Source organism: Glutamicibacter nicotianae, assembly GCF_002797775.1.
Classification (GTDB): Bacteria; Actinomycetota; Actinomycetes; order Actinomycetales; family Micrococcaceae; genus Glutamicibacter; species Glutamicibacter nicotianae.
In genome coordinates this window covers 3324405-3378002 of record NZ_PGEY01000001.1, presented here as the reverse complement: position 1 = coordinate 3378002, position 53598 = coordinate 3324405, and the positions used below count along the sequence as shown (strand labels likewise).

60 protein-coding genes and 2 pseudogenes (2 of these 62 running past the window's edge) are annotated in these 53598 nt (G+C 62.8%); 33 read left to right on the top strand and 29 right to left on the bottom strand.

The genetic code is table 11. The annotated features are described in order from the left end of the window. The 5 genes in view from ATK23_RS15760 to modA are tightly spaced (each overlapping or abutting the next) and all read right to left on the bottom strand, a layout consistent with a single transcriptional unit that may run on beyond the window. On the bottom strand, positions 1-753 hold the 5' portion of the coding sequence (locus tag ATK23_RS15760) for an NTP transferase domain-containing protein (protein WP_066143997.1). 126 nt of this gene lie to the left of the window's left edge; only the first 753 of its 879 coding nucleotides appear in the window; it begins with the start codon at positions 751-753; its stop codon lies beyond the left edge, outside the window. Then, complete coding sequence (locus ATK23_RS15755; RefSeq protein WP_066143994.1) at positions 750-1997, bottom strand: molybdopterin molybdotransferase MoeA; 1248 nt, start codon at positions 1995-1997, stop codon at positions 750-752. The genes ATK23_RS15760 and ATK23_RS15755 overlap by 4 nt, the downstream gene beginning before the upstream one ends. Then, positions 1994-2746 carry an ATP-binding cassette domain-containing protein gene (locus tag ATK23_RS15750; RefSeq protein ID WP_083515700.1) on the bottom strand — a complete coding sequence of 251 codons (753 nt, stop codon included), beginning with the start codon at positions 2744-2746 and terminating at the stop codon, positions 1994-1996. The genes ATK23_RS15755 and ATK23_RS15750 overlap by 4 nt, the downstream gene beginning before the upstream one ends. Continuing rightward, entirely contained in the window at positions 2743-3549 is an 807-nt protein-coding gene (locus ATK23_RS15745; RefSeq protein WP_066143989.1) for an ABC transporter permease, read from the bottom strand. The genes ATK23_RS15750 and ATK23_RS15745 overlap by 4 nt, the downstream gene beginning before the upstream one ends. Further along, complete coding sequence (modA, locus tag ATK23_RS15740; RefSeq protein ID WP_066143986.1) at positions 3542-4321, bottom strand: molybdate ABC transporter substrate-binding protein; 780 nt, start codon at positions 4319-4321, stop codon at positions 3542-3544. The genes ATK23_RS15745 and modA overlap by 8 nt, the downstream gene beginning before the upstream one ends. Positions 4322-4455: 134 nt before the next feature. Between modA and moaA the strand changes: the two genes are divergently transcribed. Beyond that, positions 4456-5496 carry a GTP 3',8-cyclase MoaA gene (moaA, locus tag ATK23_RS15735; RefSeq protein ID WP_066143984.1) on the top strand — a complete coding sequence of 347 codons (1041 nt, stop codon included), beginning with the start codon at positions 4456-4458 and terminating at the stop codon, positions 5494-5496. Here the strand turns inward: moaA and ATK23_RS15730 are convergent. Next, entirely contained in the window at positions 5493-6038 is a 546-nt protein-coding gene (locus ATK23_RS15730; protein WP_211286074.1) for a DinB family protein, read from the bottom strand. The genes moaA and ATK23_RS15730 overlap by 4 nt on opposite strands. 104 nt (positions 6039-6142) lie before the next feature. On the opposite strand from ATK23_RS15730, the gene ATK23_RS15725 reads away from it, so the two are divergent. Beyond that, on the top strand, positions 6143-7099 hold the full coding sequence (locus ATK23_RS15725) for a helix-turn-helix transcriptional regulator (protein ID WP_066143979.1): 957 nt from the start codon (positions 6143-6145) through the stop codon (positions 7097-7099). A 263-nt stretch (positions 7100-7362) separates the two neighbouring features. Here ATK23_RS15725 and ATK23_RS15720 read toward each other — a convergent pair whose 3' ends face one another. Together ATK23_RS15720 and ATK23_RS15715 are read right to left on the bottom strand one after the other, a co-directional pair. Then, entirely contained in the window at positions 7363-7770 is a 408-nt protein-coding gene (locus ATK23_RS15720) for a molybdenum cofactor biosynthesis protein MoaE (RefSeq protein ID WP_211286073.1), read from the bottom strand. Between the two features lie 2 nt (positions 7771-7772). Beyond that, on the bottom strand, positions 7773-8945 hold the full coding sequence (locus tag ATK23_RS15715; protein ID WP_245858465.1) for a ThiF family adenylyltransferase: 1173 nt from the start codon (positions 8943-8945) through the stop codon (positions 7773-7775). A 39-nt stretch (positions 8946-8984) separates the two neighbouring features. Between ATK23_RS15715 and ATK23_RS15710 the strand changes: the two genes are divergently transcribed. Genes ATK23_RS15710 through ATK23_RS15690 form a run of 5 tightly spaced genes read left to right on the top strand, consistent with a single transcriptional unit; the run spans position 8985 to position 11674 of the window. Beyond that, the gene (locus ATK23_RS15710) at positions 8985-9236 is read left to right on the top strand and encodes a MoaD/ThiS family protein (protein ID WP_066143967.1); all 252 of its coding nucleotides are present in this window, start codon (positions 8985-8987) and stop codon (positions 9234-9236) included. A gap of 3 nt (positions 9237-9239) precedes the next feature. Further along, the gene (locus ATK23_RS15705) at positions 9240-10472 is read left to right on the top strand and encodes a molybdopterin molybdotransferase MoeA (RefSeq protein ID WP_066143963.1); all 1233 of its coding nucleotides are present in this window, start codon (positions 9240-9242) and stop codon (positions 10470-10472) included. Then, the gene (moaC, locus tag ATK23_RS15700; RefSeq protein ID WP_066143958.1) at positions 10465-10941 is read left to right on the top strand and encodes a cyclic pyranopterin monophosphate synthase MoaC; all 477 of its coding nucleotides are present in this window, start codon (positions 10465-10467) and stop codon (positions 10939-10941) included. The genes ATK23_RS15705 and moaC overlap by 8 nt, the downstream gene beginning before the upstream one ends. Beyond that, positions 10931-11425, top strand: coding sequence for a MogA/MoaB family molybdenum cofactor biosynthesis protein (locus ATK23_RS15695; protein WP_066143955.1), 495 nt, complete (start codon positions 10931-10933; stop codon positions 11423-11425). Before moaC ends, ATK23_RS15695 begins: the two co-directional genes overlap by 11 nt. Positions 11426-11464: 39 nt before the next feature. Next, positions 11465-11674, top strand: coding sequence for a DUF1653 domain-containing protein (locus ATK23_RS15690; RefSeq protein ID WP_038992430.1), 210 nt, complete (start codon positions 11465-11467; stop codon positions 11672-11674). A gap of 24 nt (positions 11675-11698) precedes the next feature. Here ATK23_RS15690 and ATK23_RS15685 read toward each other — a convergent pair whose 3' ends face one another. Continuing rightward, positions 11699-12130, bottom strand: a complete 432-nt coding sequence (locus ATK23_RS15685) for a MarR family winged helix-turn-helix transcriptional regulator (protein ID WP_038992432.1) — start codon at positions 12128-12130, stop codon at positions 11699-11701. A gap of 78 nt (positions 12131-12208) precedes the next feature. On the opposite strand from ATK23_RS15685, the gene ATK23_RS15680 reads away from it, so the two are divergent. Next, complete coding sequence (locus ATK23_RS15680) at positions 12209-13309, top strand: hypothetical protein (protein WP_157066426.1); 1101 nt, start codon at positions 12209-12211, stop codon at positions 13307-13309. On the opposite strand, the gene ATK23_RS15675 is transcribed toward ATK23_RS15680, so the two are convergent. The 3 genes from ATK23_RS15675 to ATK23_RS15665 are packed head-to-tail and all read right to left on the bottom strand — an operon-like array spanning position 13306 to position 15314. After that, the gene (locus ATK23_RS15675) at positions 13306-13599 is read right to left on the bottom strand and encodes a hypothetical protein (RefSeq protein WP_066143952.1); all 294 of its coding nucleotides are present in this window, start codon (positions 13597-13599) and stop codon (positions 13306-13308) included. The genes ATK23_RS15680 and ATK23_RS15675 overlap by 4 nt on opposite strands. A gap of 33 nt (positions 13600-13632) precedes the next feature. Next, positions 13633-14667, bottom strand: a complete 1035-nt coding sequence (locus tag ATK23_RS15670; protein WP_066143949.1) for an LLM class flavin-dependent oxidoreductase — start codon at positions 14665-14667, stop codon at positions 13633-13635. Continuing rightward, positions 14664-15314 carry an alpha/beta hydrolase gene (locus ATK23_RS15665; RefSeq protein WP_066143947.1) on the bottom strand — a complete coding sequence of 217 codons (651 nt, stop codon included), beginning with the start codon at positions 15312-15314 and terminating at the stop codon, positions 14664-14666. The genes ATK23_RS15670 and ATK23_RS15665 overlap by 4 nt, the downstream gene beginning before the upstream one ends. A gap of 464 nt (positions 15315-15778) precedes the next feature. Between ATK23_RS15665 and ATK23_RS15660 the strand changes: the two genes are divergently transcribed. The 3 genes from ATK23_RS15660 (at position 15779) to ATK23_RS15650 (ending at position 17838) form a co-directional block, all read left to right on the top strand. Next, positions 15779-16660, top strand: a complete 882-nt coding sequence (locus ATK23_RS15660) for a lipase family alpha/beta hydrolase (protein WP_066143944.1) — start codon at positions 15779-15781, stop codon at positions 16658-16660. Between the two features lie 95 nt (positions 16661-16755). Then, the gene (locus ATK23_RS15655) at positions 16756-17154 is read left to right on the top strand and encodes a VOC family protein (protein WP_066143942.1); all 399 of its coding nucleotides are present in this window, start codon (positions 16756-16758) and stop codon (positions 17152-17154) included. 84 nt (positions 17155-17238) lie between these two features. After that, complete coding sequence (locus ATK23_RS15650) at positions 17239-17838, top strand: cysteine hydrolase family protein (RefSeq protein WP_066143939.1); 600 nt, start codon at positions 17239-17241, stop codon at positions 17836-17838. A 13-nt stretch (positions 17839-17851) separates the two neighbouring features. Here the strand turns inward: ATK23_RS15650 and ATK23_RS15645 are convergent, their stop codons facing one another. The 4 genes from ATK23_RS15645 to ATK23_RS15630 form a co-directional block, all read right to left on the bottom strand. After that, positions 17852-18634, bottom strand: a complete 783-nt coding sequence (locus tag ATK23_RS15645; protein ID WP_066143936.1) for an IclR family transcriptional regulator domain-containing protein — start codon at positions 18632-18634, stop codon at positions 17852-17854. A gap of 82 nt (positions 18635-18716) precedes the next feature. After that, a complete protein-coding gene (locus ATK23_RS15640; RefSeq protein ID WP_038992440.1) occupies positions 18717-19373 on the bottom strand; it encodes a 3-oxoacid CoA-transferase subunit B in 657 nt (218 codons plus the stop codon). Then, positions 19373-20044 (bottom strand): 3-oxoacid CoA-transferase subunit A, encoded by a 672-nt coding sequence (locus tag ATK23_RS15635; protein WP_066143934.1) that lies wholly within the window; start codon positions 20042-20044, stop codon positions 19373-19375. The genes ATK23_RS15640 and ATK23_RS15635 overlap by 1 nt, the downstream gene beginning before the upstream one ends. Before the next feature lie 19 nt (positions 20045-20063). After that, positions 20064-21275, bottom strand: a complete 1212-nt coding sequence (locus ATK23_RS15630; RefSeq protein ID WP_066143931.1) for a thiolase family protein — start codon at positions 21273-21275, stop codon at positions 20064-20066. A 212-nt stretch (positions 21276-21487) separates the two neighbouring features. Between ATK23_RS15630 and ATK23_RS15625 the strand changes: the two genes are divergently transcribed. Beyond that, positions 21488-22681: an MFS transporter gene (locus ATK23_RS15625; RefSeq protein WP_038992446.1), complete on the top strand. Its 1194-nt coding sequence runs from the start codon at positions 21488-21490 to the stop codon at positions 22679-22681. Positions 22682-22781: 100 nt separating this feature from the next. Here the strand turns inward: ATK23_RS15625 and ATK23_RS16820 are convergent, their stop codons facing one another. Together ATK23_RS16820 and betT are read right to left on the bottom strand one after the other, a co-directional pair. Next, on the bottom strand, positions 22782-23450 hold the full coding sequence (locus ATK23_RS16820) for a DUF6318 family protein (RefSeq protein ID WP_407645326.1): 669 nt from the start codon (positions 23448-23450) through the stop codon (positions 22782-22784). 171 nt (positions 23451-23621) lie between these two features. Beyond that, positions 23622-25859: pseudogene (betT, locus tag ATK23_RS15620) on the bottom strand (choline BCCT transporter BetT); the annotation flags it as partial. 227 nt (positions 25860-26086) lie between these two features. Between betT and ATK23_RS15615 the strand changes: the two are divergent. The 7 genes from ATK23_RS15615 (at position 26087) to pcaC (ending at position 32474) form a co-directional block, all read left to right on the top strand. Next, a complete protein-coding gene (locus tag ATK23_RS15615) occupies positions 26087-26833 on the top strand; it encodes an IclR family transcriptional regulator (RefSeq protein WP_066143929.1) in 747 nt (248 codons plus the stop codon). Positions 26834-27051: 218 nt separating this feature from the next. Continuing rightward, complete coding sequence (locus ATK23_RS15610) at positions 27052-28248, top strand: 4-hydroxybenzoate 3-monooxygenase (RefSeq protein ID WP_066143927.1); 1197 nt, start codon at positions 27052-27054, stop codon at positions 28246-28248. Positions 28249-28288: 40 nt separating this feature from the next. After that, positions 28289-29137 (top strand): protocatechuate 3,4-dioxygenase subunit beta, encoded by an 849-nt coding sequence (gene pcaH / locus ATK23_RS15605; protein WP_038992451.1) that lies wholly within the window; start codon positions 28289-28291, stop codon positions 29135-29137. Beyond that, a complete protein-coding gene (pcaG, locus tag ATK23_RS15600) occupies positions 29138-29716 on the top strand; it encodes a protocatechuate 3,4-dioxygenase subunit alpha (RefSeq protein ID WP_066143924.1) in 579 nt (192 codons plus the stop codon). A 145-nt stretch (positions 29717-29861) separates the two neighbouring features. Further along, entirely contained in the window at positions 29862-31268 is a 1407-nt protein-coding gene (locus ATK23_RS15595) for a lyase family protein (protein ID WP_066143923.1), read from the top strand. After that, positions 31250-32047 carry an alpha/beta fold hydrolase gene (locus ATK23_RS15590; RefSeq protein ID WP_066143920.1) on the top strand — a complete coding sequence of 266 codons (798 nt, stop codon included), beginning with the start codon at positions 31250-31252 and terminating at the stop codon, positions 32045-32047. Before ATK23_RS15595 ends, ATK23_RS15590 begins: the two co-directional genes overlap by 19 nt. Before the next feature lie 19 nt (positions 32048-32066). Then, positions 32067-32474, top strand: coding sequence for a 4-carboxymuconolactone decarboxylase (gene pcaC / locus ATK23_RS15585; protein ID WP_038992456.1), 408 nt, complete (start codon positions 32067-32069; stop codon positions 32472-32474). 3 nt (positions 32475-32477) lie between these two features. Here the strand turns inward: pcaC and ATK23_RS15580 are convergent, their stop codons facing one another. Further along, complete coding sequence (locus tag ATK23_RS15580; protein WP_066143919.1) at positions 32478-33269, bottom strand: aspartate dehydrogenase domain-containing protein; 792 nt, start codon at positions 33267-33269, stop codon at positions 32478-32480. Positions 33270-33370: 101 nt separating this feature from the next. Continuing rightward, positions 33371-34695: pseudogene (locus ATK23_RS15575) on the bottom strand (benzoate/H(+) symporter BenE family transporter). Positions 34696-34855: 160 nt separating this feature from the next. Here ATK23_RS15575 and ATK23_RS15570 point away from each other — a divergent pair. Continuing rightward, complete coding sequence (locus ATK23_RS15570; RefSeq protein ID WP_066143918.1) at positions 34856-35707, top strand: helix-turn-helix transcriptional regulator; 852 nt, start codon at positions 34856-34858, stop codon at positions 35705-35707. Here the strand turns inward: ATK23_RS15570 and ATK23_RS15565 are convergent. After that, on the bottom strand, positions 35704-36135 hold the full coding sequence (locus tag ATK23_RS15565; protein ID WP_066143915.1) for an acyl-CoA thioesterase: 432 nt from the start codon (positions 36133-36135) through the stop codon (positions 35704-35706). The two genes, ATK23_RS15570 and ATK23_RS15565, sit on opposite strands and share 4 nt — an antisense overlap. Positions 36136-36184: 49 nt before the next feature. Further along, on the bottom strand, positions 36185-37318 hold the full coding sequence (locus ATK23_RS15560) for a hypothetical protein (protein WP_157066425.1): 1134 nt from the start codon (positions 37316-37318) through the stop codon (positions 36185-36187). Positions 37319-37491: 173 nt separating this feature from the next. Between ATK23_RS15560 and ATK23_RS15555 the strand changes: the two genes are divergently transcribed. Together ATK23_RS15555 and ATK23_RS15550 are read left to right on the top strand one after the other, a co-directional pair. After that, on the top strand, positions 37492-39339 hold the full coding sequence (locus tag ATK23_RS15555) for a calcineurin-like phosphoesterase C-terminal domain-containing protein (RefSeq protein WP_066143909.1): 1848 nt from the start codon (positions 37492-37494) through the stop codon (positions 39337-39339). A 98-nt stretch (positions 39340-39437) separates the two neighbouring features. Continuing rightward, complete coding sequence (locus tag ATK23_RS15550; protein WP_066143906.1) at positions 39438-40409, top strand: D-2-hydroxyacid dehydrogenase family protein; 972 nt, start codon at positions 39438-39440, stop codon at positions 40407-40409. On the opposite strand, the gene ATK23_RS15545 is transcribed toward ATK23_RS15550, so the two are convergent. Beyond that, the gene (locus tag ATK23_RS15545) at positions 40378-41091 is read right to left on the bottom strand and encodes a phosphatase PAP2 family protein (RefSeq protein WP_066143903.1); all 714 of its coding nucleotides are present in this window, start codon (positions 41089-41091) and stop codon (positions 40378-40380) included. The two genes, ATK23_RS15550 and ATK23_RS15545, sit on opposite strands and share 32 nt — an antisense overlap. A 63-nt stretch (positions 41092-41154) precedes the next feature. Here ATK23_RS15545 and ATK23_RS15540 point away from each other — a divergent pair, with 63 nt between their 5' ends. The 8 genes from ATK23_RS15540 (at position 41155) to ATK23_RS15505 (ending at position 44224) form a co-directional block, all read left to right on the top strand. Continuing rightward, entirely contained in the window at positions 41155-41613 is a 459-nt protein-coding gene (locus ATK23_RS15540) for a 23S rRNA (pseudouridine(1915)-N(3))-methyltransferase RlmH (protein ID WP_174520623.1), read from the top strand. 84 nt (positions 41614-41697) lie between these two features. After that, the gene (locus ATK23_RS15535) at positions 41698-42150 is read left to right on the top strand and encodes a hypothetical protein (RefSeq protein WP_066143901.1); all 453 of its coding nucleotides are present in this window, start codon (positions 41698-41700) and stop codon (positions 42148-42150) included. Then, positions 42134-42433 (top strand): transcriptional regulator, encoded by a 300-nt coding sequence (locus ATK23_RS15530; RefSeq protein WP_066143899.1) that lies wholly within the window; start codon positions 42134-42136, stop codon positions 42431-42433. Before ATK23_RS15535 ends, ATK23_RS15530 begins: the two co-directional genes overlap by 17 nt. 101 nt (positions 42434-42534) lie before the next feature. Next, entirely contained in the window at positions 42535-42675 is a 141-nt protein-coding gene (locus ATK23_RS16425) for a hypothetical protein (protein WP_157066424.1), read from the top strand. Positions 42676-42714: 39 nt separating this feature from the next. Beyond that, complete coding sequence (locus ATK23_RS15520) at positions 42715-42891, top strand: transglycosylase SLT domain-containing protein (protein WP_083515695.1); 177 nt, start codon at positions 42715-42717, stop codon at positions 42889-42891. 57 nt (positions 42892-42948) lie between these two features. Continuing rightward, positions 42949-43215, top strand: coding sequence for a lytic transglycosylase domain-containing protein (locus ATK23_RS15515; protein ID WP_066143894.1), 267 nt, complete (start codon positions 42949-42951; stop codon positions 43213-43215). Further along, the gene (locus ATK23_RS15510; RefSeq protein ID WP_066143893.1) at positions 43212-43664 is read left to right on the top strand and encodes a M23 family metallopeptidase; all 453 of its coding nucleotides are present in this window, start codon (positions 43212-43214) and stop codon (positions 43662-43664) included. The genes ATK23_RS15515 and ATK23_RS15510 overlap by 4 nt, the downstream gene beginning before the upstream one ends. Continuing rightward, on the top strand, positions 43661-44224 hold the full coding sequence (locus tag ATK23_RS15505) for a hypothetical protein (protein WP_100339301.1): 564 nt from the start codon (positions 43661-43663) through the stop codon (positions 44222-44224). Before ATK23_RS15510 ends, ATK23_RS15505 begins: the two co-directional genes overlap by 4 nt. A 483-nt stretch (positions 44225-44707) precedes the next feature. On the opposite strand, the gene ATK23_RS15500 is transcribed toward ATK23_RS15505, so the two are convergent. The 4 genes from ATK23_RS15500 to ATK23_RS15485 are packed head-to-tail and all read right to left on the bottom strand — an operon-like array spanning position 44708 to position 49857. Then, complete coding sequence (locus ATK23_RS15500; protein WP_083515693.1) at positions 44708-45958, bottom strand: phospholipase D-like domain-containing protein; 1251 nt, start codon at positions 45956-45958, stop codon at positions 44708-44710. A gap of 28 nt (positions 45959-45986) precedes the next feature. Continuing rightward, the gene (locus tag ATK23_RS15495; protein WP_066143885.1) at positions 45987-47483 is read right to left on the bottom strand and encodes an FGGY-family carbohydrate kinase; all 1497 of its coding nucleotides are present in this window, start codon (positions 47481-47483) and stop codon (positions 45987-45989) included. Between the two features lies 1 nt (position 47484). Beyond that, positions 47485-48498, bottom strand: coding sequence for an NAD(P)-dependent alcohol dehydrogenase (locus ATK23_RS15490; RefSeq protein WP_083515692.1), 1014 nt, complete (start codon positions 48496-48498; stop codon positions 47485-47487). A gap of 45 nt (positions 48499-48543) precedes the next feature. Next, on the bottom strand, positions 48544-49857 hold the full coding sequence (locus ATK23_RS15485) for an MFS transporter (protein ID WP_066143881.1): 1314 nt from the start codon (positions 49855-49857) through the stop codon (positions 48544-48546). A 108-nt stretch (positions 49858-49965) separates the two neighbouring features. Between ATK23_RS15485 and ATK23_RS15480 the strand changes: the two genes are divergently transcribed. From ATK23_RS15480 to ATK23_RS15470, 3 genes are read left to right on the top strand one after another with little or no spacing between them, the layout of a single operon-like run. After that, entirely contained in the window at positions 49966-50928 is a 963-nt protein-coding gene (locus ATK23_RS15480) for a DUF6772 family protein (protein WP_066143879.1), read from the top strand. A 4-nt stretch (positions 50929-50932) separates the two neighbouring features. After that, positions 50933-51262: a hypothetical protein gene (locus ATK23_RS15475; RefSeq protein WP_053799185.1), complete on the top strand. Its 330-nt coding sequence runs from the start codon at positions 50933-50935 to the stop codon at positions 51260-51262. A gap of 38 nt (positions 51263-51300) precedes the next feature. After that, positions 51301-52341, top strand: a complete 1041-nt coding sequence (locus tag ATK23_RS15470; RefSeq protein ID WP_083515691.1) for a LacI family DNA-binding transcriptional regulator — start codon at positions 51301-51303, stop codon at positions 52339-52341. Between the two features lie 217 nt (positions 52342-52558). Here the strand turns inward: ATK23_RS15470 and ATK23_RS15465 are convergent, their stop codons facing one another. Both ATK23_RS15465 and ATK23_RS15460 read right to left on the bottom strand, forming a co-directional pair. Continuing rightward, positions 52559-53185, bottom strand: coding sequence for a helicase associated domain-containing protein (locus ATK23_RS15465; RefSeq protein ID WP_100339300.1), 627 nt, complete (start codon positions 53183-53185; stop codon positions 52559-52561). Between the two features lie 121 nt (positions 53186-53306). Continuing rightward, positions 53307-53598, bottom strand: the final stretch of a protein-coding gene (locus ATK23_RS15460) for a type II toxin-antitoxin system RelE family toxin (RefSeq protein WP_066143873.1). The gene runs 296 nt beyond the window's last position; 292 of the gene's 588 nt are visible here — the last part of the coding sequence; its start codon lies beyond the right edge, outside the window; the stop codon is at positions 53307-53309.

The window sequence follows — 53598 nt, the reverse complement described above, 5'->3', positions numbered from 1 at the left end:
GGCTGCCGGCCGGGCGACCTCGTGGGCCACATGCTTGGCAACATCAAGCACGGTGGCGATATCCACTTCGCCGGAGTCCAACCCCAACTCCTTGGCGGCTGCTTCCAGCCAATCGTTCAATGCTTCTGGCGGCAGATGCTGTGCCATGGCGTCCTTTCCATTCTTGCGGGCACTTTCCAGCGCCTGCGGCGTATCTATGTCACTGCTGATTTCATCATCCACCGGCACCCGTGCCAACTGCAGCTGGTTCAAGGCCCGGCGCACCGGGGCATTGACCAGGTCCGCACCCAGCTGGGCACAGACCGCGGCCAATGCCGAGGTGCGATAGATTCCGGCCAGCCACTGGGTGTGGCCTTCAGCGTCTACCAGCAGCAGGCCGTCGGCTGCGCGTTGCCCGAAGCCACCGATTAATGCGCTGGCCACAGCGACCGGACGTTGCAGATCGCAGGCCAGAACCATGGTCCATTCTTCGTAGCCGCTGCCGGCAAGCTCGGCAAGCCCGGCGGCGATTCCCGCTAACGGACCGGCAAATGGCGGGTCTTCCCGGATGACAGCGTCAGCCTTGGTACCAGTGGATTCCGGGCCGACCACCACTACCCTTCGTGCGCCGGTTTTACGGGCTGCAGTAACCACGCGGTCAACCAGGCGCTGACCGTGCAGCTCAATTTCGGCTTTGCCTTCGCCACCGAGTCGGGTTCCCCTGCCGCCGGCCAGCACCAGGGCATTGAAGCCGGGAAGCTGTGCGGTGTTCATGGAATCAACCTCAGCACTTCGACCGCATCGCCAAGGTTGACCCGCTCGATGCCAGCCGGGACCAGCGCGTAGCCTTCGGCGGCGCCGAAGCCGCCCACCGAGTGGGAGATGCTGCTTGCCTGGACCGCCGGGGCGCACCGCAGTTGTTCCCCGTGCTCGAAGACTACCGGGATGACCTGCAGGCGTCCGACTGCGGCTTTCCATCCCACCGCGGCGATGGCGCGCAAGGTTGTGCGGAGCACCTCGCGGTGCCCTTGCATGGCCCGCAGGCACGGGCGTACGAACAGCTCGAAGCTTACGGCTGCGCTGACCGGGTTGCCCGGCAGGGCGAATACCATCGCGCCGGATTGCAAGCGTCCAGCGCATTGCGGCTGGCCGGGGCGGATCTTCACCCGGGCCGCCTGCACCCCAGGTTCGTCATCCAGCACCTGGCGCATCACGTCATAGGCGCCCGGGCCGACTCCCCCGGTGCTCAGGACGACATCATGGGTTGCTCCAAGCAAGTCCAGCTGTTCGCGGACTGCCGCGGTGTCATCCACGCAGTGCACCACCGTTGCCGCCTGGATCCCCGATTCGGCCAGCAGCCCTGCCATGAGCAGCGAGTTGGTTTCCGGGATCTGGCCGCGCGACAGCGCTGTCCCGGACTCAAGCAATTCCGCTCCGGTGATCAGCACCGCCACCTTGGGAGCGGTACGCACCGGCAAGGTGCTGGCACCGGCGGCCGCCAAGGCCGAAAGCCGGGCGGCGGTGAGCTGCTCACCGGCATAGGCCACCAAGTCTCCGGCGGCCTTGTCCTCGCCGCGGCGGCGCAAGTCCTTGCCCGGCTGCACCGGCACCTGGATCTGCACGGTAGAGACATCCCAGCCCTCTGATGCGGCTGACGTATCCTCGATGCGCACCACGGCGTCAGCATCCGTCGGGATCGGGGCACCGGTCATGATCTTCACGCACTGGCCCGGTTCCAGCTTCGGGTCCCAGCTGCTGCCGGCCGGCACTTCGCCAACGACGTCCAGGGAAACCGGCGCAACCGCGGTATCAGTCGAGCGCACCGCATAGCCGTCCATCGCCGAGTTGTCCCACAACGGCAACGGGTGCGTGGAGTGCACATCCTCGGCCAGCACCGCTCCGTGCAGTGCTGCGACCCCCCCAGCCACCTCGATCCGTTGCGCGGCCAACGGCACGACCTGCGACAGCAGGCGCGCACGGTGCACTTCAAGTTCCACTGGTTGGATGCCGGTACTCATGCTTGCTCTTCCTGGATGCTTCTCGGGTGCTGGGCCGGCAAGGTGGCCGCCACCGCGCGTACAAAGCGGTTGGCAGGTTCAGCGAAGACCTGCTGGACTGTTCCCTGCGCAATGATTCGTCCCCGTTCCAGCACCAGCAGGTCATCGGCGAGCGCCAGGGCATCGGCAGCCGAATGCGAGACAACAATGGCGCTGGTTCCGGTGCGTTCCAGCTCTTCGCGCACCAGCGCTCGCATGTCCATGGCGGCCTCGACATCCAGCGAAGCGAAGGGCTCGTCGATCAGCAGGATCTTGGGCTGGGCAGCCAAGGCCCTAGCCAGCGCGATGCGCTGGCGCTGGCCTCCGGAGAGGGCCTCGGGCCGGTGCGTGGCGATTTCCTCCAGACCCAGCCGGGCAATCCATTCGGCGGCCGCGGCCTTCGTTGCGGCCTTGTCCAGTCCCCCGGCCCGGGCGCCGAAGGCGATGTTCTTCAGCGCATCCAGGTGCGGGAACAGGTGCGGGTCCTGGCCCAGCAGGCCGACCTCGCGCAGGTGCGGCGGACGGTGCTGCTTCGCATCGGCCAGCACGGTGCCGGAGAGCTCGATGCGCCCGGAGGCAATCTTCTGGATCCCGGCGATGGCATGCACGATAGTGGACTTGCCCGATCCGCTGGGGCCCATCATCGCCAGTGTGCTGCCGGCGGGTACCTGGAACTCAACATCCACGTCGAATCCGGTGCGCGGCACGCGCAGCTCAACCTTCAAAGTCATTTCAACGCCCCCGGACGCCAAGCGCGCACCAGCAGCAGCACCACCACGGCGGTAGCCAGCAGCAAAAGCGAAAGCGCAACGGCAGAGTCGCGTCCGGTTCCGGCCCCGTTGAACGCGGTGTAGATGGCCAGCGGCATGGTCTGTGTGATGCCCGGCGCGTTGCCGGCGAACAGCGCGGTGGCCCCGAATTCGCCGATGGCCCGCGCGAAGCACAGGATCACCCCGGCCACCAGCCCCGGGGCGGCCAACGGCAAGGTGATACGGGAGAGCACCATCCAGCGTCCGGCGCCCAGGGTGGCGGCGGCTTGCTCGTAGCCGGCCCCGGCGGCACGCAGCGAGCCCTCCACGGAGAGCACCAGGAAAGGCAGTGCCACGAAACTCTGGGCGATGACCACCGCCGCGGTGGAGAAGGGCAGGGTGATCCCCCACAGGGAATCGATGAATTCGCCGATGGGGCTGGTGCGTCCGAAGAGGAAGAGCAAGGCGACGCCGCCAACCATCGGCGGCAGCACCAGCGGTACGGCGATCAGCGCGCGCAGCAGCTGAGCTATCCGGGCTGGGCTGCGGGCCATCAGCACCGCCAGCGGCACGCCAAGCAGCACGCACAGCACGGTGGCCGCCACCCCGGTGCGCAGGCTCAGCCACAGCGCCGAAAGGGCCTGGGGGCTGGTTGCATCGGCTACCAGCGTGGACCAGCTGGCCCGGGTGATCAGCGCCAGCAGCGGGAGCACCAGCAGCCCGACTCCCAGCAGGGCCGGCGCGATGGCGAAGCCGGGAACGCGTACCCCGGTATCGCTAGCCATTGGCCTGCTCGGCGCCGGTGCCGAAGCCGTGCTCGGCGAGGATCTGCTGGCCGCGCTCGCTGATCACGAAATCCATGAAGGCCTGCGCTCCGGGGTTCTCGCCGAGCGTGGCGATCGGATAGGTGTTCACGACGTCCTCGGCTCCTTCCGGGACAATCGATGCGACGTTCTCTTCGCTGAGCACATCGGTGGCGTAGACCAGTCCCGCATCCGCTTCGCCAGCGGCCACCTTCTGCAGCACTGCGGTGACGTTCTGTTCCTCGCTGGCCGGGGTCACCTGAACCCCTTGGTCCTGGAGCAGCTGGCGGGAGGCCGAGCCGCATGGCACCTGCTGCGCACACAGCACCGTGGTTGCCTGTGCCAGGTCATCGAGCGAATCTATATCCGCCGGATTGTCCTGCGGCACCGCGATCACCAGGGTGTTGCTGGCGAAGATCACCGGCTCGTGGCCGAACCCGGCCTCGGTCACCTCGGACATGTTGCGTTCATCGGCCGAGGCGAAGACGTCCACGTCGGCGCCTTCGAGGATCTGCGTGGCCAGGGTCGAGGAGCCGTCGTAGGAGATGCTGGAAATCTGCACTTCGGGGTGTTCTACGCTGAATTCTTCGGAGATCTGCTCGAAGGCGCTTTGCAGGGAGGCCGCCGCGGAGATGGTGATGGGTTCGGCTGCTGCATCCTCGCTTGGCGTGCTGTCCGAACAGCCTGCCAAAGCCAGCAGGGCCACCGCCAGTCCTGCAAGGGCTCGGAACCGTGGGGACGGGCGGTGCTGCATGGGTTCTCCTTGAAATCGGGGCTGGTGCCAATGCTACCGTCGTGCCTGCCGTGCCGATCCATTTGCGTGGCTGATTTGTTACTTTCAGGTTAACCGTCTTCCACGCGAGGATGCCGGAAGCTACTGTGGAGAGTATGAAAGCACAAGCGGCCGGCTCCCTGGGCGATGCCCGAGGACGGCCCCTGCACGACCTGCGGATCTCGGTGACTGACCGCTGCAATTTCCGCTGCGTGTATTGCATGCCCAAAGAGATCTTCGGGCGCGACTTCGTGTTCCGCGAGCGCTCCGAGCTGCTCAGCTTCGAGGAGATCGAGCGGCTGGCCCGGATCAGCGTTTCGCTGGGGGTCACCAAGCTGCGCCTGACCGGAGGCGAGCCGCTGCTGCGCCGCGGAATCGTGGACCTGGTTAGCATGCTTTCGAAGCTGAAGACCCCCGAGGGACAGCCGGTGGATTTGGCGATGACCACCAACGGCTCGGCGTTGCCGGTCATGGCCCAGAAGCTCAAGGACGCGGGGCTGCGCCGTGTCACCATCTCGCTGGATTCTCTGGATGACGAGAAGTTCAAGGCGATCAATGACGTGGATTTCCCTGTGTCCCGGGTGCTGCACGCCATCGATGTGGCTCAAGAGGTGGGCCTGGGCCCGGTGAAGATCAATACGGTGGTCAAGCGCGGGGTCAACGATTCGGAGATCCTGTCGCTGGCCGAGCATTTCCGCGGCACCGGTGCGATCCTGCGCTTCATTGAATACATGGATGTGGGCACCACCAACGGCTGGAAGCTGGACGAGGTGCTGCCCTCTTCCGAGGTTGTGGCCATGGTCAATAAGCGCTGGGCGCTGGAACCGGTCAGCAAGACCGAGCCGGGTGAAACCGCCAACCGCTGGCGCTACACCGACGGCGCCGGGGAAATCGGCGTGATCTCCAGTGTCACCAATGCCTTCTGCGGCAATTGCTCGCGCGCCCGGGTCTCGGCCGAAGGCCAGCTGTACACCTGCCTGTTCGCCGGCTCCGGTTATGACCTGCGCGCCCTGATGCGCGACGGCATCAGCGATGAGGAGTTGGCCAACGCACTGGCCGGACACTGGCGCAAGCGCAACGACAATTACTCCGAGCTGAGGGCCGCGCTGACCCCGGGGAACCGCAAGCGCATCGAAATGTCCTACATCGGGGGCTAGCCCATCGATTTCTGCCCGTCCAGGGATTCGCGGATGATGTCCGCATGCCCGGCGTGCTGGGTTGTTTCCGCAATGATGTGCAGCAAAGTGCGGCGCACCGACCAGTGCGTGTCGGTGAACCACGGGGCAGAGGGCAATTCGTAAACCGTGTCCAGATCGATTTCTGCCAGCAGGGCATCGGTGCGCTCGGCTATCAGGGCGTAGTTTTCCAGGAGCTCGTCCAACGTCTCGTGTGGCTGCATGTTGAATTCGTTCTGGAAGGCTTCGATCATCTCCGAGGTCGGTTCGGAGAAGTCAATGCCGTCCCAGGCCATTGCGGCCCGCCCTTTGACCATGAATTCCTGCCATTGCTGCTCGACTCCGGTCACATGCTTGATCAGCCCGCCGAGGGTCAGCTCGCTGACGGTGGTTCGAGTGGCTGCCTGCTCATCGGTGAGGTTCTGGGTGGTGAACCGCAGGAAATGCCGGGCATTGGCAAGGGCCTGGAACAGGTCGGCGCGTTCCCCGGTGAGGGTGGTGTTGGTGTTGGCCATGGTGCTCATGGTTTCCTCCTGGCATAAGCTGCAGCGGGTATTTCCAGCTGGTAGTAACCAGAGTAGAAGCCAAAAGTGCCAGTTTTTGTCCTAAATCAAGGCAGACTTGTTGCATGAGTACCAGCACCAGATTCCTGCGTTTGCTGTCCCTGCTGCAGACCCACCGCTACTGGTCCGGGGACGAGCTGGCTGAACGCTTGGACGTCAGCCTGCGCACCGTTCGCCGCGACATCGACCGGTTGCGCGACTTGGGCTACCCGGTGCAGGCGGATCGCGGTGTGGGCGGCGGCTATCAGCTGTCTTCTGGCACCGCACTGCCTCCGTTGGTGCTTGACGACGAGGAAGCGGTCGCGCTGGTTGTCGGACTGCAGTCGACGGTCCACGGCGGCGAGGATGCGCTTGCGGAGGCGGGGCTGCGTGCCCTGTCCAAGGTGGTCCCGGTGCTGCCGTCCAAGCTCCGGCAGCGGGTGCAAGCGCTGGCTTCCAGCACCGTCCCGCTGAACTCCCCGACTTCCTCACCTGATTCCGTGGACCCGGCAGTTCTGGTGGCTTTTGCCCAGGCATGCCGCGACCATGAACGAATCGCCTTCGACTACCAGGATGCCAAGGGAGTTGCGAGCTCGCGCAGGGTCGAGCCGGCCCAGTTGGTGAATGTCGGCAACCGCTACTACCTGGTGGCCTTTGATCTGGATCGCGATGATTGGCGCAGCTTCCGCGTGGACCGCGCCGAGAACGCAGATCCGCGGGCGTTGCGCTTTGCGCCGCGGCAGATCCCCGGCGGCGATGCAGCCCAGTTTGTTCGCAATGGGCTGCGCGGCTCCGGAGTGCAACCAGTCAGCGCACGGGTGCACTCCAGCGCGAAAGCGCTGGCACCCCTCATTGGCCGGTGGTTCGAGATCGATCCGATCGATGACCGCAGTTGCATGGTGCGCACGGAGAATGCCGACTTGCGGTGGGCGGCTTTCGGGCTGGCGCTGAGCGAAGCACCGGTCAGCGAGGTGCAGCCAAGGGAATTGCGGGAGTTGCTGTCGGAATGGTCGGCCAGACTTGCACAAGAGCCTGGCACGTAGACTTCCAGCTGTCGAAACCAGCTAGCTGCTGTGCTCGCCGAAAAATGCCGTACGATTGCTCGCTGGCCTGGAAGCCGCGCGCAATGAACAGACCACGAAACGTGGGCTTGTTGAACCGTGAAGCGTCAACCTGGTGACTTGGCTCGGCTGCTGGTCGATTCAATTGCGCCGTTGCCAAGATTAATTGCTTTCGAAGCTGGCCATGGCCACGCCCCCGCGAAGTCCGGATCTCCACGTGCTAGCGCACGGAACCAACCGAATTGCTAAAGCCCCACCCATTCGGAGCTGCCGGAAGTGAAGTGCTGCTTTTTCCAGATCGGCACCTCGGCCTTGATGCGTTCCACCAGGTTCTCGATGGCATCGAAGGCTTCCTTGCGGTGCGCTGCAGCCGAGGCCGCCACCAGCGCCGCATCTCCGATGGCCAAAGGTCCTACGCGGTGCACTGCTGAGAGCTTCAGGCCAGTGCGTTCTTCTTCCTCGGCGATGATCTTTTCCAGGAACTCTTGTGCCTGCGGGTGGTGGGAGTAAACCAAGGAATTCACCGACTGGCCGCCATCATGGTTGCGGATGATGCCATGGAACATCACCAAGGCTCCCGAAGTATCGGATTCCACGGCAGCCTTCACCGCAGCTTCATCGATCGGTTCTTCGGTAATCAGTGCGTAGCTCATGCTCAAGCTCCTTCAATGTCTGCTGGTTCTGCTAGCAAGTTCGGGGCAACTTCGGCCAGGGCCGGCAACCCGCCGTCAAGATAATTTGCCTTGATGCCTCGTGTGGCGAGCAAGGATGCCGCGCGCTGCGAACGCGGTCCGCGTGCGCAGTACACGGTGACGTTTTCAGGGATCTGTTCCAGCTCGGCACCGGATTCGATCGCCGCTTCCAGCTGGGGCAACGGCAGGTGCAGGGATCCTGCAATATGCTGCTGTGCGCGTTCGTCCTCGTTGCGCACATCCAGCAGCACCGGCGCATCCGCACCGGCCAGTGCGTCGGCGAGCGCTTCGGCGCCGACGGATTCGGCCTCCGGCAGCGATCCGGCGCAGAAGTGCACGTAGTCGATCAGCCCGGAGATTTCGGGGGCTTGCGGGTCGCGGGAGTATTCCAGGGTGCGGGTGCTTGCAGCCAGCGCATCATAGATCAGCACCTTGCCCACCAGCGGCTGGCCCAGTCCCGCGATGAGCTTCAGTGCTTCGGTGGCGAGCAGCGAACCGATAGTTCCGCATAATCCGGGCAGCACTCCCCCGGCCGCGCAGTCCGGGATGGTGCCCGGGGCTGGAGGAACCGGGAAGAGATCGCGGTAGCCCGGACCTTGCTCATGCCAGGCCACGGAGACCTGGCCGTGGTGCTGCAGGATGGATCCCCAGATCAGCGGGATGCCGGTGAGCTGCGCAGCATCATTGGACAGGTAACGGGTCGGGAAGTTGTCGCTGCCGTCGATCACGAGGTCATAATTCGCAAAGATCTCCAGCGCATTGGAGGAATCCAGGCGCAGGTTGTGCTCGATGATCTTTACGTTCGGATCCAGCGCGGTGGCCGCCTGGGCCAGCGACGCGGTCTTGGATTTGCCGATATTCGCGGTGGTATGGGTGACCTGGCGATGCAGGTTGGACAGTTCCACCACGTCGTCATCCACGATGCCAATGGTGCCTACCCCTGCCCCGACCAGATACGGGATGCAGGCGCTGCCCAGGCCTCCGGCGCCGATCACCAGCACGCGGGCGGCGGCCAAGCGGCGCTGGGATACCTCATCGAATCCGGGCAACGAGAGCTGGCGTGCGGCCCGCTTAGCCTGTTCGCCGCTGAGTTCCGCACCGGGTGCGACTAGGGCTGGGAAGTAGCCTTCGCTCATCATCGTGTCCTGTTCGCTCTAGCGCGATAGCATGAAGTCATGTCGAAGATCACGATACGCTACTTCGCTGCCGCCGCGGCGGCGGCGGGCACCGAGCAGGAAACCTGGGAGCGGCCAGAAACCCTGGCTCAGCTGCGCACGCAGCTCATCGACACCCACGGGAACGAGATGGCCCAGGTGCTGCGTGCCGGAAGCTTCCTGGTCAACGGTGTGGTGCGCCGCGATGCCGGCGAGCTGGGACCCACCGGCGAGCTCACCGTGGACGTGCTGCCGCCTTTTGCAGGCGGATAGCCCATGACCTGCACCCTTGAAAACCATCGCGCAGAGCTGGCTAGCCTGCTCAAACCGGTCTTCGATTCGCTTGGCACGCAATGGCTGCCCGTAACCAGCGAGCAGCTGTGCGACCGGATCACCAGCGAGGACACCTTCGCTGTGCTGCCCATCCCCGCGTTCACGAATTCGCAGATGGACGGCTACGCCGTACGCAGCGCAGATCTGTTGTCCGCGGCACCCGATGCCCCGGTCTCCCTGCCCTTGGGCTTCACCGCCGCCGCCGGGGACCCGCAGCTGGAGCTGCAGCCGGGCACCGCCAGCCCGGTGATGACCGGCGCAATGATCCCGGCCGGAGCCGACACCGTCATTCCCGTGGAGGAAAGCGCCACCGGAACCTTTCCCGAACTCGTGCGTTGCGGCCACGGCACTCCCAGCGGCCAGGCAGCATTCACCGCGCCGAGTCCCGAAGGGCGCTTCATCCGCCCGGCCGGCGTGGATCTGGCAGCAGGCGCCCTCGTGGCACCGGCCGGCACCCGCTTGGCCCCTGCAATGATCGCGGCCCTGGCTTCCAGCGGGCTGACCGAAATCCCGGTGCGCCGCGCCCTGAAGGTGGCGCTGTGCACCACCGGCGATGAGCTGAGCAATGGCCAGCTGGCCGAAGGGCAGATCCCGGATGCCAATTCGCCGATGCTCGCGGCCCTGCTGCGCCGGCACCAGGTCGAGGTCCGCACCATCCAGCTGCCCGATGATCCGCAAGGCTTCGTCGCGGCCATCGACGAGCTGCAGGCAGAAGTGGACCTGATCGTGACCGTCGGAGGCATCAGCGCCGGCGCCTACGAGGTGGTCCGCCAAGCCCTGTCGCCGCTAGGCGGCAACTTCCACCACGTGGCCATCCAGCCCGGCGGACCGCAGGGCTATGCGCAACTGGGAGACGCAACGGTGCTGTGCTTTCCGGGCAACCCGGTCAGCGCGCTGCTCTCTGCCGAGCTGTTCCTGGTCCCGCTGCTGCGGGAATTCAATGGCCTGCCGGAACCCCGGCCCGGGCACTATCCGCTGGCAGCCGAAGCCAGTTCCCCAGAGCACAAGCACCAAGTTCGCCGGGCGCTGATCCGCGATGGCCAGGTCACCATCCTGGATCCGGGTTCCCATCTGGTCCACGACCTGGCCCGCGCCGACGCGCTGGTGCACATCCCGGTAGGCGTCACCCAGCTGGTTGCCGGCCAAAGCATTGAAACTTGGAGCATGAATGTCTGAAAAACTCACCCACCTGCGCGAAGATGGCAGCGCCCATATGGTCGACGTCAGCGACAAAGCGGTCACCAAGCGCGTGGCTACCGCCGAGGCCATCTTTGCCACCCGCCCGGATGTCGTCCCGATGCTGATGACCGGCGACCTGCCCAAGGGCGAGGCGCTGGGCACTGCGCGGGTCGCTGGCATCATGGCGGCCAAACGCACCTGGGAACTGGTCCCGTTGTGCCACCCGCTGCCGATTTCCAAGGTGTCCATTGATTTTACCGCCGAGGAATCTGCCGTGCGGGTCACCGCCCAGGTGACCACCGAGGGGGTCACCGGAGTGGAGATGGAAGCATTGACCGCCGCCAGCGTCGCCGCGCTGACCCTCTACGACATGGTCAAGGCCGTGGACAAGCACGCAGAGGTCCGGTCAGTGAAGGTTTTGGCGAAGTCCGGAGGCAAAAGCGGTGACTGGGTCCGTGGAGAGTAGCCGCACGGCGGCCATTGTGGTCGCCTCGACCAGCGCCGCAGCAGGCAAAGCAGAAGACAAGACCGGCCCGCTGATCACCCGGTGGCTGTCCGAGCGCGGTTTCGACACCGGGAAACCGACGGTGGTAGCCGACGGGCAGCCGGTGCGTTTCGCCGTGGATGAGCTGCTGGCCAATGGCAGCCAGGTAGTGATGGTCACCGGCGGGACCGGGGTCTCGCCCGATGACCAATCCCCCGAAATGGTTGCCCCGCTGCTCGATGTCCAGCTGCCCGGTATCATCGAGGCCATCCGCCGGCGCGGAGAGGCCTCAACCCCGATGTCCATCATTACCCGCGGGGTGGCAGGATTCGCTGGCAGCAGCTTCGTGATCACGCTGCCCGGATCCACCGGCGGAGTGAAGGACGGGCTGGCGGTCCTGGAACCGATCCTAGAGCACCTGCTGGCCCAGCGCAGCGGCGGCGGTGCCGGGCACGGCTCGCGCTAAAGTTTTCCTGCATCCCAATTGACCAGAAAGGCCGCCACGGTGAGCATCGAACCCGGCATCTACCAGCATTTCAAGGGACAGCGCTATGAGGTGCTGGCCGTGGGAAAGCACAGCGAGACCGAAGAGCCGCTGGTCTTCTACCGCAAGCTCTACGATGACTACAGCTTCTGGGCCCGGCCGCTTCAAATGTTCGCGGAACACGTTGAACGCGACGGCTACAGCGGACCGCGGTTCGCCAGGATCGCATAGGACCGGTCGCGGAATTCCCTGGCTCTACTGCGAGTCGGCCTCGTTATAGCGTGCCAAGGCTTCGGCAAAGGTGGAGATCTGCTCTTCGCTCCAGCCATCCAGGCGGTCGGCTACCGCGGCGCGGTGCACTGCGGCGGATGCCTGAAGCCGATCGCTTCCCAGCTCAGTCAGTTCCAGTACGCGCCCGCGCCCTGATTCGGCAGCGTCATAGGCGATGTATCCCAACTCCAGCAGCGTGCCCACTTGCCGGGAAACTGTCGACCGGTTCAGCGAGAATGCCTCGGCAATGTCGGTAGCCCGGGTTCCGGGAGTATCGGCAATGAAGCGCAGCAGGGAATGCTCCACGAGCGTCAACGGCTCGGCCAGCTGGCGGGAGCGCGAATTTGCCCGCCGGGTAATCAGTTGCATGTGGTGGAAAATCGATTGGATGTCGGCTTCGCGCTGTTCCTTGCCCATGTCCCGAGTCTAGTACCCCGGGCTTCATCGGAATCTTAAAGTTGCATCATGCAACATTAAGAGTATTCTTGGGTGCTGATGACTCTCACCGACACCGCCCCGCGCCCATCCTCCGACTCCACGCAGACCGTCTGCATGGACGCAAAGCCGTCCCCTGCGCCCAAGCGGGCACCGCTGGGCTGGGGAAAGCTGGCCTTGACCATGCTGATCCCGTTCTTCCTGTGCGCAATCATGGGCTTGTTCTATCTGGGCGCGTTCCATGCGCCCAGTCCGCACAACGTGCAGGTAGCAGTCGTCGGCGGTTCCGCGCAGTCCAAGGTCTTCGCCCAAACCTTGCAGGATGAATCCGACGGCGCCTTGGGAGTGCGCACGGTCGCTGATGCCGCGCAGGCTCGGAAACTGGTCGGACAGCGCGAGCTCGCGGCCGCGTACGAAACAGGCAACGGCACCGCAACGCTGTACATTTCCAGCGCAGCATCGGAAACGTCGGCGAATATCGCCCAGAAGATCTTCATGGACGTGGCCTATGAGCAGGACCTGCCCTTGCGCATCGAGGATGTCGTGCCCACGGGAGCGCAGGACACCACCGGGCAGGGCCTGTTCTTCCTGCTGGTTGCATTGAGCATTGGCGGCTATGCCAGCGCCGTTCCGCTGGCCGGGTTCATGGGCAAGGTCAAGCTGCCGGTGCGCCTGGTCCTGGCGGCGGTCGCCGCCGCAGTGGTTGCCACGATCGCAGTGATCATCGCAGGCCCGGTCTACGGGATCATCGAGCCCCGGTTCACGGGCATCTGGATGATTTCCTGGGTTTACGCCGCCGGCATCACCTTGCTGGGCCTGGGCCTGCATCCGCTGCTGCGCCACTGGACCACCCCAATGCTGACGCTATGCTTCGTCGCGTTGAACTTCACGAGCTCCGGCGGCATCTTCCAGCCTCAGATGCAGCCCGGCTTCTATGGTGCACTGAACTCGTTCTGGAACGGCGCAGGGTGGCTGCATGCTGTGCAGACCCTGGTCTACTTTCCCGAGCATTCCATAAGCATGGATATCCTGCGGCTGCTGTTGTGGCTCATTCCCGGGATCCTGCTGGTGATCCTGACCCACGCCTGGAGCGTGCGCAGAACCCGCATCGCGAACGAGCATGCCGCGATCCAGGACGTCGAAGAGGCTGTCGCGGCCTAGCCGGCAGGCAGTCTTGATCGTGCTTTGGCCAGCGCGCGCCGCAGTCCGTCGACCGCATCACCCATCGCCGGGGTGCCGGCATCCTGGAATGATCCCATGCCGCCTTGGTAGTCCCGCATCGCCTGCGCGGCGGCCTCACGCAATTCCTCACGGGTCGAGACCTGCCCGAACAGCTCGCCGAGCAACTGTGCCACGCCCGCCCGCTGCGCATCGCCGTCCATTGCCGCCGCCTCGCGCAGATTCGAGATGGCTTGCCGGATCTCGCGCAGGCGCTTCTCTACTGCGTGCATGGTTCTAGTCTAGCCGCCGCCTTGCTGCCGGCGCTATTGGCCCAACGCGGCGCGCACTTGTGGCAGGACTTCTGTAGCCAGCAGCTCGACGGAACGCAAGGTCTGCGCCTGCGACAGGCCGCCCAGACCCACCTGCGCCAGGAAACGGGTGTGGCCCAAGATCTCGTGCTCCCACAGGATCTTGTCCACGATTTCTGCCGGGCTGCCGGCAAGGAGCGCCCCGCGCGGGGAGGCCCATGCCTCGAAGGATTCGCGATCCAGAAATCCTACACGCGGCATGTTCTGCCCGATGTAGGAGCTGTAGTGCGGGTAGAAGCTGTTCCGGGCGCCCTGCGAGGTTTCCTCGGCATAGAAGTGCGAAGTTACCCCGATGCGTCCTGGCTCGCGCCCGGCTTCGTGCGTGGCACGGCGATAGAGCTGGGCCAGCGGCCCGAAGCGTTCAGGTGCGCCGAGGATCGCCAGGTACAGCGGCAACCCTAGCCGACCGGCACGCACCGCCGAGGCCGGCGTGCCGCCTACGGCTGCCCAGATGGGCAGTTGCTCCTGAACCGGACGAGGCCAGACCCCCGCCTCATCCAGCGGCGCGCGGGTGTTGCCGCTCCAGGTCACGGGGTTTTCGTCGCGGATCTTCAGCAGCAGATCCAGCTTTTCCTCGAAGTACTCGTCGTAGCGTTCCAGCGACTGGCCGAAGAGCGGGAAGGATTCCAGGTACGCCCCGCGGCCGGCGGTGATTTCGGCGCGGCCGCCGCTGATCAGGTCCACTGTGGAGAAGTCCTCGAAGACGCGTACCGGGTCGGCTGAGGAAAGCACCGTGACGGTGCTGGTCAACTTGATGTTCCTGGTTTGCGCTGCGGCGGCCGCGAGCACTACCGGAGGGACGGACACCGCGAAGTCCTCGCGGTGATGCTCGCCCACGCCAAAGACGTCCAGTCCGGCCTGGTCTGCGACCCGCGCCCATTCAAGGATGTCGCGCATCCTGGTGGCCGCATCGATGGGCTTACCGTCGGCATCCCTGGTCAATTCCCCGAAGGTGAAGATACCGATTTCAAAGGGCGCGCCCTGGCTCATGCGTTGCCTGCCGCCATCGCATCCAGCTGCGCGGAAATATGGCTGCGCACGTCGTACAGCTCATCCATGTTGATGCCGTGGGCCAGCCCCGGGTAGGTCCGTTCATTCAGGGTCGAGTGCTCGGGCAGGAACCCGGCGGTCCGTTCGATGGCGACCGGGGCGATGACCCGGTCTTCGGTGCCGCGGCCCCAGAAGACGGCGGGTCGCTGGCCGGCGATGATTCCATCGGCTGGCTGGGTGCCGCCAAGCACGAAACCGCCGAGGATCGTGGTGGCCAGGACGCGCTCGGGACGGGTGCGCAGCAGCTGGCTGGCCATCAGCCCGCCCTGGGAGAAACCGACCGGAATAATCTTGGTGGAGGCGTCCGCATTTGAATCGATCCAGGCCCAGATGGCTGCGGTGGCCGCTTCCACCGGTGCCGCGTCGGGGACGCCCGGTGTGGTGATCTGGAACCAGGCGGCCCCGCCGTGGCCCAATTCCAGCGGTGCGCGCAGCGAAGCCCACGGCAATTGAAGGCCCAGCGGTTCGGCCAGCGAAGCCAGGTCGTGCTCATTGGAGCCGAAGCCATGCAGGAAGACCAGCACGGCGCCGGATTCCGCGGCGTCATCCCAGTTGGAAGAACGCACATCGCTCAACAGGTTGCTCATGGCAGGTCAGCTCCTCATCAGTTGCCGGGGTCAGTGCCGGAGGCGGAAGTTCAGCTTTCACGGCAGCCTTCCCGGCAATGTTCATAGTCCAAGCATACTGGAATTGATTGAAGATACAAGTAAATTTTTTCAATCCAACTCGTCGCATACACCCGACCAGGCCCATTCGGAATTTCTGAAGCGAGCTACACTGCGATCCAGTTCACCCTCTGCCAAGAGCCGCGCGGCAGCAGTACGAACCTGCTGGTCAACTAAGATAATCCCGGCCCGGAATCGGCCCGAAGCGAATGCGAAAACTCGGGGATTCGCCTTGGCGGAATCATTGAATCCGGAGGTATCCCATCCCACTTCACGCAAGAATTCGGCGGCAGAAAACTCTGGACAGCGATCAAAATTACTGTGATCATTTCGTTTTACTACTGGCGGGTAGCAAGTTTCTTCCAACTTTTACCCGAAGGACAACCATGCAACGACGCATACTCTCCGGTCTGGGCGCACTGTGCCTGGCCGCCGCAGCACTCGCCGCTCCGGCCGTCGCGCCAAGCCCGGCAAGCACCGCGCAAGCCGGCACGGTTTCCACTCTTGGCATCAGCCCAGTGGGAGCCAACGACTGGGACTGCACGCCCGATGCAGAACACCCCTACCCCGTAGTCCTGGTTCACGGCACCTTTGAAACGATGGACCTCAACTGGATCTCCCTGTCTCCCAAGCTCAAGCGCAACGGCTATTGCGTTTTCGCACTGAACTACGGCTTTGAAAACGGGCTTTCCGGGGCCGCGCATGTCCCCGACTCGGCGGCCGAACTGGGCGATTTCATTGACCGCGTCCGCCAGGCCACCGGTGCCAAGAAAGTGGACATCGTCGGGCACAGCCAAGGCGGAATGATGCCGCGCTGGTACGTGGGCCACATGGGCGGTGCGAAGTACGTCAACGACCTGGTGTCGATCGCCCCATCCAGCCACGGCACCCAGGGCATCCTGGTCCCGACCGCCACTGGTGTGGCAATTGCCAACAGCATTGACACTTGGATCTGCGATTCCTGCGCCGACCAGGTGTCCGGCAGTGACTTCATGACCGAGCTGAATGCCATCGGCGACACCGTTGCCGGCCCGGACTATACGGTAATTGCCACCAAGTACGACGAGATCGTCATGCCCTACAAATCGCAGTTCCTGAAGGGAGAGAGCGAACAGGTGACCAACGTCCTGCTGCAGGACAAATGCCCATTGAATATCTCGGGACACCTCGACGTGAACGTTGATACGGTGGTCCATCGCTGGGTGCTCAACGCCCTGGCCACCGATGGCCCGGCAGACCCCGGCTACCGCCCATCCTGCTACCTGTAAGCAGGCCAGTACGCGTCCCGGCATCACCTCCCGGTGCCGGGACGCACCCGGAGCACCCCTAGGCAGTGCGCCAGCCAGCTACTAGATTGGTGGCCATGGACGTACTTTCCAGCAGGGTGCTGCTGCGGCCGGTGGATCTGGCCGCAACCCAACGGTTCTACCGCGAAGTGCTGCAGCTGGCCGTGGCCCGGGAATTCGGTCCGGCCGAGCAACCAGGCATGGTGTTCTTCCTGGGCAATGGCCAGCTGGAAGTCTCCGGGCGCAGGGCGCCTGGCACGCCCTCCACCTTGGTGCTCTGGATGCAGGTGCGGGATGTGCGCGCGGAACTGGAACAACTGTCCGCCCGCGGCGCGAAGGTGCTCCGCGAGGCATGCCAGGAGGACTGGGGCCTGGTCGAGGCATGGATCGGGGATCCCGACGGAACCAGGATCGTGCTGGTGCAGGTGCCGGCAGATCATCCGCTGCGCCGGGACGTGCGCGGGCCGCGAAAATAAAAGCTGGCGTGCGTACCGTGCCCGTGGCAAGCTGAAACCGAGCGCCGCTGAGGAGGTCGGCGGCCCGCGGAAAAGGGGCATCCCATGAGTTTCGACTCGTCCAGGACGGCAGTGATGTCCATCCACAACCAAGGGGACAGCATCGGACCCGATGGCGCCTTCGCGGAATTGTTCCACCAGCAGATCACCCGCCGGAACGTGGTGGGCCAACTGACCGGACTGCTGGAGAAGGCCCGCGCGGCCGGTGCCAGCATCATTTACACCCGCATTGCCTTCGCCCCCGGCTTCAGCGATCTGGTTCCCAATTCCCCGCTGCTGCAAATGGTGCAGCAAGCCGGCTGCCTGGTGGACGGCACGGATTCGGCAGCGATCATCCAGCGGCTGATCCCTGGACCCGGCGATGCGGTCATCACCAACCAGCAGGTCGGCGGCTTCGGCACCGAACTAGCTGGGCTGCTCGAATCCGGTGGCATCGACACCCTGCTGATTGCCGGGGTGGCGACGAATATCTCGGTGGAAAGCACCGCCCGGGCGGCTGTGGACCACGGCTGCCGGGTAGTGATCGTGGAAGATGCCTGCTCGGCGGCCGCCGAGGCCGCCCATGCGGCGAGCATCGAATCGCTCGGGCTGCTCGCCACGATCACCGGCTGCGCCGACATCCAATGGGATCCGGCCGCTGGCTGATCCACGGCGGCCGCTAGCGGCTGGCGGCCAGCGCCTCGCGCACCTGCTGCGCGGCTTCGAGAAGCCGCGGCAGCACCGCCTGGGCGGCATCCTGCGCGGTGCCAGCGGTATTCGGATGCACGCTCATCGACACGTTCATCGCGGCCACCACGGTGCCATCGGCGCTGAACACCGGCACCGCCACCGAGCGCAACCCGATTTCCAGTTCCTGGTCCACCACCGCATAGCCCTGGGCGCGGATCTTCTCCAGTTCCTCGCGCAGCGCAGCCGCATCTCCAATGCCCAATCCGGTCATCGACTGCACCCCGGCGGACAGCACCTCCTGCTGGATTTCCGCCGGCTGGTGGGCCAGCAGCACCCGGCCCATGGAGGTATTGGCCGCAGGGAAGCGGGTGCCCACCGAAATGCCTACCCGCATGATCGAACGGGTATGCACGCGGGCGATGTAGACGATATCCGAACCGTCAAGGATGGAGGCGGAAGCCGATTCGTGCACGGCGGCAGAGAGTTCCTCGAGCACCGGTTCGATCAGCTGCGGCAAGGTGGCGCTGGACAGGTAGGCATAGCCCAGCTGCAGGACCTTGGAAGTCAGCTCGAAGTGCTTGCCGTCGGTGCGCACATAGCCCAGATCCACCAGGGTCAGCAGGAACCGCCGGGCGGTGGCCCGGGACAGGTTTGTCCGGGCGGCGACCTCGGAGAGGGTCATCGACGCGTGTTCTGCGTCGAAGCTGCTGATGACCGCCAAGCCCCGGGCCAGTGACTGGACCGATGCGGTTGGTGCTGCCTGCTCGCTCACCGTGCTCCTTGCGCGTGCTCAAATGATTGCGGGGTGCGCGTCCGGGTTCCCCGATGCGCACCCCACTAATCTACTGTGTCTGCTATGCCTTGGTCAGTTCCACCGGAACCTTGGCCGCCAGCTGATCGAAGCTGATGCCATGGGTGGAGCGCACGAAGACCTTCGAATCGCGCAGCTCGAAGACCGCGACTTCGGTGTAGATCCGCGAGACGCAGCCCAGGCCGGTGACCGGGTAGCTCAGCGCCTCGACGAGCTTGGATTCACCGGCCTTGGTGAACAGGCTCATCATTACCCAGGTTGCCTTGGCGCCGATGGCCAGGTCCATGGCGCCGCCCACTGCGGGGATGGCGCCTTCGGCACCGGTGTGCCAGTTGGCCAGGTCGCCGTCCTTGGAGACCTGGAAGGCGCCGAGCACGCACACGTCCAGGTGCCCGCCGCGCATCATCGCGAAGGAATCAGCGTGGTGGAAGAAGGAGGCGCCGGGCAGCTCGGTGACCGGGATCTTGCCTGCATTGATCAGGTCCTCGTCGATGTCCTCGCCGGTGGCGACCGGGCCCATGCCCAGCATGCCGTTCTCGGTGTGCAGGGTAACCCCCTGCTCCTTGGTGAGGTAGTTCGAGACGTTGGTCGGCTGGCCGATGCCCAGGTTCACGAAGGCGCCAGCCGGGATGTCGGCGGCCACCAGCTGCGCCATTTCATCGCGGGTGAGCTTCGCCTCGGTGGTGCTGAATGCGCTCATTACTTTTCCCCTCCCAGTTCCACCACGGTATCCACGAAAATGCCCGGGGTGATGACGTTTTCCGGATCGATGGCACCGGCCTGCACGACCTCGTCCACCTGGACGATGGCCGCCTTGGCCGCGGTGGCCATGATCGGGCCGAAATTGCGTGCGGTCTTGCGGTAGACCAAGTTGCCCAGCGTGTCGGCCTTCAGCGCCTTGATCAGCGCGAAGTCCGCATGTATCGGGGTTTCCAGCACATAGCCCTTGCCATCGATGATGCGGGTTTCCTTGCCCTCGGCCAGCAGCGTGCCGTAGCCGGTGGGAGTGAAGAACCCGCCAATGCCGGCCCCGGCGGCGCGGATGCGCTCGGCCAGGTTGCCCTGCGGCACCAGTTCCAGCTCGATTTCCCCGGCCCGGTAGGCCGTATCGAAGTGCCAGGAGTCGGACTGGCGCGGGAAGGAGCAGATGATCTTCTTCACCCGGCGCTCCTTGATCAGCAGGGCCAGGCCGGCATCGGCCTGCCCGGCGTTGTTGTTGACCACCGTCAGGTCGGTGGCGCCGCACTGCATGAGCGCGTCGATCAGTTCCATCGGCTGCCCGGCGTTGCCGAAGCCGCCGATCAGCACGGTGGATCCGTCGGTGATCTCGGCGACGGCGTCCGCGGCCGAGGTGGCAATACGTGGTGCCATGATGCTGCCTTTCTACAAGCTACTTGGTTGCGTTCACGTTCTCGACGACGACTGCCAGCCCCTGGCCCACGCCGATGCAGATCGCGGCGATGCCGTATCGTTCGCCGGATTCCTGCAGCCGGCGGGCGACGGTGCCCAGGATGCGCAGGCCCGAGGCGCCCAGCGGGTGGCCGATGGAGATGGCCCCGCCCCAGGCGTTGACGATCGCCGGGTCGATATCCCAGGCGCGGATGCAGGCCAGCGACTGGGCGGCGAAGGCCTCGTTCAGTTCCACCGCGGCGATGTCCGACCACTTCAGGCCGGCCTTGGCCAGCGCCTTGTTGGCCGCCTCGACCGGTGCGAAGCCGAAGAACTGCGGTTCCAGGGCGGCAGCGCCGTTGGAGACAAGGCGGGCAATCGGGTCTGCGCCCAGCAGTTGCCCGCCGCGCTCGGAGCCGAGGAAGGCGGCCGAGGCGCCGTCGCTCATCGGCGAGGCGTTGCCGGCGGTGACCGTGGCGTTCTCCCCGGTGCGGAAGACGGTGCGCAGCTTGGAGAGGGTTTCGGTGGTGGAATCGGCGCGGATGGTCTCGTCGCGGGTGACTTCCACCCCGCGCTTGGTTGCCGGCGGCACCGGGACCACCAGGTTCTCATACTTGCCGGCCTCCCAGGCGGCCGCAGCCTGCTTGTGCGAGCGGGCCGAGAACTCGTCCTGGTCCTCGCGGGAGATGTTGTGCTTCTCGCGCAGCTGCTCGGTGGCCTCACCCAGCGACACCGTCCACTGACCCGGCATGGCCGGGTTGACCAGGCGCCAGCCCAGGGTGGTGTTGGCCAGTTCCAGATTGCTCATCGGGAACGGGCGCTCGGTCTTGGGCAGCACCCAAGGGGCGCGGGACATGGATTCGACGCCGCCAACCAGAACCAGGTCCGCGTCGCCGGTGGCGATCTGCCGGGAGGCGGCGATGGAGGCATCCAGCGAGGAGCCGCACAGGCGGTTCATCGTGGTGCCCGGCAGCGAGGTGGGCAGGCCAGCGAGCAGGGTGGCCATGCGGGCCACATTGCGGTTTTCCTCGCCGGCGCCGTTGGCGTTGCCGAAGATCGACTCGTCGATTTGCGCACTGTCCAGCTGCGGAGCACGGGCTACCAGTTCGCGCACCACGTGGGCGGCCAGGTCGTCGGGACGGTGGCTGGACAGGGAGCCGCCGATTTTGCCGAATGGCGTGCGGATTGCGTCGTATAGGTAGGCCTGCTGCATCGTCTCACTGCTCCATCGCTATAAGATGTTCACATCGTGAACTTATGTTCGTATGTTGAACTTTACCAGTTTCCACCCATCGGGCACAAGGGTTTGGCCAGTCCCACCTGTTCGCTGTACGAACTTTTGGTCACTATGCGAATGAGGTGCTAGTCTCACTTGGTCATGAGCTGCATCACTGCCATGGCGTCGCATCTTCGAAAGGATCAAGATTGTCCGCGCCCACCACTAGCACCTCCCCACAACGACTCGGGGGCTGGATCGCCGTCCTCTGCTTTTTCATCGTGGTCTTCGAGGGCTACGACATCGTCGCACTGGGCGCCACAATCCCAATGCTCACCGACCCGGATGTCGGCGGCTTCAGCGTCGGAGCCATGAACTGGGTCAACACCTTCTCGCTGATCGGCGTGGGCGTGGGCGCCGCATTCATGGGCCGCTTGGCCGACCGCTTCGGGCGGCGCCGCCCACTGCTGCTCGCAGTGCTCGTCTTCTCGATCTTCACGCTGGTCTTCCCGCTCATGCCCTCGGCGTTCCTGATGGGCCTGGTGCGCTTCATCGCGGGCCTCGGGCTGGGCGGCTGCATGCCGGTAGCGCTGGCGCTGATGCAGGAGAACGCGCCGGTGGGACGCCGCGCGCTGGCCAACAACTTGCCGATGGTCGGCTACCACCTCGGCGCGGTGCTGGCCTCGCTGGCTGGCAAGGCCGCCGGCGTGCACTGGTCGCTGCTCTACTACCTGGGCGGCGGCCTGGGCCTGGCGCTGCTGGCGCTGCTGTGGTTCAAGCTGCCGGATAGCGAAGTGGCTGCCGCGGATGAGCGGACCTCGGCAATGGATGTGCTCAAGCCCAAGTACCTGCGCAGCTCCATCGGCTTGTGGATTGCCGCCTTCATGGGCCTGGTGCTGGTCTACGGCCTGAATGCCTGGCTGCCGAAGATCATGGGCGCTGCTGGCTACCCGGTGGCCGATTCGCTGACCATGCTCTTCGTGCTGAACCTCGGCGCGATTGCCGGCCTGATCATCAGCGCCTACGCGGCGGATGCCAAGGGCATCAAGCTCATCTCGCTGCTCTGGTTCGCCGCGTCCGCGGTGTTCCTGCTGCTGCTGGCCGTGCCATTCGGCAGCCAGGTGCTGCTCACCGCGATCCTGTTCGTCACCGGCATCTTCGTGTTCAGCGCCCAGTGCCTGATGTATGTCTATGCCGGGCACGTGTACCCGCGCGACATGGTGGCTACCGGCATCGGCCTGGCCTCGGGCATCGGCCGCTTCGGCGCCATCATCGGCCCCTACGTCACCGGCCTGATGGTTGCCGCGGGTACCGCCTACCCGGGCGCGTTCTTCCTCTATGGCGGCGCGGCTCTGATCGCAGTCCTGGTCATCGCGCAGATCCCGAAGCCGAAGAGCGCGTAGCCGCGCGCAGCAGCTGTTCCCTGCAAGCAACGCCGGGCCCCTTCCCAAGGGGCCCGGCGTTCTTCATGCTGCGATCGAGGCGCCTTTCACCTGTGCACTGCTATTGGACGTTGAAAGCGACATCCAGCGGCTGCCACCCGGTGGTTTCGTCGAACTCCGGCTCCTGCACAGCCAGCCGGCAGATCGATCCGATGAAGTTCCCATCTTTGTCGTAGGCGACCTCGTCCCAGGTGCCGTCGATGCCCTGGCAGGACACCGGCTCAATCTGGCCGCTCGCCTTACCCTCGGAATCGAGCACCTCGCCGGCGGCGCGTTCCATCCCGAAGTTGGCAAAGGCCACCTTGTCATCGCCATCTTCTTCCTGGAACTGGTCCAGGCTGCTGGAGATCTCGACGATGCTGAACTGCCCGTCGGCAATGCTCCCGCCCTCGGCGTACACCCGGTCGATTGCGGCGATCTGCTCCTGGCACAGCGAGCAGTCCGGAGCGGAGAATTCCTTGAGCGACGCAGTGTCCCCGGTGGCCACCGCATGGTTCAGCAGGGCTAGCCAGTAGTCGACAACGGCTTCAAGGCCCTCCTCGGTTTCCTCCTCCAAGCCCGCAGGCGGTTGCGGCGCCTCGGCAGCCTGCTGCGCAGAATCCGAGCCGGATGCCGCCGTGGCGTCCGGCTGATTGCCGGCACCCTCCTCGGACACTCCGACGCAACCGCTGGCGGCCAGCGCCACGGCAGCCGACAGCGCAACCAGTTCCACTTTATGAATTCGAACCATGCCCACCCGCTCCTCAATAGGTACGCCCCCACCTGCAACCGACAATACATCAATCCGTTGGAAAAAAGGATGCCGAGAGGCTAATTCATTCTCCGCTTCTTCGGCCCACTGGCCGCGGCCTGGAGTGGGAGGCGTTGGAGGCTGCTCATCGGGCGGATTACCGGCACCCGGATCGGGCTCCGTTCCCGGCTCCGGGACGCGCGGCGCCATGCCCGTGGCGGGACGCGGCGGGGTGAGCACCGAGGCATAGTCGTGCTCGTCCGAGTACCGCAGGAAGGACAGGTGCGTTTCGTAGCGGTCCAGCACATCGTTGATGACCTGGTCGCGTTCCAGGCCCATCAGGTCGTAGCCTTCGGAGCCGGTCTGGGTGAAGACCTCGAGCCGGAAGTACACGTCGATTTCGCGGGACATCGAACGCGCGCCGAACATCGGCACAGGAGCTTCCACCGCGGCCACCTGGTAATGGAAATCCCGGTGGTCCGGGATGTGGATGACCAGAGCATGCTCGGGGATCTTCGTCTGCTCGTTGGGCGTGGTGGACAGCTCGGCCTGGTAGCCGAGTTCCTCGAATTCCTTCGCCACTTCCACCAGCGCCGGGTCGATGACCTTCTCCACGTAGCGGGCCACCTGCTTGTTCGACGGGTAGGAGCGCAGCTGGGCCAGCCGCTGGCGCCAGGTCTTGTCCGGGGCCGCGCCGCCATGCGCGGCGGTGGCCTTGCGCCGGTTCATCCGGCCCTCGCGTTCGGCGCGCTCCATGCGCAGCACCTTGGAGAAGGAGGCCATCACCAGGTAGGCGATGATCGTCACCGGCAGCGCGAAGATCAGCGTGGCGTGCTCCATGGTGGTCACCCCGCCGGCCACCAGCATGGCAATGGTCAGCATCGCGGTGGCCAAAGCCCAGAAGATGCGCAGCCACTTCGGCCCGTCCTGCGACGGGTCCGGGATGGTCGAGGAGAAGTTGGACATCACCATCGCGCCGGAGTTCGCGCTGGTCAAGTAGAACAGCAGGCCGGAGAGGGTGGCCAGGACGATGAGGAACGGGGCGCCAGGGAACATTTCCAGCAGCGCATACCATCCGTGCTCCGGCTCGGCCATGGCCCGCTCGGCGAAGCCGGTATTGCCGTCCATGACCACCTTCAGCGCGCTGTTGCCGAAGATCGAAACGATGAAGAAGTCGCAGAGCACCGGGGCGGTGATCGCAGCGATGACGGATTCGCGCAGGGTGCGCCCGCGCGAGATGCGTGCCAGGAACATGCCGACGAACGGCCCCCAGGCCAGCCAGAAGGCCCAGAAGAACAGCGTCCAGCTGGCCATCCAGTCGGGTCCGTCGGCCTCGTAGGCGAAGGTCTGCAAGGTACGTTCGGGCAGGGTGAAGATGAACCGGCCGATGTTCTCCACCAGCGCGCTGAGCAGGAAGGAAGTCTTGCCGGTGACCAGGATGTAGAGCATCATGGCCGCCGCGGACCACAGGTTCAGCTCGGAGATGATGCGGATGCCCTTGTCCACCCCGGAGGTGCAGGCAGCGATGGTCAGCACCACGGCCACCCCGATCAGCGCGTTCTGCAGGGCCAGCCCTTCGGGCAGCCCGAAGATCATCGAGAAGCCCACATTCAGCAGCACGACGCCGATGCCCATGGAGGTCGCGACGCCGAAGACGGTGCCCACCAGGGCGAAGATGTCGATCACGTCTCCGGTGCCGCCGCGCACGCGCTTGCCCAGCAGCGGGTAGAGCGCCGCGCGGATGGACAGCGGCATGCCCCAGCGGTAGGCGAAGTAGCCCATGGCCATGCCCAGCAGCGAGTACATGGACCAGCCGGCGATGCCGTAGTGGAACATCGTCCAGACCACCGCGTCCTGGGCGGCCGCGGCGGATTCGGGATCAGCCGCCGGAGGTGCGATGTACTGGGTAATCGGCCCGGTCACCGAATAGAAGAGCAGGTCGATGCCCACGCCGGCGGCGAAGAGCATCGCCACCCAGGTGACCAAGTTGTATTGCGGCCGCGAATGGTCCGGGCCCAGCCGCACGCTGCCTTCCTTGGAGAAGGCCACCCAGAGCACGAACAGCACCACCGCGGTCACCGTCAGCACGTAGAACCAGCCCAGGTTCGTGGAGATCCACGATACCGCCGAGCGCATCGCCGAGGCCGCGGCATCCGGGGCGAGCATCGCCCACAGGGAGAATCCCAGAATGACCGCGGCGGCAATCACGAACACCCTTCAGTTGACCTTGGGACCGGGATGCTCGATCAGTTCCCCGGGGCCCTTGCTCAGTTCAGTACTGGTGATCGGCGCCCTGAATTCCTCGGCTTCGGGATTCCTCGGCTTCTTGCTGACGCCGAACTTGCTGCGTTCAACGGTAGGATTCGGCTTCTCGTCTGGATCCGGCGACGGGCCGCTGTGCTCTGCCATCATGTCCTCCCTGAAGTCCTGGTGCAATCACGGCTCCGGATCCCCTCGTCCGCCTGTACTGCGCCACTCGCCCGGCGGGGGCGTGGCCCCCTCCGCAAGGCCGTGGTCATCGGTGTGCCTGTGCTCGGCCTAGGCACGTTGCGGTTCGCGGGTCTAGCATCCCGGGAGTTGAATCGCTCTCTTTCGCCTGCCGCCAGGCCGCTGGCCTGCTGGTCTAGAGTAGTGCCATGGCCAATTCGCCCAGCGGGGATTCGATGCTGGACCGCCTGGTGCGGATCCTTGACGCCTTCGACGCGCACAACCCGCAGCTGACCGTCAGCGCACTGTCCCGCCGGGCCGATATTCCCAAAGCCACCATGTACCGCTTGCTGGATGAATTGGTCTCCCACGACTTGCTGGCCCGTGACAATACCGGCCAGGTGCGCCTCGGGTTGCGCCTGTGGGAACTGGCCAATCGAAGTGCTGCCACCTACGATCTCCGTACCGCAGCGCTGCCCTTCATGGAGGACATCAACCAGCTGCTGGGGCAGAACACCCAGTTATCCGTTCTCCACCAGGACGAAGTGCTGATCATCGAACGGCTCTCCCGGCCCGGCTCCGTGGTGAACCAGGCGAACGTCGCAGGGCGCATGCCGGTGCACCGCACTTCGATGGGCATGGCCCTCCTGGCTTTTTCCCGGCCCGAGATCATTCGCGGTTTCCTTGAACGCCACCGCGAGCTGATGACCGCGGCACATCCTGATTTCCACGCGGAAATAGCAGAAATCCGGCGCATCGGGTTCGCCTCATTGGACGGATTCATCGACTCGGAAACCACTGGTGTGGCTGCCCCGATCCTCGACGAAGCCGGATACCAGGTTGCTGTCATTTCGGTGGTGGTCCCCCGGGACTCGGGAGCCTGGCAACCAGCGGCTCTGGCTTTGCGCACCGCGGCCCGTGGCATTGCCCGCGCACTGCATATCAGGGACAGCTAGCGGCGAGGCCAGGACGGACAGCTGCCCGCCGTGCGATACCGCCGCTGCATGGATACGCATCCAATTATTCTCATTCATTGAGAACGTGGCTGTCGCCCAGGTCACCCGCATCGCATGCTTGTGGAAGTTCCCCAATACTTCCCTCGGCCATATGACCCCGCCCGGCAACGCAGCCGGCCGCGCGGGTCATGGCCCAAACGACAGCAAGGCAAGGTCCCATGGTCCAGAATCCACGCATCCTCAAGACCAAGGTCGGCATCATCGGCGGCGGTCCGGCCGGGCTCATGCTTTCGCATCTGCTGGCCAAGACCGGCATCGATAACATCGTCGTGGAAATGCGCGACCACGAAACCATCCGCAACACCCACCGCGCCGGAATCCTCGAAGCCCAGGCGGTGCAGATGCTCACCGAGTCGGGCGTCGACGGCCGCGTGCTCACCCACGGCGACGAGCACGCCGGCATCGACCTGCGCTTCAATGGCGAATCCCACCCGCTGGACTTCCGCGACCTGGTGGACGCCACCGTCACCCTCTACGCGCAGAACGAGGTGTTCGTGGATCTGTCCGCGGCCCGCCACCGCGACCAGGGCGACGTGCGCTACTCCTGCGAGGTCACCGAGATCCTCGACATGGAGACCACCACCCCGAAGTTCCGCTTCACCGACGCCGAGGGCACCGAGTTCGAAGTGCACGCTGATGTGATCGTCGGTGCCGACGGCTCGCGCTCCTTCGCCCGCCGCCAGATGCCCGAGACCGTCAAGCAGGACTTCAAGGTCACCTACCCCTTCGCCTGGTTCGGCATCCTCACCGAAGCGCCGAAGTCCGCACCCGAGCTGATCTACGCCAACTCCCCGCATGGCTTCGCGCTGATCTCCCAGCGCAGCGAAACCGTGCAGCGCATGTACTTCCAGTGCGACCCGAACGAAGACGTGAACGCCTGGAGCGATGACCGCATCTGGGCCGAACTGCAAAAGCGCGTGGACGGGCCGGATAACTTCCAGCTGAAGACCGGGCCGATCTTCGACAAGACCGTGCTGGGCTTCCGCTCCTTCGTGCGCGAACCGCTCTCCCACGGGCGCCTGTTCCTAATCGGCGACGCCGGGCACACCGTCCCGCCCACCGGCGCCAAGGGTCTGAACCTCGCCTTCGCCGATGTGAAGGTGCTCTTCGAAGCGCTGGATTCCTACTTCTCCACCGGCAGCGACCACCTGCTGGAAGGCTACTCCGACCTGGCACTGAAGCGGGTGTGGAAGGCGCAGAACTTCTCCTACTGGATGACCTCCATGCTCCACACCCCGGTAGGCGGCGACCCGTTCATGGCCAAGCGCGCCCTGGGCGAGCTGGAAACCGTCACCTCCTCGCGGTTCGGCCAGCAGTATCTGGCCGAGTCCTACACCGGCTGGCCCCACGCCTGAACTCCCTGACTTACCACCGCATCCTTGAAAGGAGCCCGCATTGAGCACCGGCACCACGCACCAGGACGGCACCGAAGCCGAATCCTTCGCCAACTCGCATCTGCTGGACCCGGCAGCAACCACCGCCAGCCAGGATGAGATCAGCGGCGAAATCGCAGACATCCACGAGGCCTACCGCCAGGAAGTCCTGGCCGGCAAGAAGGCCGAAACCCAGCCGCGCATCGATTTCGCACCCTACCGCTCCTCGCTGCTGCGCCACCCGACCAAGAACCTGCATCACGCGGATCCGGAAACCATCGAGCTGCACTCCCCGGCCTTCGGCCAGCGCGACGTGCACGCACTGGAATCGGATCTGACCATCCAGCACAACGGCGAGCCGATCGGCGAGCGCATTGTGGTGGCAGGCCGCGTGCTGGATGGCGACGGCCGCCCGGTGGCCGGGCAGCTGGTGGAAATCTGGCAGGCCAACGCCGCCGGCCGCTACATCCACAAGCGCGACCAGCACCCGGCCCCGATCGACCCGAACTTCACCGGCGTAGGCCGGGCGATCACCGGCCCGAACGGCGAATACTCGTTCACCACCATCAAGCCGGCGCCGTACCCGTGGAAGAACCACCACAACGCCTGGCGCCCGGCGCACATCCACTTCTCGCTGTTCGGCACCGATTTCACCCAGCGCATGATCACCCAGATGTACTTCCCCGGCGATCCGCTGTTCGCGCTGGATCCGATCTACCAGTCGATCACCGATGCGAAGGCCCGCGACCGCCTGGTCGCCACCTACGACCATTCGCTGACCAGCCACGAATGGGCCACCGGCTACAACTGGGACATCGTGCTCACCGGCAGCAACCGCACCTGGATGGAAGACGAAGAGGGAGAGCACTAAATGGCACAGGCACCTGAACTGAAACTCGTCCCGACCCCGGGACAGACCATCGGCCCGTTCTACGGATACGCTCTGCCCTTCGAGAAGGACAACGAGCTGGCCAGCCAGGCCAACCCGAACTCGGTGCGCCTGCACGGGGTCATCACCGATGGCAACGGCGAGGTCATCCCGGACGCGCTGCTGGAAATCTGGCAGGCCGACGAGCACGGCAAGGTCGTCTCGCGCGACGGCTCGCTGGTCCGCGACGGCTACACCTTCACCGGGTGGGGCCGCGTGGCCGTGGACAACGTCGGGCACTACACCTTCACCACGGTGAACCCTGGCCCCACCGAAGAAGGCAAGGCGCCGTTCATCATGCTCACGGTCTTCGCCCGCGGCCTGCTCAACCGACTGTTCACCCGCATCTACCTGCCGGAGGACACGCAAGCGCTGGCCAATGACCCGCTGCTGGCATCGCTGAGCGAAGCAGAACGCTCCACGCTGATCGCCACCCGCGAGGAGGACGGCTCGCTGCGCTTCGATATCCGGTTGCAGGGCGAGAACGAAACGGTGTTCCTCTCCTATCCGCGTGAAAGCTAGGACATATCGCGCCACCCCGCCAGGCCGCCCCTGCGCCCGTACTGTTACGGGCGTCGAAGCACCCGGCGGGGTTTCGCCCGTTGCCAGGCACTAGAGTTCTAGAAGAACGGCGTGCACGCTTAACAGCTAAGAATCGAGGGACTGAATGGAAGGCGCAGACTACGGCGTACTGGCCCCTGCCTGGGCTGGCACCGCGGCCTCAGCGCTGGCCAGCGACGCGGCTTTTGTCCAGGGGATGCTGGATGCCGAAGCCGCTTGGGTGCAGGTCCAGGCGGATGCCGGCCTGTGCAGCATCGATGATGCGCAGGCGGTGCGCGAGGTGGCCAGCGTGGACCGCTACGACCTGACGCTGCTGGCGTCCAAGACACCGGACGGGGCCAATGCGCTGATCCCGCTGCTGGGCATGATGCGCGAGCTGCTCACGCATGATGGCGCAGCGAAAACTGCCAGCACCGCCTTGCACCGCGGGGCGACCAGCCAGGACATCATCGACACCGCGCTGATGCTGGTGCTCTCCAAGACGATCACGCGCACGCTGGCCGATCTGCGCAGCACCGCTGGCGGGTTGGCAGCCCTGGCGCGCGAGCACCGGTCCACCGTGTGCATTGCCCGCTCGCTGACCCAGCATGCCCTGCCCACTACCCTGGGCTGGAAGGCCGCCAGCTGGCTGTCGGCCGTGCTGGATGCCGAACGGCAGCTGGACGCCGCCACCGGGCAGCTGCGCCTGCAGTGGGGCGGAGCGGTGGGAACGCTCGCATCCTTGGAGCAGCTGCTCTCCAGCCATACGGAAACAACAGCCACGAGCAAGTCGCTGGCCTCGCAGCTGGCAGGCCTGCTGGGCCTGGCCGATCCGGGAACGCCTTGGCACACCAACCGCATGCCTATCCTCCAACTCGGCTCCGCGCTGGGTTCGGCCATTGCCGCCCTGGGGACCTTCGGCGCGGATGTGCTCACCGCCTCCCGCCCGGAAATCGGCGAGCTGTCCGAACCGCGCGAGGCTGGCAAGGGCGGTTCCTCGGCCATGCCGCAGAAGCAGAACCCGGTGCGCTCGGTGCTGCTGCGCAATGCGGCATTCAGCGCCCCCGGCCTGCTCTCCACCCTGTTCACCGCCGCCGGCACCGCAGTGGATGAACGCCCTGATGGCGGCTGGCATGCCGAATGGAGCGCCCTGCGCGAACTGGCCCGGCTGGCTTCCGGCGCCGCCTTCCACGCCGCATTCTTGGCCAACGGCCTGAGCGTGGACCTTGCGGCCATCGAACGCAACCTTGCCCTGGGCGGAGATGCGGTGCTCTCCGAGCGCCTCGCAGCCGTCCTGGCACCGCTGGTGGTTGGCGGAAAACCGGCCATCCAGGCGCTGGTGCGCCGCAGCCTGGACGAGGATGTTTCCCTGCGCGAGCTGCTGCGCCTGGAAATCCCCACCCATGATCTGGGCGACCAGGACCTCGACGAATTATTTGATCCAGCCGGCTACCTCGGTGCCGCTGATCGCTTCACCGAAACAGTACTCGCCGATTACTCGGCACGGAAGGAACTATGGCAGTCCCGCAACTAACCCCGTCCTTGCTGCATACCAGCAAGGAACTTCCCACCCTCATTGCCGGCCCTTCGCTGGGCACCGCCGCCCTGCCGCTGTGGGCATCGGCCTTGCCGTACCTCAAGGAGCACTTCCAGGTCATCGCCTGGGATCTCCCGGGGCATGGCGAAAGCAAGCCATCCACCGAGGAATTCACGCTGGCCGAACTGGCCACCGGGGTCACCGAAGTTGTCGCGGCGCTGCGTGCCGACGGCGTCATCGCCGAGGGCTCCAAGCTGTACTACGCGGGCGTCTCGGTGGGCGGGGCCACCGCCCTGCAGCTGGCGGTAGACCACCCAGGCTTCTTCAACGGGCTATCCTCCATCTGCTCGGCCGCGAAAATCGGCACCCCGGAAGCGTGGACCGACCGTGCCGAGCTGGTCGCCAAGGCCGGTACCCCGACCATGGTCGCCGGTTCCGCCGAACGCTGGTTCGCACCGGGGTTCATCGAGAAGCAGCCGGTGATCAGCACCGAGCTGCTGCACAGCCTGCAGGACGCCGACCGATTCGCCTACGCCCACGTCTGCGGCGCCTTGGCAGGATTCGACGTGCGCGAGCAGCTGGCTTCCACCAGCGACCCGATTATTGCCATCAACGGCGCGCAGGACCAGGTCTGCCCTCCTGCAGACGCTGAATTCATTGCCGAAAATGCACCGCACGGAACCATGGCGGTCATTGATTCGGCAGCCCATCTGGCCCCGGCCGAGGCGCCGGAAGAAACTGCGGCCTTGCTGGTCGACTTCTTCCTGGCCAACTAGCAGCGAGGATTTGCAGACAATGACTGAATCATCGCGCCTTCCTGGCGACACCTATGATGCCGGCATGGCGGTGCGCCGCCAGGTCCTGGGCAATGAGCACGTGGATCGTTCCACCAAGAACTCGAACGAGTTCACCGACGAATTCCAGGAGATGATCACCCGCTACGCCTGGGGCACCATCTGGACCCGCGAAGGCCTGCCACGCACCACCCGCAGCGCCATCACGCTGACTGCAATGATTGCCGGCGGATACTGGGAAGAGCTGGAAATGCATGTGCACGCCGCCCTGCGCAACGGCATGACCCCGGAAGAGATCAAGGAAGTCTTCTTGCAGTGCGCCATCTACTGCTCCGTTCCGGCAGCGAATGTGGCGTTCAAGATCGGCAAGAAGGTGCTGGACGAGTACGCGGCGGCCGAAGGCAACTAGCCGCTAGCGCCGCGCATCCGCGGCCTGCTGGATCGAGTGCAGCAAGGCCCACGGGACGATGCCGCTGGTGCGCGGGTTGCGCGGCGATGGGTAATTCTTGACCGAGAAGCTGTACTCGCCGGCTGGCCCGTGCGCTTCGATGAGGTGCTCGGTCAGCTCTGCCGCCGGATCGGCGAGCAGCCTGACCTGCACCGCGTCCCAATCCCCCACTGTTAAGGCTACTGCCGCGGCGACATTCAGCGACTTCTGGAAGTCGCGGGCCGCCACCGCAGCCGGACCGTTGAATACCTCTACCGGGCCGCTGGCCTGCTCCAGTTCGCGGCGCCGCCGCGCATCCATCCACGGCTTCACCAAGGTGGCCTGCAGCTTGCGCGTCGTAACCAGCACCTGCTCGATGCCGCCCATTCGTGCCGCCGCACCAAACAGGTCCAATCCGCCAATGGCCCCGGCGGTGCTGATCAGCCGTCCTGGCCCGGCAGCTTGCACTGATGCGGCAAGATCCGGGTCGGCCAGCGCTCCCATGGAACTGGCCAGCAGGTCGACCCCTGCCTCCAGGATGCGCACCGCATGCTCCCGCACAGCTTGCTGGCCCGCGCATTCGACCACCAGGTCGCAGCCCTCCAGCGCCTGCTGGAGATTCAACTGTTCATGTTCCAGACCCGGCTGATGCCGGCGCAGGATCACCCCTTCAAGCTGGGCGCCCGCCACGCTCCCGGCAGCCAATTGATCCGCCACCACGGAGCCGATGGCGCCATAGCCCATTACTCCCACCCGATACATGCCGCCCGCGGCCATGACCGTCCTGTCCGAATTCTTTGATGCCAGCTATCGCCAGCTTAGCCAGCCGGCGCGACCATCACGAACCGGCGTGGTCCCGGAACAACAGGAGCTCCGCGCTATTGCCCGGCCGCGGAGGCATGGTCGCCGCGCTCGATGAGCCGGGAGGCGGCATAGCCGAAGAAGATGCCCCAGAAGGCCGCGTGGATGTTGAACAGGTCAAGGCCGGAAATTGTCACGACAAATGTCACCAGCGCGCCAAGGGAGAACTTCGTGGCGAAGGCCGTCACGAACGACTGCGGCAGGGCCTTGAGCATGGCGATGCCTCCCAAGGCCAGCACGAATGCCTCAGGGGTGGCCAGCATGAAGCGGGTCAGCGTCGGAGCCAGCAGGGCGAAGACCAGGGACAGGAATCCATAGACCACCGCCGCTGTGTAGTGGCGGTGCTTTTCGCCCGATGAGGTGAGCAGCGCGTTGGTGGGCCCGGTGACGCAGGCGGATACCGCGCCGAAGCAGGCGTTGAGGATTGAGAAACCGCCCGAGGCCAGGGCGAAGGCATTGACCGGCGGCTGGTGCCCGGCGGCACGCAGCACCGCAACGCCCTGGCCGTTCTGCACGATCAGCACGGTGATGGCCAACGGTACCACCAGTTCAAGTTGCGCGGCCCAGGTGAATTCCGGAGCGGTGAACACCGGGGTGGCAAGTACCGGACCGCCCGCGGCATCCAATGCGAACTGCCCGCCGGCGGCCACGGCAATGACACCGGCGATTAGCGTGCCCAGCACCGGGGGCAGTTTTCGGCCCAGCGCCGGAACCGCACTGAGCAGCACGAAGACTAGCACCACGGGAGCGGCCACCACCGGGTTGGCTTGGGTGGATGAGACGATGTCGGTGCCAAAGCGCAGGAAGACCGCCGCCACCATGGCCATCACAATCGGCATCGGGATGGCCGCCATGATCCGGCGCACGGCCCGGTGGCTCCCAGTGCCAGGGCCAGCACCCCCGAGACGAAGAACGCCCCGACCACTTCGGCGAAGGAAAGGTGCTGCAGCGAAGGACCCAGCAGCACCGTGCCGGGCATGGACCAGGCGAATCCGAGCGGCTGGCGGTACAGCAGCGACATCACGATGGTCGCCAACCCGGCGGAGTGGAAGATCCCGCAGCCCCAGGAAGCCATCTCAGCCTGGGATAGTCCGCCGGCGGCACCCACGGCAAGGGTGACCGCGATGGGGCCAGAGGCTGAGAAGACCAGGCAGATCACCCCATTGCTGGCATAGGCCCCGCCCAGATCGCGCAGCAGGGCGCGGATCCCGGCAGGCCTGCTCGCGGGCCGCTCCAGCAGCGGTTCGCGCGGTGACCGCGCGGTGCTGGAGCCGATTCGTCGGTGGGCAAGAAATTGGCTGGCTTGGGCATGCGCTCTCCTGGATGACGGTGGCAGTGGCATTAATAGTCCATCACCAATGCACCGCTCCGGGGGCCGTGGGAAGTGGCACGTTGATCCGGGGTATGCCAGTCCTAGGATAGTTCTGGCCTCGGACCAGCACCGCAGGCAGGGCTAGGATGAGACCGGGGCAATGCGGCCCGCGGATGAAAGGACTGCACCGATGAATTCCAATACCGAGCTCGGCGAGTTCCTCAAGGCCCGGCGGGCCCTGGTCAGCCCAGCAGGCGATGGCGGTCCCCGGCGCCGTGTCCCCGGCCTGCGCCGCGAAGAGGTCGCAGTCCTGGCCGGCGTGAGCACCGACTACTACACCCGGCTGGAGCAAGGCCGTCACAAGCGCCCCTCCGAATCCGTGCTCGGCGCCTTGGCCAAGGCCCTGGAACTGGATGAGGCGGCGACCGGGCATTTGTTCGATCTGGCGCGCTCGGTCTCCGGCTCCGGGCGCAACAGCCCGTCGAGCAGCGTCCAGCGGGTGCGCCCATCCCTGCATAAGCTGCTGAATTCCTTCACCGCCCATCCGGCCTTCATCCGCGGCCGGCGCACCGAGGTGCTGGGCATGAATCCGCTGGCAGCCAGCCTGCTCACCGATTTCCTGGCCAAGCCGGTGCGCCACCGCAGCCTGATCCGCTGGGCCTTCCTGGATCCCGAAGCCAGGCAGCGCTATGCCGACTGGGAGCAGGTCGCCGCGTCAATGGTCGGCACCTTGCGCCTGGATGCCGGGCGCCATCCGCATGATCCGTTGCTCGCGCAGCTGGTCGGAGAGCTATCGATGAACAGCGGAGAATTCCGTACCTGGTGGGCCGACCACCGGGTGGTCGAGCGGCGGGACGGAATCAAGCGGTTCAACCATCCCGACGTGGGTTATCTGGAGGTCAACTACGAGGCGCTGGACGTAACCGGGGCAACCGACCAGACCCTATTCATCTACACCACCGAGCCGGGCTCTGAGTCCGAAGGGAAGTTGCGCGATCTAGCAGCGCGGCTCAACAGCCCGGGTGCGGCGCCGAGAGGCTAGCCGCGTGCCGGGATCAGCGATTCGCTGAGCCAGCTGCGCTCCAGCTCGTTCAGCGGCCGGGACGAAACGCCATCGGCGGCCAGTGGCACCATGACCGTGGTCGAGTCGAATACCGGCTGCCCATCCTGGTAGCCGATGCCGCGCACGGTGAAGGATTTGTTGCCCAGCCGGCTGATGCCCATGCGGATGAGCATCTCGGGCTGGTAGTGCAGCGGGCGCAGGTAGTCGATCTGGATGGATGCCACTACTGTGCCGAATTCGAATCGGCCAGTAGTTCCGTCTTCGCGCGTCCAGCGGATGCGCGCTTCTTCCATCAATGTCACGATGCGCGCATTGTTCACGTGGCCCAGGGCATCCTGATCCGACCAGCGCAATTGCAAAACGACCTCGGTTGCGGCGGCCAGTTCATCGTTTTTCGCGTCATTCATGAAACCCATTGCACCAGAAACCGGGGCTGGCCGCTGCGCCCGTGACAACTCATGAACTTGGAACATTGCCAGCAGGCACCCACCGTGCTTCCTCGTTGCTGGCGTCCAGGCAAATCCATTCCTGCGCTGGCCCGTAGCACCGCAGCTCATCGGTGAACCAGAGCGTCTGGTCCGGATCCCACCCGGCAATCACGCTGGCGTACTTCTCATCGATGTCGAGGCACTGGCCGGCGAGCGCCAGATAAGCACCAATGCCCAGATGCACCCCGTCATAGTCGCGCGCCACTGCCAGCCAATCAGGGATCATCCATGCGCCGTCGCGCCCAGTAGCCAAATACCAGTCGTGGCGTTTCTGCGCGGACACCTCGAGGCCGTGTTCGCGGCAGAGACGGATCCAGTCCTCCGCCGTGGCGATCTCCAGCATGTTCGCTGCGGGAGGCACACTAGCATGCCTGACGCTGGCCTGTTCCCACCCGAAACCGTCTTCCACGCAGGTCAAGCCCACAGGCTCGCCGCCAGGGAAGATACCGGTGCTGGCGGGCAGTCGGCTGCTGGGCTTGGACCACCATTCGCCACTGAAGCTGCCCAGCTGGCTGTTATGCAGTTCCGCGGCATCGCGGGCTTCCGTCGCCAGAACCGCGCCCCTCCAGTCCTGCAAAATGCCAAGGGCATCGTCATCGGGAGCTTGCGACTTACCCACGGGATCATGCTGGTCGAACTCCACCTTGAACTGGTTGCGCAGATCCACGGGATCCATCCACCAGTCCGCGAGCCCGCTGTCCGCCAGATGCCGGGCGACGCGCTCAAGAGGCGCGGCGAAAGCCGGCAACGCCAGCAGGGTGTCTTCCCCATCCGGTTCCTGCCAATAGCGCGCGTAGTCCACCGAACGAACTAGCGCGTGTTGCAGGAGCGCCGCAGTGGGCGTCACCAGGCTGGCGACATCAAGGAGCCGTGCAATCTCCTCGACACTGATATCGGGCACGCCTGGCTCGTCCATGCCAAACAGTCCAACGCTCTCGCCACGTTCGACCGCGACCCGATGCGCGGCATAGAACATCGCCGCCCGCAGTGGATGCTCCGCGAATTCCGGTTGCAGCTGCTCTTCGCTGGCAATTGCGAATTCCCACAGCAGCCTGCGTCCCCGCGCGCCTGCCATCAGCGCCTGCACCAGTTCCATCGCCACCACTTCATTTCATTAGCTGGAGATACCTAAATCCTGCCAAGACAGTCGATAACTATTTACGGGATCGATGAATCGACATTACCTGGGCATGGGTTGCAATTCACCTGTCCTTGGCACCGTGGGATACGGCTGGCCAACGGGCCGGCAGATTGCCCCCACCCGGAGGAACGTACGTGAAATTCTTCGCTCGACCCGGCAAAACCAATCATCTCACCCCACTGCATCTGACCGCCGGAAGCCTGGTTGCCATTGCCGCTTCCACCGCTTTGATCAGCGCCAGCCCAGAAGTCGAAGCGGCGCCTGCCGCCAAGACCACCGCGGATTGGAGCTCCTCGGCCTACCGCGGGTCCGTCGAGGTCATCCCTGCTAAAAATAGCGGCAACGCCGCCGATCAACAGACGCTGGACGGCGTGGTCTTCGAGGACCGCAACAAGAACTCCAAGCAGGATGCCGGTGAACCCGGCCTGCCGAACGTCACGGTGTCCAACGGCCGCGACGTTGTGTCCACCGACGGACAGGGCCGCTACGAACTGCCGGCCTACAACAACATGACCGCATTCGTCACCCAGCCGCGCGGCTTCCAGGTACCGGTTGACGAGGACAACGTCGCCCAGTTCTTCTACAATCACCTGCCCGGAGGCTCCCCGGAACTGAAGTACGACGGCATCGCCCCGACCGGCCCGCTGCCCGAGGCGGTCAACTTCCCGTTGGTGCGCAGCAGCGCCACCCAATCGCCGGAGCAGAGCTGCGTCATCGGCGCGGACGTGCAGACCTACACCCAGCAGGAAGTCGAATACGCCAGGGACGGCGCCTTCGCCGATCTGGCGGCCCGCACCGACTACACCGGGTGCGGCGTCTTGTTCATCGGCGACCTCGTGGGCGATGACCTGACCTTCTTCCACCAGACCCGCGAGCTTTCTTCCATGCTCAACGGCCCGGCCCGCTTCCTGCCGGGCAACCACGACATCGACTACGATTCGCTGGACGGGCAGCATGAGTTCGATTCCTTCCGCGCCCAGTTCGGCCCGGAATACTACTCCTACGACACCGGCAAAACGCACGTCATCGCACTGAGCACCATCGATTACCCCACTGCGGTTCCAGCTAAGAAGAGCGACTACACCTATGATTTGGGCCAGCGCCAGCTGCAGTGGCTGCGCGAGGACCTGGCCAAGGTTCCCAAGAACAAGGCCATCGTGCTGGCCGGGCACAGCCCGATGCTCGAGTTCTTCTACAGCGACGAGCATTCCACCAAGCAGGTTAAGGAGATCTACGAGCTGCTTGAGGGACGCGAGGCCGTTTCCCTGGGCGGGCACACCCATATGTCGGAGAACCTGCGCGCCGGGGACCTGATGGACGGCTGGCGCGATGAGGTCGGCGAAGCAGGCCTGCCCTTCACCCACCTGACGGTCCCGGCAATTTCCGGGCAATGGTATGACGGCCGGGTCTCCGAGAACGGCTACCCGACCTCCATCCAGCGCGACGGCACCCCGCCGGGCGTGCTCACCTTGGGCATCAAGAACACCGACATCGTGGAGCGCTTCACCGCCACCGGACAGGATCCCAGCAAGCAGATGTCGCTAGGCCTGAATACCCCTGAGTACCGGCAGTGGTACGAAGAGAATCTGGACAAGGAACGCGGCACCGTCCAGCCCCTGGCCGACCCGCTGGCAGTGAGCCGGCAGGGATTGGCCCAGGACACCTGGCTGACCACGAACTTCTGGATGGGCAGCACCGGTGCCACCGTCGAGGTCTCCATCGATGGCCAGGACCCGGTGGCCGCCGTGCGGACCCAGCAGATGGCGGGCGAGCGCCCGCTGACCGGAGCCGAGTACTCGGACCCGTCCGCCATCGCCGAGCAGTTCGTCCACGGCGGTGGCCTCGCCGAGAAGACCAGCCACCTGTGGCGCATGGAACTGCCTGATGACCTCTCGGTTGGTGAGCACACCGCGACGGCGACCGCCACCGACGTGCATGGTCGTTCCTACACCGAGCAGCTGGAATTCACCGTCGTCCAGTAGCATCGATGCTTTGAGCTGGTGCCTGCATGATGCAGGCGCCAGCTTTTTGTTACGCCAGTGACAGGACAGCAGCGGCCGCAGATGCCTAGGATGAAGCCATGCGCATTGCAATCCTTGATGATTACCACAACGTGGCCCGCTCGCTGGCCGATTTCGATGGCCTCGCCGCCGAGCTGGACGCCGAGATCACCGTCTTCACCGAGCATCTGGGCCATGAGGACCACACTGTTATCGAGGCATTGCTGCCCTTCGACGCCATTGTCGCCATGCGCGAGCGCACGCCCTTTCCGGCCGCCCGGCTCAACGCTTTGCCCAACCTGAAGCTGCTGGTCACCACCGGTCGCCGCAACGGATCCATCGACCTGCAGGCAGCACAGGACCGGGGTATCGTGGTCAGCCACACCGGCTATGTGGCCACCGATGCCGCTGAGCACACCTGGGCGCTGATTCTTTCCGCCGCGCGCCGACTGGATGTGGAACTGTTTTCCGCGGACCGCCCGCTGGCGGCCGACTCGGGCTGGCAGACCACGTTGGGGATGGGCCTGTCCGGCAAGACCCTGGGCGTCTACGGCTTGGGAAATCTGGGGTCGAGGGTGGCGAAGGTGGGCTTGTCCTTCGGCATGCGGGTCATCGCCTACAGCCAGAACCTCACCCAGGAGCGCGCCGCCGAGGTGGGCGTGGAGCTGGTCTCGGAGGCCGAACTGTTTTCCACCAGCGACATCGTGACCGTGCACCTGAAGCTCTCCGAACGCAGCACCGGGGTCATCGGCCCGAAGCAGCTGGCCTGGATGCGGCCTGATTCCATCCTGGTCAACACCTCGCGCAGCCGGATCGTGCAGACCGGCGCGCTCATCGACGCGCTGGAAAGCCGGCGGCTGCACCTGGCTGCGGTGGATGTCTTCGATGTGGAACCGCTGCCGGCCCAGGACCGGCTGGCGAACACCAGGGGCGTGATTGCCACCCCGCATATCGGCTACGTGACCATCGAGCAGTTCGAGATGTTCTACCGCGATGCGGTGGAAGATCTCCGCGCGTGGGCTAGCGGCGCGCCGATCCGCGTGCTGGCCTAGAAGCTGCGGGCCGCGGCACGAAGAAGTAGTGCAGGATTGCCACCACGGCGGCCCAGGCGGCTCCGATCAGCAGGCCCACCAGCACATCCGAAACCCAATGGTGCCCGATGTAGATGCGCGAAGCGCCCATCGCCAGCACAAATAGCGCCGCGATGATGGCGATCAGGTAGGCGTAGCGGCGCAGCCCGTAGATGATCGCCAGGTAGCTGGCGATACCGATCAGCGCCGCCGAGTTCAGCGTGTGCCCGCTGGGGAATGAAAAGGTTTCAGGCGGCGCAGGTCCCCCGGGGATGCCCTGGGGACGCGGCACCTGGAGGTTGGCCTTGAGAATAACAGTCAGCAGCACCGAGACCAATGCCGTGAACGCGACGGCCGCCAGCGGCCACGCGCTGCGCGTTTTCCAGCACAGCAGCCCGGTGATCGCCAGCATGATCATGGTCATTCCCGGGGTGGATCCCCAGAAGTACAGGAAGTCGGAGACCGCGAACAGGAACGGCGACTGGTGCTCCAGTACCCATTGGTATGCCGGGGCGTCCAGGTCCTTGGCCCATCCGCCCGCATGCAGGGACACCAGCACCCTGCGGGTGAAGTAGAACATGGCGACGACCAGCCCGAAAATGATCCACAGCACCTGTGCGCCGCCAGGACGCTGGCCGTGCCGGAAATACCAAGAGGATCTCATGGCTTCCATCGTATCGGGGTGGAAGCGAAGCGCTGAACCCGCTGGATGCGGAACAATGGAAGCATGACGATCAAGGTGCTGGCAGTTGGCAAGAAACACGAATCCTGGGTGGACGAAGGAATTTCCCGCTACGAGAAGCGGCTGAAGAAGCCCTTCGACCTTTCCTGGCAGCTGCTGAGCCACTCCTCGCGCGAGAACGACGCGGCACGCACCGAGGAATCCGGGCGCATCCTGGCCAAGATCGACGACCGCGACTTCGTGGTGCTGCTCGATGAACGCGGGAAGAACGTGGACTCCCCCGCGCTGGCCAACACCCTGCGCACACCGATCGATTCCTCGCGCAATGTGGTGATCATCATCGGCGGCGCCTACGGCGTGGACCCCACAGTGCATGCCCGCGCCAACTTCACCTGGTCGCTGTCCAAGCTGGTCTTCCCGCACCAGCTGGTGCGCTTGATCCTCACCGAGCAGCTCTACCGGGCGCAGGACATCCTGGCCGGCGGCAAGTACCACCACATTTAAGCCAACCCCTTGACTTTCCAAGATGGAAAGACGAGACTTTCCGTAACGGAAAGTGGTGTATTCATGGCTTCATCAGGAGATTTCATGGACAGAAAGCACGCGGCCAAGCTGCTGCAATCTGCCGAGCAGGAGTCGCAGCAGATGGTCCAGACTTCCGGGAGCCCCCGTGGCTTCACCACCACCTTGGTCGCAGTCTCAGCCGTAGTCCTCACGTTGTTCCAGGCTTACCCACCCCAGGCTTTCTGGACAGCACTGCTGTATATACCGTTGATCCTTTGGTACGTGCTGGCCCGGCGCCGTCGCGCAAAGCCACGGACATTGGCCGATACCCCGAGCCTGCTGGCGGGCGCCTATGCAGGATATTTCATCCTCGGCATCCTGCTGGTCAATTGCCTGAGGTTTTGGGAAGCGACACAGGCAGAGGAAGTTGTGGCGAAGATTCTTGTCACCTTTATATCCTGCATGTTCTTGGTGGCCAAGATGCAAGCTGCCTACAACATGGCGCGCCTGGAGGACGGCAATGACCAAGTCGTCTAGCGACGCCCGGTTCGACGAATTAATCCACGCTCCATTGCGGCTGCGCATCTGTGCCAGCCTGGCTCCGGTTCAGTGGGCTGAATTCGCGCACCTACGCGGTCTCCTCGATGTCGCCGACTCGGTTCTGAGCAAGCACCTCAAGCAGCTCGCCGATGCCGGTTATGTCGGCATCGAGCGGTTCACCAAGCTGGGCCGCAGCCATGTGCGCGTTTCGCTGACGAAGACGGGCCGTCGCGCATATGTTGGCCACGTCGCCGCCCTTCGTGAAATTACCGCAGGATAAGAATTCTCGCGCGCTGCGCATGTGAAACGGCACCACAACAGCACCACTTTCTACCGATTCAACAGACCATCCACAGCACACGCCAGTAGGGAGGCCTGGTCATGGAAGAACAATGTGGCGAAGTCAAAATCATCCCGTTTGCCTCGGGGATCTTGCCGCTTCCGGTCATCACCCTGGTCTTCCTGCCTCCAGGTGCCGAGGGCAGCGAAGAACTTGATCCCAATGCTCCCCAGTGTCATTGAAGGAACTCCCATCGGCGAGGGCAGGACGGGAAATCGACGGTGAAATTTCCCGAACAGTACCGGAAAGCCGTGGAGAAGTCCGCCGATACTGCGGGGCTGCCCATAGGCATCATTGCCGCGCAAATCAACCAAGAATCCGGCTGGGGCCCCAAAGCCGTCTCCCCAGTGGGAGCACGAGGCATTGCCCAGTTCATGCCCGGCACCTGGGAGGAATAGGGCAACGGTAAAGACCCGTTCGATCCGTTCGCTGGCCTCGATGCCCAAGGCCGCTACATGAAATATCTCGGGGACACTATCGCGGATCTGGCCAGCAACGAGAAAGAAAAAATCCAATTCACCCTGACCGCCTACAACGCCGGAGCGGGCAACGTCCAGAAATACGGGGGTATCCCGCCCTTCGAGGAAACCCGCCACTACGTGGAAGTCATCATGGGCAACGCCCAGATGGACTATTCCTCAACCTGTGAAGCACCCGGTGGCTTCGACTTCGGTGACTTGCAAGCCGATGAATGTGCACACCCCAGCCTAATTCACGCATGACCTCGCCGTTCGGGCCGCGCGCGTGCCCGCTGGCCAGTTGCGCGGGCATGCCGTTCCTCTTGATGCATGAAGGCATCGACCTGGCCGGATCAGACCCCTATTTCTACGCTCCCACGGACATGAAGATCACCTATGCCAGCGTCGGGAACATCGACAAGCTTTACGGCACTTACGGCAACTACATTTTCGCCCAGATGACCGAAGCCCCTTACCTGGTGTTCGAGTTCCACGAAGCCCAAGACAACTCCTTGCTGGTGAAAACCGGAGACGTAGTGAAGAAGGGAACCCCGCTGAGCGAGCCGGGAGCTACCGGTAATTCCAGTGGCATCCATGGCCACTTCCAGATCAACAACCCGAAAACCAGTGTGTTTGACCGTCCAGCAATCAACAACGGCAAAACTTATGACCCGGTACCGATCCTTCGACAGCGAAAGGTGAACATCCAATGAAACACGCCAAAATCCTCCCCCTGGCCCTGGCGGCAGGACTCGCAACAGGGAGAGCCGGATGCACCCCCGCCGGCACCGAGAACGAACTAAGCAGCATTCCGAGCGTTGCCCCGACCACGGCCACCCCCACCGCGCCAGCGCCCAGCGCCAGCCATGAGCACGGGGATGCCGTGGATGATCCAGCCAAAATCGAGCTGGCGAAGCAAGCGGCCACGATCATGACCACCTGGGACCCGAACAAGGACTTCAACCGCACTGCAGCCGAAATGCGCGTCAGGAAGCTCATGACTAGCGAACGGGCTAAGCAAGTCATCGCGCCGGAGCGGCCCGCGACCGGCGTTGAATGGCTGACCGCCGCAGAGAAGAAGGCGACCAGCAAGCCCACGGTGAAACTCATGACCGAGCACCACGAGCAGGACACTGTTGCGATCACCGCAACCTGGCAATGGGTCACCAAGGATGGGGAATCCTGGGCAGGGGAAGGAAAACAGACGTTTTACTTCACCTTCACCGACACTGAACCGTACAAGATCCGCGACTATGTGTCATTCATTCAATGACGGTCTTCACGGTGCAGACGGTTTGCCTCGTGTAGGAAGCGAGCAGGGCGTGGTATCCGCGGGAAGATCCGTCAATCCACATTTTATTCTTGATGTTGCTTGCAGGGGCGATGCAACCAGCTACGGTGGTGTGCCGGTTATGTGAGTTACAGCAGGTGTCTTTCACAGTTCATCCGATACGCAATCTCCCGGTGAGTGCATGATTCAACATGCAGTTGAGCCGGAAAAGCAGGTCGCCATTTGAGATAGACCCGTTTGCTGCATGCGCAGACTCAACCAGTGGGTGGGAGAACCGTTCAGGTCCCCAATATTGGCGAAGCCTATTGGAACTTGTCAGTTTCCCCCCAAGGGCTGGCAGGTTGCGCCTCCTACAGGAGAATTGAGACAAAGAGATGCAACATCCAACGAATCCTGGACGCTGCATCCCTTGGTCTACCCCTGATCTAATTCTCTTATGCCGTAGTGGAATCTGCGTCCCACGTCTTAGGAGTCTTCCGCTTCTAGGGTTGCTTCCCATAAGCGTTCGGTGTTTTCCATGTATTGCTGAACAACGTGTTGATTATGCAGTTCGAGAATTGCTTCATCGTTGCGCTTGAGACTTGTTTCGTTATAGTTGTGGCTTCCAGTAAAAACGAATGAGCTCAGGCCATGCTGGTTAGGTCTGGAATCGTCGTAGGCCTTGTCTACTACAAAGAATTTTGAATGGATCCGACCGGTAGTGCCTGTCTGAGACAAGTCGCCTAAGGGAACTTGTGAGTTGTTCAGGATCTTTGAGATGTTGGGCGCTACAGGACCAGCGACAACTGATACGTTACAACCGTCATTACTTAGTCTGGCAAGCTCTTCTGCGATAGCTGTTCGCGTCGAGTCCCATTCGCTGATCCCGACCGCAATCGTCGTCTCATTTGCTATGCAATCTAGATGGGAGAGTCTTTCGCTCACTGGATCCAGTGAGCTAGACGGGAAAAACCGGGCGACACTGAATCCATCTTCACCACGTGAATGATGCTCCTTGTAGTAGTCCGGATCCTGCGTCATCTTAGAAAGGTCCTTGTGGTACTTCTTGTATGCGCGGTAAAGCTTCTCATCCCCCTTCACGGTTAGAGCGTTGTTCCAGTAGCTTGTATGGTTGACGTCCGTGACGTTGGCTGATGACTGGACTACGACGTTTCGCTCATTTGAAACGGAGGAAAACAAGGCGAACTTGTTGTGCATCCCTTTGGTGCCTTGGCACGATGAAGTATTTCCTTCAGGCGATTCGTGCTTGCATACGGCGACCCATGACTTTGCTTTAATGTCTGTGCCTAGGGCATTAATCAACCGTGCTGCGGGAGCAGAACTTATTTGCCAGCCGTCGATAACTACCTGGACATTGACTCCTCGGTGGTAGGCCGCCAGAAGTTCATTGACATAGTCTTCACCAGATGCACCAGAAATGACGAAAGCTGCTAGTGAGATCGTTGAACCTGTATCAGCTTGCTTGAAGTAGGAACATAGTCGTTCGGCAACAGCTCCTGCCCTGTTCTGGAGTGGATCACTGAATACTGCACCTGTTTCGACCTGTACTTCAGGGGCTTGTGCACAGGGTACTTCCGCTTGCTTGTAGGTAGCATCTTGCAGATTGATGGAACGCGAAATGCTCAAACCTGCCAATTGGGCGTTCGCCGCTGGGATAGCAGTCACTGACAATGTCGCAGCCAATGCCAGGGCACTAATCTTGGTTGGAATTTTCATGGCGGATCCTTATTGTCTTTGACCGGAATTATTTCCGGGACAGATCGTGGACGATATTCTTCGTTGCAGGATACAAAGCTCGGAATTGTTGGTATCTGGCTTCGTACACCGGATTTTTGATGGGTTGTGTTTTATAGAGAATGGGGTTCCAGTGTTCGATGTCTGGATCATTGAACAGTGAGGCTGCGAGAAATGCCATGCCCAGGCTGGCACCGATGGCGTGCTTGCGGATGATCTGTTCTGTCCCGAGGATTTCGCTGATAATTTGTGGCCATAGCTTGCTGGTTGTTCCACCGCCAACTGCGAACATTCGTTGTGTTGTTCCGCCAGCTTGCTGGAACGTTTCCAAGTTATGGCGTACTGCGTAGCCGACTCCTTCCAGCGCGCTGCGGAAGATGTCACCTTGTGTATGAGACAGCTCTAAGCCGGCCAGGACTCCCCGGGCTTGGGGGTCGTGGAGGGGGGTTCGTTCGCCGCTGAAGTAGGGGAGCATCACGAGTCCTTTAGCGCCCGGCCCGCTTTTTTCGGCTGCTCGGAACAAGCTTTCATAGTCAGTGTGGGTTAGTTCGCGGATCCATTGGGTGATTGCTCCGGAAGTCGCTAGCCCAGCGGCCAGGCAATAGGCACCGGGTCTTGTTCCTGCGGTACTCCATAGGGAGTGGTGACGCAGTGATCGCTGAGTGTGGTGGACTATAAACAAGGTTGTGCCGTACATCAGCATGGTGTCATTCGTGCGAGTTGCTCCCACAGAAATAGCTTCGGCCCAGGCATCGACGGTGCCGGCGATCACTGGAGTTCCGGCAGGAATTCCAGTTTGAAGTTCCGCTTCAGCAGTAATGGTTCCTGCTTGTTCATCGGGCCAGAACAAGCGAGGCCTACTGATCTGAGGCGCGATCTTCTCAAACCATGGTTCGTACCAGTCTGCTGATGACAGATCATATAGAGGTGTGGATTGGCTCGCTGAGTGGTGGTCCAAAACGTACTGGCCGGTTAATCGGTAGACGATCCAGCTCGAAGGCATGAAGAACATACGAGCTTCCTTGAATGACTCGGATTCATTCTCCTCAAGCCACTGCAGCTTCGGCCCAACAGATTGCGAAGATAGAAAGGATCCGCAGCGAGTGAAAATATCTTCGGCACCCAGCAGTGTATTTTGAGCTTGGATCTGTTGGGTTGCGCGGGTATCTACTCCATAGAGGATAGCTGGATGTAAGGGCACACCGTGGCGGTCTGCGATGGCCACGCAGGGTCCCATGCCACTAGCGCCTACCGCAGCGACTTTGTAGTGACCATGTGCCAGTAGCTCGCGCGAGATGTCCTGAAATTCTTCCCACCAGAGTTCGGGATCCATCTCATGCCATCCAGGTTCTGGCCGTGAAACCTCATGCGATCTTGTTGCCTGCGCAAGGATATTCCCCTGCGAATCGACCAGCACTCCTTTGCTGCTAGAGGTCCCCACATCAAATCCGAGAGTAACGGATATCGACGTATCCTTTGATGCTTGTCCTGTGTTTGCTGAAGTCATATCAAACTTCTTGCGGGTAGATGATTGACTTCACTGCATGCTCGTCGACTCGACCTGCCAGTAGGGCCTGGCTAGATTCGGAAAGTCGGAAGCTTCCCGTGTGCAGCCCGGAGAGGTCGACTCTTCCGCTGGCGACTAGAGCCATTGCCAAAGGCCAGGTGTTGTTATAGCGGTTGACCGTGGCGAGGGTGATTTCGTTCCAATTCAGCGTATGCAAAGGTAATTCGACGTCGGTCTTGCCGATGCCAATTGAAGCTGCTCTGCCATTTTGCCGTAGTAGATGTAACCCAGCGTTAAGTACCTGTGGCACTCCACTGCATTCTAGAAGGACATCGAAACTAGGATCTTGCTTTTTGATTTCATTGCTGTGGAAAGTGTGGAATCCGTGGGTTCGAGCGAGTTCTAGCCGTGTCTCTGAAACATCCGAAACTACCACTTCCAAGGCACCTTCTGCCCTTGCTGCTTCCGCGGCGAGGATACCGACGGGTCCTGCGCCGGTGACTAATACCTTATCGCCTGGAAGTAGCCCAGCTCTTCTGCATCCCCATAGTCCGACGGAGAGCGGTTCGAGTAGTGCTCCTGCTTCGTAGCTCATGGATTCGGGCATGACGTGTAAGGAACGCGCATCGATTGCCAGACGCTGGACGAGGCAGCCGTCATAAGGAGGGGTGGCCAGAAATTCGAGATCTGGACATAGATGGTAGCGTCCGGCGCGGCATTGAGCGCAGTCACGGCAGGGGGTTCCGGGCTCCACGGCGACCCGATCTCCAACTTTGACATTGGTGACATCCGGGGCGATGGCAAGAACATCTCCGGAAAGCTCATGTCCGAGGATGAAATCTCCGGAAACGACGAAGGGTCCGACCTTTCCTGAGACGAAATAGGAGACGTCTGAACCGCATACCCCTACGGCGCGAGGGGCAATGATTGCTTGCCCCGGCTCAAGGGTCGGTTCTGGGACTTCTCGAAGTTCCATAGTTCCGAGGTCAGTCATTACTGCGGCGAAATTTGCCATTTCAATCCTTTTCTTAAACGCTCAATGATTCTGAGTCGACATGCATTATCTGGACACGCTTTGGGCGGGGGACTCGATGGCGTGGGGGTCCATATGCCGAGTAGAAGGCAGAAAGTAGGTTGCGCCAGCGCACAGTAAGCACATCACTGAGCAATACATTGCCACGAGCCATGGCGAACCGTCCGAACTGCTGGTCAGCGCCGCGGCGACAAAGGGAAGGGTTCCGCCGACTAGGGCGCCTGTGATTTCTCGGCTGAAGGTCACTGAGGTGTAACGCACTCGCACATCGAAAAGCCCTGAAAGCATAGTGGCTTGCGAGGCCAAGGTTAGATCGCAACACAAAGTGAAGATCAAGACGAGTGCGGCCCAGATCCAAACTGGGGTTCCGGTATCGAGCATCCAGAAGAAGGGGTAGAAAAGTACCGCGCCGGATACAGAACCAATGATCATCAGGCTTTTGCCGCCGAAACGATCGCAAAGCAACCCTGCTACCGGAATGGTGATGAGTTTCAGAAGGTTGGCGATGATGATGCCAAAGAGCCCGATCCATTCGGAAGCACCCACCGTGGTTGCCAGATAGCTCAGCGCATATACCGAAGGGAGGTATGAAAGCACGTTCGGCGAGATGCTCATGACCATGGCTAGAGGAATGCGGCGGCCACCGAGACGGAAAACTTCGCGGAAACGAGGAACCGCCGGCTTTTCTTCCTGGTGTCCTTGTTCAAACTCTGGACTTTCGCTTACCCGGAGCCTAATGATGAAGGCTGCGACGGCAAGGATGATGCTGAGCAAGAACGGGATTCTCCAGCCCCAGGCAATGAAATCTTCATGAGGCAGGACGGACTGAACCAAGAAATAGATACCTGTCGCCATGAGAGAGCCGAGCGCGTTTCCCGCGCTAGGGATCGCGGCGTTGAGTCCTCGGCGCTTTGCGGGGGCATGCTCAGCGGATAACAACATAGCGCCGGCGTATTCACCTCCAGCGCCAAGGCCCTGGAGAATTCGAAGGAACACCAGGAGGATGGGAGCCCATACTCCGATCTGGCTGTAGCTCGGGAGCAATCCGATGAGCGTCGATGACACTGCCATGAGCAATAGGGTGACGAAAAGCATCAGTCTTCGTCCGAAGCGGTCCCCGAGAATACCGATAATGACACCGCCCACAGGGCGGGCGAAGAACCCGACCGCAAATGTTCCTAGCGATGCCAGCACAGCCAATGTTTGATTCTCTCCAGGAAAGAATACCTGCGACAGTACGAGTGCTGAGGCTATGCCGTACAGCGAGAAGTCGTACCACTCGAGAGCAGTACCTACAGTCGATGCCAATGTTGCTTTTGAAATAGGGCGTTTGGGTGCCATGATTCCCCTTCGGTGGTGTGAGTCACATTGATTCTATATCTAAATTATTCTTTTTCAACAGTCTTGTACTTTTTTCAATGACGATCTAACGTTAGGAATATGCAAAATATGCACAACACCCCAGAAACAGATCTCAGCGCTACGATCAGGAAAGCTGTTCAGAGCGCGGATCCAAAACTATCCAAATTCAACCCCTTGCCCCGCATCCTTGCGCATGATGAGTTCAACTCCGGCTTACACGGGTGGGTTGAACTCGGCGGCAACTACAACGGCAAGGGAGAGTACGAATCCCTAGACAGGCACTTCCGAGATTTTCGCCCACCGCAGCTTTCGTCCTGCGACTTTTTCGATGTTGGCACACACGGGGCGATGTCAGGAACGTATGCATTGAAGTTGGCATCGAGGCCTTATCCTGGCCACACCGCGACAGCTATCCGACGGCTTACCATGAGCGGGAGAGGCCTACTGCAGATCGAAGCCTACTTGGCATATAAAGCCGAAGCAGTGGTCGACCCGGATGCAGATGAAGCCTTCGGGGAAATGAAGTTCGACGGCAACAGCCATCCCTCAGAAGCGCAATTTGGCGCATTCACTGTCGCCACTGACCTCTGCGGAGATGATGGAATCCGCTACCATACAGTCGCCCGCTACCAGAATGCTGACGAAGATGGGAACATGCTTCGTCAATGGAGGTACCCGACCGTTCCAGAACCAACTCCTCGCGAGCACTTTGAGGGCAAAGTGGATTTCCCCTATGCGGCTGATTTCACAGCTCCTAACCCGGAAGATTGGGAAGTCTACGGTGAGCCCCAAGAGCTCTGCATGAACGAAGTCCCGACCAAAGTGAACTGGCATTATTTGCGATGGGTCATCAACACCGAAACTCGACGCAATGTTGAATTGCAGCTGAATGATCAGATCATGGATTGGTCTGATGTCCCAGTGCCCATCTACGAAGAACGCTATGGATCTTTGGAAAATCTTCTGAATTTCTATTTCTCGGTACGTTCGATGAGCGGCCAGCGAAACTTTTTGTTCCTCGACTCCGTCGTTATCTCGGCAGATTGGTAAAATCATGCGTGAATCTCAAACCGCAGTCCTCGAACGCGGTGTCGTTCTTGAAGGAGAAATTGCAACAGAACCGTTCGAAGCTGCCTGGGCGACGGAAGCCCGCTGGTTCGTGCAATTCCTAGAGTCCGATACAGGCCGGGTGCAAGCCAAGACGCAGATCTCGGCCGATGGCCTGACCTGGGTCGATCACGAGTCCGAGCCAGCCGTAGGCGAGATGAGGGGAGTGATTACCACCTCTGTGCGGGATTTCGGGCATTGGCTTCGTCTCGTCATCACGCCGGAAGAAGTTACCTCGGCTCCCCTGACACGGGTTTACCTCGTGCTTAAGGAATAATCAGTTAGAGCGCACTCAGGCGCGCGAGAGGAGCGGGAATGAAATCTACTCGTCACACATTGGACGACATCGCCACTGCACTTGGCCTTTCTCCCAATACCGTCTCGCGCGCCTTACGAGGCCGTGATGGAGTAAGTGAACGAACCCGCCAGCTTGTCCTCAGCGAGGCGGTTAAAGTTGGGTACGTTATCCCGCAACAGCATCCGACTACCGGCGTCGATACCATCGCGGTGACAGTGCCGTCGGCAACACACACGTTCGCAGCCCAGCTCTTAGCCGCGATCGAGTCCGGAGTGCGGGCAGCAGGATACTCGCTGGATCTATACGCGACGGAGGAACTGCCGGAGCAAGAGCAGCAGATTGCGGAGCAAATCATCGCTTCCCGACCAAGCGGTGTCATTGCTATACCCGTCCAAGGGCGGAGCCATCCTTGGGCTGCTGTACAGGCAGCAGGAATCCCAGTTGTTGCAACAACTCGTGAAATTGCTGAAAGCCCAACCGATTTCATCGGCGTGGACAGTGAAGCAGGAAGCTATGCAGCCGCAAGACACCTTATCGGCTCGGGTGCGAAAAGGATCCTCAGTATCGATGAGAATCTGGCGATCAGCACAGTGGAAGCCAGGAAGTCGGGGATCAGACGAGCCCTAGAGGAGCCCCCTCATGCCACTGTGGACTTCGCAGATGTACAGACCAGACGTTTTGAGAATACTGGCCCCCAGTGGCGGGCTCACGAAGCATTCCTTATTGTGAACGATCGCCTTAGCGAGGACCGCACGTACGACGCGGTAATAACTGGGGATGACTTCTTTGCCCTTGGCGCTCTCAAAGCGCTGCAGGAATCGGGCCGGCGTGTGCCAGAGGAAGTAATGGTTGTTGGATATGGGGGACTTCCCTTTGCTGAGTGGGTCTCGCCTGCCCTCAGCACCGTAGACCTGCCTGCAACATTAGTCGGAGAATTGGCGGTAGCTACCTTGCTTCAACGAGTAGCAGGAGCTTCAGGGCCACGTATACGAAGACTGATCCGTCCAGAGCTCAAGGTGCGCGCTAGCAGTGCTGTATTAGCTGAACGAACAACTTAACTTCAAATCCGTCAGTTAGAAACTGTCTCTTACGTCAGGGCGACAATTAAATTGCATGGTCCATGTTTGGCCAGTCTCGAATAGGACCCTGCCAGCTACGCTTGGAAAACGTAAGGTTCGGGAATCTCTGGATATTTCTGGGGAAAATACCCGGAACACGCGAGAATTAACCGGATATGGTTCACCGAGTTCGAATTCTCGTCACCCTGCGGCACGATCACGCGTAACTTCGCCATCCGGCGAACTCGTGATCCAGGGCATTACGCCGCCATGCTGCAAGTTTCCCTTTGGCCCGGCGCTGATGCTGGTTATGCAGGCAGACACCTAAGGAACGTTCCGCTTCAGATGTATAGGTCCGGTATCGCGGGAACTGCTCGTACTCCGCAACATACTGGACGAGAGCCTCGAAACGCTCGCTCCATCGTTCGTCGGGTTCGCGTTGCCGAGGGTCGATATGCCAGTCGGGAACGTCTTGCAGATGCATGATTTTAGCCGCAGGCAATTGACCGGACTGGAGCTCTTTGCGCTGTGCAGCTAGCCAGTGGTTCAAGGAACGTTCGGTCTGGTCGCCGGTACTGCGCGGAAGCCTTTTGCGCTCAGCGTGGGATGCTGCTAATTCTTTTGCCTGACGCCGCCATGTGCTCGAGGGCCTGTTCTTATTGCGCGCAGCCACTGCAGTTTCGTGCTTGGCCCGGAAGCCGGGTTCATAATGATCGCGTCGCCGCAGGTGGTAATGGATGGTAGCAGGACCACGGTGGCAAAGTTCGGCGATTTCCCGCACAGTGATCCCGGCAAGCAGCATCTGGTCCCATTCGGGGTGCCTTGAGATCTTCCGGCTGGTCATGGGCTTAAGATACCGTACGCGATGAACACTGGGTGCGGATTCTTGGCAAGTGGTGGTGTATTATCGTTCAGGATTCTGCATGCCCGTCCAGCGCGATAGTCTCCTTTGGGGAGTGCAGGTCTCAGAGGGTGGCGGCAGGAGATTTAGTTTTCGGATGTACGGGACCAGTACGCCATAAGCCGTTCTTGGCCTGCTGCTCCGTAAGGCCAAGGATTTCTCGATCGGAAAGTTGCAGCTGATCCTTTAATGCACTAATCATCCATTCAGGAAGGGGCGATGTGCGGTCGGGCCCTGCTGTTGCCTCAACCGATTCGTAGAGCCGGCCCATCTGGACGATAACGTCCTTCAAAGGTCGAATCTTGGGGTTATTGCCCATGCGTGCAACCCGTGAGGTGAGCTCATCGTAGACTTCG

What these genes read in the sequence shown, in the direction of transcription:
- ATK23_RS16425 (WP_157066424.1), top strand. Translation starts at nt 42,535, where the DNA reads ATGGAAGAACAATGTGGCGAAGTCAAAATCATCCCGTTTGCCTCGGGG.
- ATK23_RS15595 (WP_066143923.1), top strand. Translation starts at nt 29,862, where the DNA reads ATGGAAGGCGCAGACTACGGCGTACTGGCCCCTGCCTGGGCTGGCACC.
- ATK23_RS15485 (WP_066143881.1), bottom strand. Translation starts at nt 49,857, where the DNA reads ATGGCACCCAAACGCCCTATTTCAAAAGCAACATTGGCATCGACTGTA.
- ATK23_RS15545 (WP_066143903.1), bottom strand. Translation starts at nt 41,091, where the DNA reads ATGAGATCCTCTTGGTATTTCCGGCACGGCCAGCGTCCTGGCGGCGCA.
- ATK23_RS15725 (WP_066143979.1), top strand. Translation starts at nt 6,143, where the DNA reads ATGAGTACCAGCACCAGATTCCTGCGTTTGCTGTCCCTGCTGCAGACC.
- ATK23_RS15610 (WP_066143927.1), top strand. Translation starts at nt 27,052, where the DNA reads ATGGTCCAGAATCCACGCATCCTCAAGACCAAGGTCGGCATCATCGGC.
- ATK23_RS15515 (WP_066143894.1), top strand. Translation starts at nt 42,949, where the DNA reads ATGAAATATCTCGGGGACACTATCGCGGATCTGGCCAGCAACGAGAAA.
- ATK23_RS15535 (WP_066143901.1), top strand. Translation starts at nt 41,698, where the DNA reads ATGGACAGAAAGCACGCGGCCAAGCTGCTGCAATCTGCCGAGCAGGAG.
- pcaC (WP_038992456.1), top strand. Translation starts at nt 32,067, where the DNA reads ATGACTGAATCATCGCGCCTTCCTGGCGACACCTATGATGCCGGCATG.
- ATK23_RS15685 (WP_038992432.1), bottom strand. Translation starts at nt 12,130, where the DNA reads ATGGGCAAGGAACAGCGCGAAGCCGACATCCAATCGATTTTCCACCAC.
- ATK23_RS15530 (WP_066143899.1), top strand. Translation starts at nt 42,134, where the DNA reads ATGACCAAGTCGTCTAGCGACGCCCGGTTCGACGAATTAATCCACGCT.
- ATK23_RS15580 (WP_066143919.1), bottom strand. Translation starts at nt 33,269, where the DNA reads ATGGCCGCGGGCGGCATGTATCGGGTGGGAGTAATGGGCTATGGCGCC.
- ATK23_RS15495 (WP_066143885.1), bottom strand. Translation starts at nt 47,483, where the DNA reads ATGACTTCAGCAAACACAGGACAAGCATCAAAGGATACGTCGATATCC.
- ATK23_RS15490 (WP_083515692.1), bottom strand. Translation starts at nt 48,498, where the DNA reads ATGGCAAATTTCGCCGCAGTAATGACTGACCTCGGAACTATGGAACTT.
- ATK23_RS15465 (WP_100339300.1), bottom strand. Translation starts at nt 53,185, where the DNA reads ATGACCAGCCGGAAGATCTCAAGGCACCCCGAATGGGACCAGATGCTG.
- ATK23_RS15590 (WP_066143920.1), top strand. Translation starts at nt 31,250, where the DNA reads ATGGCAGTCCCGCAACTAACCCCGTCCTTGCTGCATACCAGCAAGGAA.
- ATK23_RS15705 (WP_066143963.1), top strand. Translation starts at nt 9,240, where the DNA reads ATGACCTGCACCCTTGAAAACCATCGCGCAGAGCTGGCTAGCCTGCTC.
- ATK23_RS15730 (WP_211286074.1), bottom strand. Translation starts at nt 6,038, where the DNA reads ATGAGCACCATGGCCAACACCAACACCACCCTCACCGGGGAACGCGCC.
- ATK23_RS15750 (WP_083515700.1), bottom strand. Translation starts at nt 2,746, where the DNA reads ATGACTTTGAAGGTTGAGCTGCGCGTGCCGCGCACCGGATTCGACGTG.
- ATK23_RS15550 (WP_066143906.1), top strand. Translation starts at nt 39,438, where the DNA reads ATGCGCATTGCAATCCTTGATGATTACCACAACGTGGCCCGCTCGCTG.
- moaA (WP_066143984.1), top strand. Translation starts at nt 4,456, where the DNA reads ATGAAAGCACAAGCGGCCGGCTCCCTGGGCGATGCCCGAGGACGGCCC.
- ATK23_RS15660 (WP_066143944.1), top strand. Translation starts at nt 15,779, where the DNA reads ATGCAACGACGCATACTCTCCGGTCTGGGCGCACTGTGCCTGGCCGCC.
- ATK23_RS15650 (WP_066143939.1), top strand. Translation starts at nt 17,239, where the DNA reads ATGAGTTTCGACTCGTCCAGGACGGCAGTGATGTCCATCCACAACCAA.
- ATK23_RS15570 (WP_066143918.1), top strand. Translation starts at nt 34,856, where the DNA reads ATGAATTCCAATACCGAGCTCGGCGAGTTCCTCAAGGCCCGGCGGGCC.
- ATK23_RS15615 (WP_066143929.1), top strand. Translation starts at nt 26,087, where the DNA reads ATGGCCAATTCGCCCAGCGGGGATTCGATGCTGGACCGCCTGGTGCGG.
- ATK23_RS15565 (WP_066143915.1), bottom strand. Translation starts at nt 36,135, where the DNA reads ATGAATGACGCGAAAAACGATGAACTGGCCGCCGCAACCGAGGTCGTT.
- ATK23_RS15630 (WP_066143931.1), bottom strand. Translation starts at nt 21,275, where the DNA reads ATGCAGCAGGCCTACCTATACGACGCAATCCGCACGCCATTCGGCAAA.
- ATK23_RS15680 (WP_157066426.1), top strand. Translation starts at nt 12,209, where the DNA reads ATGACTCTCACCGACACCGCCCCGCGCCCATCCTCCGACTCCACGCAG.
- ATK23_RS15470 (WP_083515691.1), top strand. Translation starts at nt 51,301, where the DNA reads ATGAAATCTACTCGTCACACATTGGACGACATCGCCACTGCACTTGGC.
- ATK23_RS15480 (WP_066143879.1), top strand. Translation starts at nt 49,966, where the DNA reads ATGCACAACACCCCAGAAACAGATCTCAGCGCTACGATCAGGAAAGCT.
- ATK23_RS15640 (WP_038992440.1), bottom strand. Translation starts at nt 19,373, where the DNA reads ATGAGCGCATTCAGCACCACCGAGGCGAAGCTCACCCGCGATGAAATG.
- ATK23_RS15710 (WP_066143967.1), top strand. Translation starts at nt 8,985, where the DNA reads ATGTCGAAGATCACGATACGCTACTTCGCTGCCGCCGCGGCGGCGGCG.
- ATK23_RS15540 (WP_174520623.1), top strand. Translation starts at nt 41,155, where the DNA reads ATGACGATCAAGGTGCTGGCAGTTGGCAAGAAACACGAATCCTGGGTG.
- ATK23_RS15505 (WP_100339301.1), top strand. Translation starts at nt 43,661, where the DNA reads ATGAAACACGCCAAAATCCTCCCCCTGGCCCTGGCGGCAGGACTCGCA.
- ATK23_RS15670 (WP_066143949.1), bottom strand. Translation starts at nt 14,667, where the DNA reads ATGAGCCAGGGCGCGCCCTTTGAAATCGGTATCTTCACCTTCGGGGAA.
- ATK23_RS15510 (WP_066143893.1), top strand. Translation starts at nt 43,212, where the DNA reads ATGACCTCGCCGTTCGGGCCGCGCGCGTGCCCGCTGGCCAGTTGCGCG.
- ATK23_RS15475 (WP_053799185.1), top strand. Translation starts at nt 50,933, where the DNA reads ATGCGTGAATCTCAAACCGCAGTCCTCGAACGCGGTGTCGTTCTTGAA.
- ATK23_RS15755 (WP_066143994.1), bottom strand. Translation starts at nt 1,997, where the DNA reads ATGAGTACCGGCATCCAACCAGTGGAACTTGAAGTGCACCGTGCGCGC.
- ATK23_RS16820 (WP_407645326.1), bottom strand. Translation starts at nt 23,450, where the DNA reads ATGGTTCGAATTCATAAAGTGGAACTGGTTGCGCTGTCGGCTGCCGTG.
- ATK23_RS15715 (WP_245858465.1), bottom strand. Translation starts at nt 8,945, where the DNA reads ATGAGCGAAGGCTACTTCCCAGCCCTAGTCGCACCCGGTGCGGAACTC.
- ATK23_RS15745 (WP_066143989.1), bottom strand. Translation starts at nt 3,549, where the DNA reads ATGGCTAGCGATACCGGGGTACGCGTTCCCGGCTTCGCCATCGCGCCG.
- ATK23_RS15720 (WP_211286073.1), bottom strand. Translation starts at nt 7,770, where the DNA reads ATGAGCTACGCACTGATTACCGAAGAACCGATCGATGAAGCTGCGGTG.
- ATK23_RS15500 (WP_083515693.1), bottom strand. Translation starts at nt 45,958, where the DNA reads ATGAAAATTCCAACCAAGATTAGTGCCCTGGCATTGGCTGCGACATTG.
- moaC (WP_066143958.1), top strand. Translation starts at nt 10,465, where the DNA reads ATGTCTGAAAAACTCACCCACCTGCGCGAAGATGGCAGCGCCCATATG.
- pcaG (WP_066143924.1), top strand. Translation starts at nt 29,138, where the DNA reads ATGGCACAGGCACCTGAACTGAAACTCGTCCCGACCCCGGGACAGACC.
- ATK23_RS15665 (WP_066143947.1), bottom strand. Translation starts at nt 15,314, where the DNA reads ATGAGCAACCTGTTGAGCGATGTGCGTTCTTCCAACTGGGATGACGCC.
- ATK23_RS15655 (WP_066143942.1), top strand. Translation starts at nt 16,756, where the DNA reads ATGGACGTACTTTCCAGCAGGGTGCTGCTGCGGCCGGTGGATCTGGCC.
- ATK23_RS15675 (WP_066143952.1), bottom strand. Translation starts at nt 13,599, where the DNA reads ATGCACGCAGTAGAGAAGCGCCTGCGCGAGATCCGGCAAGCCATCTCG.
- ATK23_RS15635 (WP_066143934.1), bottom strand. Translation starts at nt 20,044, where the DNA reads ATGGCACCACGTATTGCCACCTCGGCCGCGGACGCCGTCGCCGAGATC.
- modA (WP_066143986.1), bottom strand. Translation starts at nt 4,321, where the DNA reads ATGCAGCACCGCCCGTCCCCACGGTTCCGAGCCCTTGCAGGACTGGCG.